Below are 54912 nucleotides of genomic sequence, written 5' to 3'. Positions count from 1 at the left end.
GGTGCGGCCGGCCCCCGGGCCCGGTGGGGCCAACGGCCGGGGGGCCCCCCCGCGCCCCCCCCAACCACCCGAAGGGGGCGGTTCCGTGTTGTTTCGGCGGGGGGGGGGGGGGCCCGGGGGGGGGGGGCGCGGGGCCCCGACCCTTTGGCCGCGTGCGGGGTGCGCGGTGCGGGGCACGGGGTGCGGTCAGCGGATGCGGTTGCCGGCGGCGTCCTCGTGCGTGTAGTAGCGGTAGAAGAAGACGAGGAAGACGCCCGCGCCCACCGCGACGCCGAGGCCCGCGCAGCGCAGCACCGACTCGCCGGTCTGGCTGTAGAGGAACCCGATGGCCGCGCCCGCGAACGCCGATTTCACCAGCGAGTGCAGTTCGCGGTCGAGGCGGGGGGCGAACGTCGCGACCGCCAGGCACAGTGCGATGAAGGCGATCACCGTCACGAAGCCGAAGAGCAGGTTCCAGCCGGTGATCGGGCCGCCGTCGCGGCGGTTGGCTGCCGCCCAGTAGCCGTAGACGAGTCCGAGGATGATGGGGAGGCCGTATCTGGCTGCTCGGTGGACTCGGCCGCTGAAGATGTCGGGCAGGCCGTTGACGCCGATTCCGGTTCTGGTTCCGGTTCCGGTTCCGGTTCTGGTTCCGAGGCGGCTTGTGAAGCTGGGGCGTCCGCCGGGTGTGGGTGCCGCGTGAGCCATCAGAGCACTCCTCTCGCTCCTTGTCCCCGTTTCCAGGGCACACCTGGGGAGGGGGTTGGGCAAGTCGGGGTGCGGGTGGCTGCCGCCGGGGGCTGGGGGGCCTCTCCGGGGCGGGGCCGGATGCGCCGTTCCCCGCGCCCCTGGGGGTGGTGGGGCTTGAGTTTTGGGTGCGGGGCGGTGGGGGCTTGTCGCGCAGTTCCCCGCGCCCCTTGAGGGGTTGGATTTCGGGTGCGGGTTCGTTGTGGCTGGTCGCGCCGTTCCTCGCGCCCCTTGAGGGGTTGGATTTTGGGTGCGGGTTCGTTGTGGCTGGTCGCGCCGTTCCTCGCGCCCCTTGAGGGGTTGGATTTCGGGTGCGGGTTCGTTGTGGCTGGTCGCGCCGTTCCTCGCGCCCCTTGGGGGGTCGGTTTTCGGGTTTCTGGGGGTGTTGTGGCGGCTGTATGTGTGTTGGTGGGGACTGGGGGTGAGGGTTTTTGTGCGGTTGGTGGGGGTCGCATACTGGGGCCGTGGGTAGGACGGGCACCGGCAGCGGGGCTGCGGGCGCCGACGGCGAACGGCCGCCGGTTCCCGCCGGGCACGGCAGCCATGCCCGGCGTCTGCTCACCCGGCTCCCGGCGTTCGGCCCGCGCCCCCGGGCCGACGGTGAGGCGGACGAACTGAACCGGCACCGGCCGTTCAGCGTGCGTGGCCGCAGCCTCGCCTGGCTGCCGCCGGTCCTGCTGCTCCTGCTGATCGCACTGGTCGACTGGAACACCGCAGACGAGTTCCGGATCATCTCCTGGATCGTCCTGGTGCCCGGCATCGCCGCCGCCATCTGCGGGGTGCCCGGCACGGCCGTCCTCGCCTTCCTCGCGCTGGGCACCTACTTCCTCGTCGACAACGCCTGGCCGGGCCAGTACCGGGCGGGCTGGCCGGATTTCGTCCTCGTCGCCCTCGGCGGCACCCTCGCCACCCTCTTCTGCGCGCTCCGGGTGCGCGGCGAGCGCCGCATGCTGCACATGAGGGTCGTCGCCGAGACCACCCGGCGTACCGTCCTGCGCCCGCTGCCCGCCACCCTCGGCGGCCTCGACCACGCGGCCGTCTACCTCGCCGCCGACAGCGAGGCCCGGGTCGGCGGCGACTTCTACGACATCCAGCCGGGTCCGCACGGCACCCGCGTCCTGCTCGGCGACGTCCAGGGCAAGGGGCTCGGCGCGGTCGAGGCGGCCGCCGCCCTGCTCGGCACGTTCCGCGAGGCCGGTTACCACGAGAAGGACCTCGCGACCGTCGCCGCCCGCCTGGAACTGCGGATGCTGCGCCACCGCGGCCACTGCGCCGCCCTCGGCCGCGACGACGCCGACCGGTTCGCCACCGCCGTTCTGCTCGACTTCCCGGCGGGCGAGGCGGACTTCGTCGACGTCCTGGTGTTCGGGCACGATCCGCCGCTGGCCGTCGGACCCGGCGGGGTACGGCCGCTGCCGCCGGGCGACGGCCTCCCGCTCGGCCTCGGCGAACTCGAACCCGCCCGCGACCACGCGCCGACCGTGCGCCGGGTGACCCTGGGGCCCGGCGAGACCCTGCTGCTGACCACGGACGGGGTGACGGAGGCGCGGGACGCCGACGGGGCGTTCTATCCGCTGGTCGTGGACGTCGCCGGGGCCGTCGCCGCCGACCCGGGCGCCTGCGAACCGCCCCGTCTGGTGGCCTACGTACGGGACCGGACGCTGCGGCACTGCCGGGGCAGACTCGCCGACGACACCACCGTTCTCGCGGTGCGCAGGAGTCGTTGAACCGCTCCTGGGGCCGGACCGTGAACCGAACCTTCCGGAGGGACGTTTGCAGACCTGAGACCCACCTTTGCGACCGCAGCGGTTACGGTGCTGCGGTACGTGACCGACGAGGGATGGGGAGGGAACATGCCCGCGACCGTGCTGCTGCTCGCCGCGTCGCCGGTCGGCCGGGGCTGCCTGGTGGACGCGGCCTCCGTGCTCCCCGTGCTCGCCGCGGTCGAACCCGCCGTGCTGTCCGGCGCCGACACCGCCAACGTCGTCGAGCTGGCCGACCCCCTGGAACCGCAGGCCGTGCTGACCCGGCTGCGGGCCGCGGCGGCGGCGTCGGGGCCGCTCACCGTGTTCGTCACCGGGCAGCTCCAACTCGACCGCAAGCAGCGGCTCCCGCATCTCGCGCTGGCCCGCACCACGCCCGCGACGGTCCGTTACACGGCCCTGCCCTGGCACTGGCTGCGCGAGGAGCTGCGGTTGCGCCCGCCCGGCGCCACCAGCCTCGTCCTCGACCTGCACGCCGACGCCGAGACCTGGCAGTGGCTGCGCGCCAACCCGCTGGACGTGGGGCGGGGCAACGCCGTCTACGGCCGGGTCGCGCCGCCGCCAGGACGGCGGGCGGTGGCCTCGCCGACGTACATGAAGGCCGTCGCGACGATCCTGCGCAGCGGGCGGCGCCCGCCGTTGGAGGAACTGCACCAGCAGGCGCTGCTGCGGATCGCGGACGAGGCGCCGGGTCTGGTGCTGGCCGCGCACGGGCCCGCCCAGGACGACCCGCACGCGGCCATCTCCGCCGCCGTCCAGGCCGGCCGGCACGCCGACGCCGAGGCCCTCGCGGCCCACCACGAGCAGGCCGCCGTGCGCGCGCACGGGCCCGGTTCGGACCCGGCCCTGCACTGGAGCGAGGTCCGCGCCGACCTCGCGATGCTCGCGGGCGACCCGGCGCGCAGCTGCCGCACCTGGCTCTCGATCGCCGCCGCGCGCCTCGCGGCGGGCCAGCCCGCGGACGCCCCGGCCGTCGAGGCCGCCGTCGACCGGGCCCACCACCAGTGGGGCCAGCTCCACGAACCGGCCGACGCCCGCGAACTCGGCGCCCACCTCGCCGACCTGCGCTACCGGGTCCCCGGCCGCCGCGAGGGCGCCCTCGACCACGTGCGCCGCCAGCTCAGCCAGTTGCAGACGCAGGGCTAGCCGACGCGGCCGTTGCCGTGGGTCGTTTCTGCCGGTCGATTCCGTCGGTCGTTTCTGCCGGTCGTCTCCGTCGGTGGTCGTAGGGGTGGGTCACCCACATGGGGGTCTTCACCGGGGTCCCTGCCCCTAGGGGCTGCTATCCACTAGGGAGGGGGACGACCACCACGGAAGAAGGGGCCGCCATGGCCACCACCCTCTCCATAAACTTCACGTCAGGCCTCAACGACGCCTGGTCGAAGGTCGCCCAGTTCGTCCCGAAGCTCATCGGCTTCCTCGTCGTGCTGGCGATCGGCTGGTTCGTCTCCAAGTTGATCGCCCGGGTCCTGGACCGGGTCCTGCGCAAGGTGGGATCGGAGCGGCTCTCCGAACGGGCGGGCACGGCACGGCTGTTGCGCGACTCCACGTACGACATGACGGGCATCGTCTGCCGGATCATCTACTACGCGCTGATGCTGATCACCCTGCAACTCGCGCTCGGCGTCTTCGGCGCCAACCCGGTCAGCACGATGATCAACGGCATCGTCGCCTGGCTGCCGCGCGGCATCGTCGCGGTCGTCCTCGTCGTGATCGCCATGGCCATCGCCAACGCGGTCCGCTCCCTGGTGACCGGCGCGCTGTCGTCCGTCTCCTACGGCCGCACCATCGGCACCATCATGTGGGCCTGCATCCTCGCCCTCGGCGTCATCGCCGCGCTCGGCCAGGCCGGCATCGCGACCACGGTGACCCAGCCGGTGCTGTACGCGGCGCTCGCGGCCGGTGCGGGCATCCTCATCGTCGGCGTCGGCGGCGGCATGATCACGCCGATGCGGCAGCGCTGGGAACGGTGGCTCACCACCGCCGAGCAGGAGACGGCCCGCGCGAAGGGCAGCGTCTCCGCGTACCAGGCGGGCCGCGCGGACGCCCTCACCCACCAGCCGGCCCGCGAACGCACGGACCTGGGCGGCCGGGGCCGGGACATGGGCAACGACGGCGGCATGGGCGGCGGCATGGGCGGCCCGGGCGACGACCTGGGCGGCAGCACGCGCCGGGGACCCGGCGACCCCATGTGACGTCACCGCTCACCGGTCGGCCGCCGATGCCCTGGGGAGGGGCACGGCGGCCGGTCTTGGTGAGGGGGAGGGGAGGGGAGGGGAGGGGAGGAGTGCGGGGTCAGGGTCAGGGTCGGTCGAGCAGGTCGTGCCGGGTGACCAGCCAGGTGATGGCGGTGAGTCGGCAGACCGCGTAGTCGTGCCCGACGGGCTCGCGCCAGTCCGTCTCGTCCAGCGCGTCCAGGAACCCGAGCGCGTAGTCGACGAGGTCCTCCCGGTGCGGGGGCCGGGGGATGAGCCCGGGGTGGTTCGCGGCGAGCCGGTCCCGCAACTCGGCCACATGCTGATCGACGGCCGCCACGAAGGCAGGCTCGAACGCGAACTCCGCGAACCGGGGTCCGTACGTGTGGCTGATCTTGCCGAGCGGGGACATTTTTCTACGGTACGGGGGTTCGGGGCGGGGTATGGCGTGATTTCTGCCACCGGGGAGGCCGGGCCGGGACGCCGGGGGAGACCCCGAGCCTGCCCCTAGGGGACTTCCCGTACCCCCAGAGGATTCAGGGGTTTCCCGTAGCCCCCGAGGGCTAGGAGGGTGGGGGAGCGGGAGTCGCTCATCTCGTCGGCCGGTGGCTGTGCTGTGCGGTGCCGCAGGCCTGTTCCTCGTTCGTGGCGCCGGCCGCCGGGACCGCGTGCGAGGCGAGGATCAGGGTGGCGACGGCGACGACGGCCGCGCAGAGGGCTCGGGCGTAACGCTCGGCGATGTGTCGGAGCACGGAAACCCCTCGACAGGTTGTGTCGAACGCGCTTAAGACGCCGTTTAACCTAGGGCCAGCCGGGGGCAACAGCAAGAGGGACAAGGGGAGTTGGAGGATGCCGGAGCGCGATGACCCGGGTGCCGTCGGACGTCGGGTCCAGCAGTTGCGGACCGAACGAGGGCTGACGCGAGACCAGGTGGCGGAGCCCGTCTGTACGCCCGCGTACCTCACCTCCCTGGAGGCCGGCCAGCTCCACGCCTCCGACGAGGCGCTGCGCCACATCGCCGAACGACTCGGCGTCACCTACGAGGAGTTGACGGGCGACCCGGCCCCTACGGGTCACCCGGCCCCTACGGGTCACCCGGCCCCTACGGGTCACCCGGCCCCTACGGGGCACCCCGCCCCTGCCCACCACCTCACCGCGCGGTTGGCCGAGGCGCGGCGGGTGCTTGCGCTCGGGGAGACCGCGCACGCCGCCGAGCAGTACACCGGGCTGTTGGCCGAGGCGTTGCGGGACGGTCTCGACGACGCCGAGGCCGGTGCCCTGCTCGGGCTGGGTGAGTGTGCTCTCGACGCCGGTGAACTCGCCGCCGCCCGCCAGTACTTCGAACGTGCCGAGCGCACCCTCGCCGACGCCCCGCCCGCCGCCCGCGTCCCCGCCCTGCGCGGCCGGGCCGTCTCCCACTATCTCGCCGGTGAACTCCGTTACGCCGTCCACCTGTTGGAGACCGCCCTCGACGAGCTGAACCGGGGAGGACCGCACGACCCCGATGCGCTGCTGCTGCTCCACGCGAGCATCATCGGGCCGTACATGGACATGGGGGCGCACGCGCGGGCCGCCCAGGCCGCCGAGTCCGCGCTCACCCTCGTTCCGCAGGCGGGCGACCCCGCCCTGGTCGCGCGCACGCACCGGTCGGTCGCCCGCACCCTGCTCGCCGAGGGCCGGGTCGCCGAGGCCGACGCGTCCCTCGCCAAGGCCGCCGAGCTGTACCGCACCCTCCATCTGCGCACCGAACTCGCCAACTGCCACTGGATGCGCGGCTACGTCTGTGCCCAGAACGGCGAACTGGAGCGTGCCGAGGAGGAGTTGAGGCAGGCCCTCACCATGCTCGCCGCCGGTCGCGCCGCCCTCTACTCCAGCCAGGCCGCCGTCGAACTCGCCGACGTGCTGCATCGGCGCGGCAAGTCCGAGGAGGCCGCCGAACTGCTGCACAACGTCCTCAGCGACCTCAGCCCCGAGCGCGGCGCCCTGCACTCCGCCGCCGCGCACCGGCTGCTCGGCATCATCGCCGAGGACGCCCAGGACACCGACGCGGCCGAGGAACACTACGTCCGCGCCCTCAGTCTGCTGGAACGGGCGGGCGCGGCGGGCGACCTCGCCGACCTGTGCCGGATGCTGGGCGACCTGCTGCGCCGCACCGGCCGGATCGAGGCGGCGCTCGACGCGTACCGCACCGGCCTCGGCCACCGCACCGCCCCCGGCACCACCACCCTGGGCCCGGCCATGGCCCGGCCACCCCTGTAATACCCGTAGCCCCCCGCACGCCCACCCCCCCCGACCCACAGGTGGTTCCCGGGAGAACCCCGAGCGGCACACAGCCACCGTGGCTACGGTTCCCGCGACCGACGCCGAGCGATGTGACGTCTCCGAACGAACCTCCGATCTCCCGGGAACACGTACGTGGAAGACCGACCGACCCTGGTCAACGGGCTCCGCCTCGGTGTGCGCGCGCTCTTCTACGCGGCCGTCGGCGGCGCCAGCCTCCTCGCCATCGCGACGGTCGTCACGGTGCTCGGCCCGACGCTCGCGCTCGACCTCTACACCCCGCCGGTCGCCGCCTGGTGGACGGTGTTCACCGCGATCGCCGTCCAGGGCGTGCCGTTCCTGCTGCTCGGCACGGTCGTGTCGGCGGCGATCGGCGCGTTCGTGCCCGCGAAGGTCTTCAGCCGGCTGCTGCCGCGCAACCCGGTGCTCGCCGTGCCCGTCGCGGGCGCCGCCGGGATCGTTCTGCCGGGCTGCGAGTGCGCGTCCGTGCCGGTCGCCGGGAGCCTGATGCGGCGCGGGGTCGCCCCGTCCGCCGCCCTCGCCTTCCTGCTCTCCGCGCCCGCGATCAACCCGGTGGTGCTGGTCGCGACGTCGATCGCGTTCCCCGGCCAGCCGGCGATGGTCCTCGGGCGACTGGTCGCGTCGTTGGCCACGGCCGTCGTCATGGGGTGGCTGTGGGCGCGGTTCGGGCGTGAGGAGTGGCTGCGCCCGCCGCGCCACAGCGCCCACCCGACCGCGACCGGCGTCCGCGCCTTCGTCGCCGGGCTCCAGCACGACTTCCTGCACGCGGGCGGGTTCCTGGTGCTGGGCGCGGCGGCCGCGGCGACGTTCAACCTCGTCGTGCCGCGCTCCGTCCTGGACGTCTTCACCGGCTCGGCCTGGCTGTCGGTGCTGCTCCTCGCCGTTCTCGCGGTGGTGCTGTGCGTGTGCAGCGAGGCCGACGCGTTCGTCGCCGCGTCCCTCAGCGGCTTCTCGTCCACCGCGCGGCTGGCGTTCATGGTCGTCGGTCCGATGGTCGACCTGAAACTCATCGCCCTCCAGGCGGGCACCTTCGGCCGGTCCTTCGCGGTCCGGTTCACGTCCGTGACCTGGCTGGTGGCGGTCGTCAGCAGCGTTCTGGTGGGGTGGTGGTTGTGGTGAGGCGGTACGGGCCGGCGATTCTGCTGACGCTGGTCGGCGCGGCGATTCTGCGGATCTCGCTGTTCAGCGCGTTGTACCTGCGGTACGTGCAGGAGGCGTTGCGGCCGTACCTGGTGGTGTCGGGGGCGCTGCTGGTGGGGTTGGGGGCGACGGCGGCGGTCGCAACGACGGTACGGGCACGGTCGGAACGTCGACACGACGAGGCCGACAACGACGCCGACAACGACGCCGACGCCGGTCACGGGCATCACGCGCACGGTGGGCCCCGGCTGGCCTGGCTGTTGGCGTTGCCCGCGCTGGCGTTGCTGCTCTTCCCGCCGCCCGCCCTCGGCTCCTACAGCGCCGGGCGTGAGGCCGCGCAACGGGCCGCCCAGGGGGTCGGCGCGTTCCCGGCGTTGCCGGCGGGGAAGGTGGTCGACCTCGGGGTCGGGCAGTTCAGTTCGCGGGCGATCTATGACAGTGGGCGGTCGTTGTCGGGGCGTACGGTCCGGATGACGGGGTTCGTCACGCACGGGGACGGTGAGGTCTGGTACGTGACGCGGTTGCTGGTGTCGTGCTGTGCGGCTGACGCCACGACCAGCAAGGTCGAGATCAAGGGGGCGGACCCCTTGCCGGCCGACGCGTGGGTCACGGTCACGGGGACGTGGCGGCCCAAGGGCAAGCTCGGCACGGACTCAGCCTGGCCGCCCCTCCTCAACGCCACCTCGGTAAAACAGGTGAGCCAGCCCACAGACCCCTACGAGAAACGGTAACGACAGCACGCCGGGGGTCCATTTCGGATGCGGGCCCGGTGGGGGTGGTCCGCGCAGTTCCCCGCGCCCCTTAAGGGGTCGGTTTTCGGGTGCGGGTCCGGTGGGGGTGGTTCGCGCAGTTCCCCGCGCCCCTTAAGGGGTCGGTTCTCGGGTGCGGGCCCGGTGGGGGTGGTTCGCGCAGTTCCCCGCGCCCCTTAAGGGGTCTGATTTCGGGTGCGGGTCCGCTGTGGCTGGTCGCGCAGTTCCCCGCGCCCCTTCTCGGCACGCAGTCACCCCAGCCAGAACAGCACCCGGAATGCCTGCCCGGCCAACGCGACGGCACACCCCCAAGGGGCGCGGGGAACTGCGCGGGTCACCCCCACCGGACCCGCACCCGCTCACGGCCGTGTTTTTAGGGGCGCGGGGAACTGCGCGGGTCACCCCCACCGGACCTGCACTCGCCCACGGCCGTGTTTTTAGGGGCGCGGGGAACTGCGCGGGTCACCCCCACCGGACCCGCACCCGCTCACGGCCGTGTCTTTAGGGGCGCGGGGAACTGCGCGACAAGCCCCCACCGGACCCGCACTCGCCCACGGCCCGTGTTTTTAAGGGGCGCGGGGAACTGCGCAGACGGCCTCCACCGAACCCGCACCCGGCGAACAACCGTCAGCGCCCGCGGCCTGCGCCCCTCACACCGCCGCCCTCCCCTGTTTGCGTACGTCCAGGAGGCGTTGGGTTCCCAGCTGGACGACGCCGTTCGCCACGTCGGGAGCGAGATCACCGAGGCTGCCGACCGTAGCGGCAAGCGTGTCGTCGCCGACGCGAACCGCCGCGAGGTCGAGCGTGAGCACCGGCGCGTTGCCCTCACCCGCAGGCCCGGTCACCGTGACCCGCAACCCCTCCCGCGCGTCCCCCACCCCGGGCAGGGCCACCGCGGCCACATCGACCGCCCGCACGGAGTCCTCCCCCGCCCCCTTCCCCTCCCCCTTCGCCGAGAAGTGCCCGCACTTCGACGGCAACGACTTCAGCCAGGCCAACGTCCCGTCCACCTCGGACCGCTCCAACGCGAGCACCTGGTAACGGAGTTGGACCTCGTCCATGGTGTCGTCGAGCCCCACGACCGCCCGCGTCCGCGCCTTCGCCCCGAACAGTTCGTCGGTGTACAGCGCGTCGAGCAACCGCCGGCAGTCCGGCGCGTCGGCGGTCGCCTTGAGCATGCCGTCGCGCCAGGTCGCCGCCCCCTGCGTGGGCGCCCACGGATCGCCGAGGTCGTTCTCGGTGACCAGCGCGGAGCGCGCCTGCGCGTCGGTGAGCGGGCCGGAGGCCGGCGCGGCGGTCGGCGGCGGCCGGTGCGGCGGGGACGACGACGGACGCGCGGAGGCCTTCGGCGTCCCGGCGGTGTGCCCGGCCGCGCAGCCGGTCACGGTCACCGCGCCGAGCGCGAAGGAGGCGAGGACGACACGGGCCGGGATGCGGGGCATCGGAGTCTCCTGACGACCAATGAGCAACGGCAACGGCAACGGCAACGGCAACAGCAACGGCAACGGCAACGACGCAGGCGGCGCGTGCGAGGTCGACGTCACGACCCGGCACGTTTCCAAAGGACCACCGCACCCCCGGCTCCACCACCGAGCCGACCCGTTCGGGGGCATCCGGGCGCCGAAAACCCACCGCACGGCCCCCGGCCCCGCCTCGCCCCGCCGCAGTCACGCCCCCCGTCCCCGCCCCTAGGGGAACCCCGTAAGGTCAGCAAACCGATCCACCCCTTCCTGCGCGCCCCCTAGGAGTCCCGCCGTGCCGACCGGTCTGCCCGTTCCGGTGATCATCGACTGCGACACCGGTGTCGACGACGCCCTCGCCCTGCTGCTCGCCGTCCGGCACCCGGGGATCGACCTGCGGGCCGTCACCTGCGTCGCCGGGAACACGGACGTCGACGGCGTCGTCCGCAACACCCTGACCGTGCTGGAGATCGCGGGCGCCGGTGACATCCCCGTCGCCCGGGGCGCCGCCCGCCCGCTGATCGAACCGGCCAGGTCGGCCCAGCATGTGCACGGCGCCGACGGCCTGGGCGACCTCGGTCTGCCCGCCCCCTCGCGGCGCCCCGTCGACGTCGACGCCGTCACCCTGCTGCACCGCGAGATCCTCGCCTCGCCGCGCCCGGTCACCCTGGTGCCGATGGCGCCGCTGACCAACATCGCGCTGCTGCTGCGCACCCACCCGGAGGTGACGCGCAACATCGAGCGGATCGTGTTCATGGGCGGCGCGGTCGCCACCGGGAACGCCACACCGGTCGCCGAGTTCAACGTCTGGCACGACCCGGAGGCGGCGGCCGTGCTGCTCACGGCCGGCGTACCCCTCACGATGTACGGGCTCGATGTGTTCGAACAGGTCGTCGTGCCGGGGCCGGAGGTGCGGCGGCTGCTCGCGAGCGACGAACCGGGCGCGGTGCTCGCCGGCCGGCTGCTCTCGCACCGCCCCGCCACACCGAGCGAGGACGGCGACGACCCGGGCGGCGGCATCGGGGACGCGGGCGCGGTCTGCGCCGTCGTCGACCCGGCGGGCATCACCACCCGGCTGCTGCCGGTCGAGGTCGACCTCGCTCAGGGCCCGGGGCGCGGCCAGACCGTCGTCGACCGCCGACGGCGGCCGGGCGAGGGCGAGATCCACGACGGAGCGCGCCAACAGCCGCTGGTGGACGTCGCGTTGGAGGTGGACGTCGACCGTTATGTGCGGCTCTACCTGGACACGGTCGCCGGATAGGGGAGCGCCGGTCGGGGGAGCGCCCGTTGGGGGAGCGCCGGTGAGAGACCGGGCTCAGGCCGCCGGGCGGTCCTCGGGGGAACGGCGGCGCAGGCGTCGTTGTTCGATCGCGGGGGTGTTGTAGGCCATGTCGAGGCGGCTGACGTCGGTGCCGGGGGCGACGACCTCGTCGATGCGGTCGAGGATCTCGTCGGACAGGGTCGTCCCGGCGCCCGCGAGGACGTCGTCCAGCTGCTCCATGGTGCGCGGGCCGATGATCGCCGAGGTGACCCCGGGGTGGGCGACCGCGAACGCCATGGCGAGGTGGGTGAGGGAGAGCCCGGCCTGCTCGGCGATCGGGATCAGCCGCTCGACGGCGTCCAGGCGGGCCTCGTTGCCGAAGTGCCGGTGCCCGAACGCGGCCCGTCGGCTGTCGGTGGCCCGCCCCTTGCGGAACCGGCCCGTCAGCATGCCCTGCGCGAGCGGGCTCCACACCAGCGTGCCCATCCCGTACCGCTCGCAGACCGGCAGCACCTCGCGCTCGATCGAGCGGTCCAGGATCGAGTACGGCGGCTGCTCGGTGCGGAATCGTTGCAGGCCACGGCGTTCTGCGACCCACTGCGCCTCGACGATCTCGGAGGCCGGGAACGTCGAGGAGCCGATGGCCCGCACCTTGCCCGCGCGCACCAGGTCGGTGAGGGCGCCGAGGGTCTCCTCCACGTCGGTGTCGGGTGCGGGGCGGTGCACCTGGAAGAGGTCGACGTGGTCGGTGCCGAGCCGGCGCAGCGAGTCCTCCAGCGCCCGGGTGAGCCAACGCCGGGAGTTTCCCTGCTGGTTGGGGTCGTCGCCCATCGGGAGGTGGGCCTTGGTGGCGAGGACGACGTGGTCGCGCCGGGCGCCCTTGAGGGCCTTGCCGAGGATCTCCTCGGACTCGCCGCGTGAGTAGGCGTCGGCGGTGTCGACGAAGTTGACGCCCGCGTCCAGGGCCCGGTGGATGATCCTCACGCAGTCGTCGTGGTCGGTGTTGCCGAAGGCGCCGAACATCATCGCGCCCAGGCAGTAGGGGCTGACCCTGATCCCGGTCCGGCCCAGTGTGCGGTACCGCATGGCTCTCTCCTCGCCGGGTGCGACGGCGTCCCCTAGGGGAACGGGTGCACCCCAAATAAACGGGACAACGTTCCGTTACGACGATACGGAACGTCGTTCCGTTTAGCAAGGGGGCTCGACGGCGACGGCGCCCGGGCATGGCGAACGCCCCGGAGCGGGGGTTCTCCGGGGCGTTCGGTTCAGGGACGCGGCAGGTCAACACCGCGTCGGTGCAGGGGAGTTGAGGTCAGGCGCCGCTGGCTCCCCGGCGCCGCTTCGACGCCACGACGAACGCCGCGCCACCGGCCACCAGCAGGGCCGCGCCGCCCGCGAGCAGACCCGTGCCGGAGCTGGCGCCGGTCTCGGCCAGGCCGCCGCCACCGCCGCCGTTCGGGGTGGGCGCGGGGCTGTCCGAGGACTGCGACGGGGACGACGTCGGGGTCGGCGTCGGGGTCGCCTCGGAGGCGCTCGGGGTCGGGGTGGGGCTCTCGTCGGCCGGCGGGGTGGAGTCCTCCTCGGCCGGGGCGGAGGGCTGCGTCGACTCCGGGGTGGAGGGGGTGGGCGTCGGGGTGGCCGGGGGCGCCGACTCCTCGGCCGGGGCGCACTCCTTGGTGCCGCCGTTCCAGGCCGCGATCAGCTTGTCCTTGATGACCTTGCCGTCCGGGCCCTTGGGCAGGTCACCGTGGGTGAGACCGTCCTTCGCGTCGAGCTTGCCGTCGAACTTCACGGCGCCCCGGTACAGGTCGATCTGCGCGAAGCAGCCCGCGTCCGGCACCGCGATGTCGAGCGACTTGGTCTGGCCGGCCTTCACCGTCACGGTGTCGAAGTCGACGAAGACCTGCTCCCCCGAGGTCGCGAAGGTGGCGCCCTGGGTCAGGTAGGAGGCGAGCGAGGCGGTGCAGGTGGTGGCGTCACCGGCGGCCCGCACCTTGATGTGCGCCTTGCCGTCCTCGGTGGGCTTCAGCTTCTGGTCGTCCACGCTCACGGAGTCCGAGAAGGTGGCGCCGTCGAGGGAGAACTGGCAGCGGTCGGTCTCCGTGACCGTGCCCGCGCCGGTGCCGGGACGGTAGCCGCCGCCGTGCTTCCAGCCGTCGCCGCCCGGGGCGCCGTTGCCGCCGTCCTGGGCGAAGGCGCCCGAGGCCGAGGCGACGGTGGCGGCGCACAGGACGAGCGACGCGGCGCCCGTTCCCAGCAGACGGCGCGCGGTGACACGACTCGCTATCGACATGCGTTCCCCATGGTGCGTGTGCGGAACCCCGGCGGCGGGCGGCGCGGGCCAGCGCGCGACGGCCGGCCGCGGGGTGAAATGGTCTCGGGAGCACCGGGCTCATCTGGTCACATGCGCCACAGTGCGTTCACATCGTGGATCTCTCGAACGCCAGTGTCAACTTGTGTTGTCTCACAGGTAGTTCAAGAGTTCATCACCATTCCGTCACACGGGGAAGGGTTCGATCCGCTCCGTCCCGGGTTCCGTGACGGACGATTTGGGCAGGATTTTCTAGGTTCTCCGGACCGTCTCCAGCTCTCCGGTCCGCTCCTGATCGTTGCGGATCGCTGGATCTTCCGGGTTCTTCTCGCCGTTGTGTCCGCCGCTGACAAGGGGAGCACGTGACCGACCCGATGCCCGACCTCTCGTCCAAGGACCCCGACTGGTGGCGGCAGGCCGTCGTCTACCAGGTCTACCCGCGCAGCTTCGCCGACGCCGACGGCGACGGGCTCGGCGACCTGCGGGGCATCACCGAACGCCTCGGCCACCTCGCCGCGCTCGGCGTCGACGCCCTGTGGCTCAGCCCGTTCTACCCCTCCGAACTCGCCGACGGCGGCTACGACGTCGCCGACTACCGGGACGTCGACCCACGCCTCGGCACCCTCGACGACTTCGACGCGCTGGCCGCCGAGGCACACCGGCTCGGGCTGAAGGTCATCGTCGACCTGGTGCCCAACCACACCTCGCACCGGCACCCCTGGTTCCGCGAGGCGCTCGCCGCCGCCCCCGGCTCCCGGGCCCGTGACCGGTACGTCTTCCGCGACGGCCGCGGCCCCGACGGCCAATTCCCGCCCACCGACTGGCAGTCGGTGTTCGGCGGCAGCGCCTGGCGCCAAGTGCCCGACGGACAGTGGTACTTGCACCTGTTCACGCCCGAACAGCCGGACCTCAATTGGAACGACGACGAGGTCCGCGCCGACTTCAGGACCACCCTGCGCTTCTGGTCCGACCGGGGCGTGGACGGCTTCCGGGTGGATGTCGCACACGCCCTCACCAAGGACCTCACCGACCCGCTGCGCGACCTCGGCGCCCCCGAACTCAGCAGCGAAAAAGCCCTGTTGACCCTCCCGCCGGGCACCCACCCGTTCTTCGACCGGGACGAGGTGCACGCGATCTACCGGGACTGGCGGACCATCTTCGACGCCTACACACCGCCCCGCATGGCCGTCGCGGAGGCCTGGGTGCCGGGCGTCCGCCGCGCCCTGTACGCCCGCCCCGACGAACTCGGCCAGGCCTTCAACTTCGAGTATCTCCAGGCGGGTTGGGACGCGATCGAGCTGCGCGCGGTCATCACCGAGTCCCTGGAGACCGCCCGCATCGCCGGAGCGTCCGCCACCTGGGTGCTCTCCAACCACGACGTGATCCGGCACGCCTCCCGGCTGTCCCTGCCGCCCGGCACCGACGAGAACGCCTGGCTGCTCGGCAACGGCCACGAGCCCGCCGTCGACCGCGCGGCGGGCCTGCGCCGGGCCTGCGCGGCGGCCCTGCTGATGCTGGCGCTGCCCGGCTCGTCGTACGTCTACCAGGGCGAGGAACTCGGCCTGCCCGAGGTCGCCGACCTGCCGCCCGAGGCGCTCCAGGACCCGGTGTGGGAGCAGACCGGGCGCACCCGCAAGGGCCGCGACGGCTGCCGGGTGCCGTTGCCGTGGACGGCCGAGGGGCCGTCGTTCGGGTTCGGCACGGGCGGGTCCTGGCTGCCGCAGCCGCCGTGGTTCGCCGGGTACGCGGTCGCGGCGCAGGACGGCGCCGAGGGCTCCACCCTGGAGCTGTACCGGGCCGCCCTGAAGCTGCGCCGCAAGCTGCTCCAGGGCGAGTCGCTGACCTGGGTGCCGGACGCCCCGGACGGGGTCGTGCACTTCACCCGCTCGGACGGCTGGCGCTGCATCGCCAACCTCTCCGACACCGACGTTCAACTCCCGCCCGGCGAGGTGCTGTTGAGCAGCGCCCCGCTGACCGACGGCCGGGTCGGCCCGGACACCACCGTCTGGCTCGGCTGAACGGCCCTACCCCGCCGAGGGGTTGGGGGTCACGCCCGCTCCGCCGTCGATGTCCACCGGGGTCGAGGTGGCGTTCGGCGGCGGGGTGAGGACCACCTCGGGCTGACCGGCGGGCGGGGGCGGCGGGGTCAGATCGGAGGAGGGCAGCTTCGGCGGGGTCGTCTGGGTGAACAGGGCGGTGTCGAAGTTCACCAGACCGGTCTTCTCCATCACCGAAATGTGGTCGAGGACCGTGTTGTTGGCCTGATCGGCGAGCGCCCGCACCAGGCTGTTCTTGGTGGTGGAACGGACCTTCGCGACGGTGTTGAAGATCGAACCGTGCGTCACCCGAAGGATGTTGGCGAAGTCGCTGTCGAACTGCTCGCCGCTCTCCGCGTTCAGGGTGTTCACGAACCCCTGCTGCTGCGGGCTGGCCACGTTCGGCAGCGTGATGTTCAGCATCGGCGCGATCTTGCGGCAGGTCGTGTCGAGCGCCGCGTGCCCGTCGATGAGGTGCTGCGAGGCGGTCAACACCCCTTTGCTGGTTCCCTTCTTGAGGCCGATCTCGCCGACCGGGTACTCCCAGAGCCCGGCCGCCCGCACCTTGACCACGAAGTCCCGGTCCGACTCGGTCAGCGGCCCCCACTGGGTGGTGGCGATGATCCGGTCCGGGGAGGTGTTCACGGTGCTCACGCCGAGCATCGACGGGTAGGCGAGAGCGGCGAGCGTCATTGTCAGGGCGCCACCGACGAAGAGAGTCCCCATCGCATTCCGCGAAAAGCGCACCGTGCCTCCTGCCCGGTCGGATGTCCCGCCGAGGGAGCGGCGGGGGTCGAACAGAGGGAAGTACGCACCGAACGCCCCTACGACTCTGTCTCTTTGGCAAAACCGGCGAGAATGTGAGCCACGTCATGAACCCGGGCGCGTGGCCGGGCTCGGCGTAACCGGGTCCGGCGCCGGGCGCGTTGGCCGACTGTTGACCAACTCCCGGGAGAGTCCAGACGCGTTCACGGGAGAGTCGTGAGGAACCCCCGACCTAGATTCGGGCCATGCCCCCACAGCTCCCGTCCCACCCCCGGTCCACCGCGCGCGCGGCCCTGCCCGTACTGCCCTACCGCAAGCCCACCAAGGGGCGGGACTACTGGGTCCTGGACGACGTCCTGCCCGACGCCGACGCCGTCCGGGAACGCTGTCTGGCCAAGGACGACTGGGTCAGGGGATACCCGTACACCTCGGAGACCTGGCCCGGGCTGCGGACCATGCCCGGCCTCGACGCCGGTGAACTCGCCCGCGTGGAAAGCCTGGTGAGGAAGGCCACCGGGGCCAAGGAACTCTGGGTCCAGCAGGCGCCCGGCGGCGGCACCCTCAACCACAACTGCGTGCAGGTCGTCGGCGCGGGGGAGAGTGAGCCGCGGCCGCACACCGATTCGCGTGCGCTGTGCCGGTACGCGGCGGTGCTGTATCTCAACCCGGCCGTGCCCAAGGACTGCGGCACCAGCTTCTATCGGCAGTCTCTGCCCGGCGGGCGGCTGGGGGGCAACGTTGTGCAGGCGCCGCACAACAATCTCGTCGAGGCGCTCGGTACCCGGTTCGTGGCGCCGGACGCCTTCGAGGAGGACGTGCGCGTTCCCCATCGGCACAATCGCCTGCTCCTCTACAACGCCAACCTCGTCCACAGCGCGACGGCCTACACCGGCACCACCCTCCAAACCAAGCGCATGACAGCAGTCTTCTTCTGGATGACCACCTAGCCCCTCAAGGGGCCCGGGGCACAAGGGCCCGTTTCCGGGTGCGGCGCCGTCATGGCTGATGGGGTCGGCTTTCGGGTGCGGGCCCGGTGGGGGTGTCGTGCGCAGTTCCCCGCGCCCCTTGAGGGTCGGGGCGTAAGGGTCCGCTTCCGGCTGCGGCGCCGTCGTGGCTGGTGGGGTCGGTTTTCGGGTGCGGGCCCGGTGGGGGTGTTGTGCGCAGTTCCCCGCGCCCCTTGAGGGTCGGGGCGTAAGGGTCCGTTTTCGGGTGCGGCGCCGTCGTGGCTGGTCGCGCAGTTCCCCGCGCCCCTTACCGGCATACGCCCACCCGGAACCAAAAGGGCACCCACCGCCACCACCTGACCAGATGACACCAAAACCACCCCAAAGGCCCGCGAGCCCCTACCCGACAAGCCCCCACAGACCCCACACCCGCCCCCTTAAGGGACGCGAGGACCGGCGCGATCCACCCCCACCGGACCCACACCCGACACCCGACCTCTTAGGGGTCGCGAGGACCGGCGCGATCCACCCCCACCGGACCCACACCCGACACCCGACCTTTTAAGGGGCGCGGGGAACGGCGCGAATCACCCCCACCGGACCCACACCCGACACCCGACCTTTTAAGGGGCGCGGGGAACGGCGCGAATCACCCCCACCGGACCCGCACCCGACAGCCGACCTCTTAAGGGGCGCGGGGAACGGCGCGATCCACCCCCACCGGACCCGCACCCGACAGCCGGCCTCTTAAGGGGCGCGGGGAACTGCGCGATCCACCCCCACCGGACCTGCACCCGACAGCCGACCTTGTAAGGGGCGCGGGGAACGGCGCGAATCACCCCCACCGGACCCGCACCCGAGAGCCGGCCTCTTAGGGGGCGCGGGGAACGGCGCGATCCACCCCCACCGGACCCGCACCCGACAGCCGGCCCCTTAAGGGGCGCGGGGAACTGCGCAAAACACCCCCACCGGGCCCGCACCCGAAAGTCGACCCCCTTAAGGGGCGCCGGGAAAGGCGTCGGCGGCGTTGCTCGCAGCGTTCGTCAACGGTGGCCCAACCCGCCCCCGCCGAAGGACCCACTCGCACCCGGCAACCACCGCTTGCGCACCTGATCCGCCCCCGTCCGACTCCCCGCATGATGAATCTCGTGCGGCATCAACCGCCGCCCACCCGTCCCCACCGGCATCTCATCCGGCTCCCGTATCTCACGGATCTCACGCACCGCCCCACCCTCGGGAAGATGCGGCTGCTCCTCGGGACGAGGCCGAGGAAGCTCCCGGTCCCGCACCCGCATGCCGAACACCACGGACCAGACCAGGGCCCCGACGATGATCAGCCCACCGGCGATGACGGCGACCACGCTCAGTGCCCCGATCCCCGACGAGGCCGCCCACACATAGCTCACGGTTCTCATGTCCCTATTGTCGCGCAATGTGCCGGAATGGACATTCGGCGGCGAGGTCCCACCAGGTCTCCGCACGGTTACGTATCCCGCAACCCCTGGTGGACGCGCGATGAGCGCCCCACCATGAAGACATGACACCGGCCCAGAGAGCCCTGCAACAGCTGGAGACGTGGCCCGACCTCAGCCCGTGTCCGGCGGGTTGCGGAACGGGCCGGGCGCTGCGCTCGACCCGGGACGAGATCGTCCACTTCCACTCCGACCGCGATGTGGACCTGCATCTCACCGACCCGGCCATCGCCCGCCTGCACCACGACATCGCCGAGTCGACGGCGATCCGCATGGTGCCGGGTTCCCGCTGGGTCACCGTGCACCTGGACTGCGACACCGACGTCGACCTGTTGCTGAGCCTGGTCAGCGTCGCCCTCAAGGCCCACCAGGCGGGCCCCGTACTCCCCGTGGAACCCGTCGCCGCCGCGCTCTGCAACTTCCACCGCGTGACGGTCCTGCCCCGCGAGGGCTGACGGAGAAGACCGAGGTCAGCACGGGGCCCGCACCCCCCCCCGTACGCCCCGTAGTACCCGCGATACCCGTAGTACCCGTCATACCCGTCATACCCGTAGTACCCCGGGGCCGCCCACCCCTCACGAGAGGCCCGACACTCTCAGGACCGCCTGGGTCGTCTCGTCGTCGAGGTGGTGGGCGAGGCGGCTGATCACGGCCTCGCCGTCCTGGAGGGTGCCCGCGCGCCGCGAGTGGTGGACGGCCGTCTCCAGGTCGTGCCAGAGGAACGGCGACGAGGTCAGGACGCGGGTGTCCAGCTCCAGGTGGTGGCCGTCGGCGTCGTAGAGGATCAGGCGCCCGGCGACGCCCGGGTACGGCCGGATCGACACCAGCGCGTCCGTGCGGACCGTGCGGCTGCGCCAGACGCCCCGCACCGTCAGCCGCCCGGGACCCACCCGCACCCGCACCGGCAGCAGCACCGTGAGGAGAACCCCGGCCAGCGCCGCCCACAGCAGGGCCCTGGGGGCGGTGAGGGAACCCGCGTCCCAGTCGATCAGCAGCGTCAGCGCGAGGAAGACCAGTGCGCACAGGCTCGCGCACCCGACCTCGCTCCGCCGACGGCGGACATCGCTTCGCACGTCTTCGACGCTAGGCGCGCACACCCCGGCCGAGGCCTGCGGTAACGAGGTTCTTACACGTTCCCCGGATGTCTTGACGCACCGGATACGGCAGGCCCCCGGGTCCCACGGGCCCCCTTCCGTATGAGTCCCGTCAAGGCGGTGCCCGGCGCCGTCAGGGAGACGTCAACGGTGGCCGGAAACGCTCGAACGGGGGTTTTCCTCGGATCGGCGGAATCCCGTTCCGCCGGTCCGATCCCCGCACCTCATCCAGGAGTTCGCGATGGCCGATGTGGCCTTCGTCGTCATCACCCTCGCGGCCTTCGCGCTGGTGGCCCTCGTCGCCAAGGGGGTGACGAAGCTGTGAGCGTCGAGAACATCGTCGGCCTGATCGTGGCCGTCGCCCTGCTCGGGTACCTCGTCCTCGCCCTGCTCTTCCCGGAGAGGTTCTGATCCGGAGATGGGTCCCGTACTCGCCGGAGTGCTCCAACTCCTGGCTCTCATAGCAGCGTTGGGCCTCGCCTACGTCCCCCTCGGCACCTACATGGCCAGGGTCTACACCGCCGAACGGCACTGGCGCGTCGAGCGCTGGATCTACCGGGGCATCGGCGCCGACCCGGACACGCAGATGCGCTGGCCCGCGTATCTGCGCGGAGTCCTCGGGTTCTCCCTGGTCGGCGTCCTGTTCCTCTATCTGCCCCAACGGTCGCAGGGCGTGCTGCCCGGCTCGCTCGGCTTCTCGTCGATCGCACCGGCGCAGGCCTTCAACACGGCCGTGTCGTTCGTGAGCAACACCAACTGGCAGTCCTACTACGGCGAACAGGCCATGGGCCCCGTCGTGCAGACCGGCGGCCTCGCGGTGCAGAACTTCGTCTCGGCGGCCGTCGGCATCGCCGTCGCGGTGGCCCTCGTGCGCGGGTTCGCCCGCTCCCGCACCGGTGAACTCGGCAACTTCTGGGCCGACTTGGTGCGCGGCACCGTGCGCATCCTGCTCCCGCTGGCCGCCGTCGCCGCCGTTGTGCTGGTCGCCTGCGGGGCCATCCAGAACTTCTCCGGCATCCACGAGGTCGGGCAGTTCCTGGGCGGCCGGCAGCAGTGGAACGGCGGTGCGGTCGCCTCGCAGGAGGCCATCAAGGAACTGGGCACCAACGGCGGCGGCTACTTCAACGCCAACTCGGCCCACCCGTACGAGAATCCGACGCCGTTCAGCAACCTCTTCGAGATCTTCCTGCTCCTGGTCATCCCGTTCGCGCTGACCCGCACGTTCGGCCTGATGGTCGGCTCGGTCCGGCAGGGCTACGCGATCCTGGCGACGATGGTGACCATCTGGGTCGGCTTCGTCGCTCTGATGATGTGGACCGAATTCGCCCACCAGGAAGGCGCGTTGCAGCTCGCCGGCGGTGCGATGGAGGGCAAGGAGCTGCGCTTCGGCGTCGGCGGCTCGTCGATCTTCGCGGTGTCGACGACGTTGACGTCCACCGGTGCGGTGAACTCGTTCCACTCCTCCTTCACCGGCTTCGGCGGCGGCCTGGCCATGCTGTCGATGATGCTCGGCGAGATCGCGCCCGGCGGCACCGGCTCCGGCCTCTACGGCATCCTGGTGCTGGCGATCATCGCGGTGTTCATCGCCGGTCTGATGGTCGGCCGCACCCCCGAGTACCTGGGCAAGAAGATCGGCGCCCGCGAGATCAAACTCGCCGCCGTCTACATCCTCATCACCCCGGCCCTGGTGCTGGTGTTCACCGCCGCCTCGATGGCGCTGCCGACGCCGCCGCACTCGATGCTCAACCCGGGGGCGCACGGTTTCTCCGAGGTGCTCTACGCGTTCACGTCGGCGGCGAACAACAACGGTTCGGCGTTCGCGGGCCTGAACGCGAACACCGACTGGTTCAACACCATGACCGGGCTCGCGATGCTCCTCGGCCGGTTCCTGCCGATGGTGTTCGTGCTCGCGCTGGCCGGGTCCCTCGCGGGCCAGCAGCCGGTCCCGGTCACCGCGGGCACCCTGCGCACCGACAAACCGCTCTTCACCGGCCTGCTGCTGGGCGCGATCCTGATCATCGTCGGTCTCACCTACTTCCCGGCCCTGGCTCTGGGCCCGCTCGCCGAGGGGCTGGCGCGATGAACACCCCCACCGACAACGAAGGGGCCGCCGCCGTGCCCACAGCCCCCACCCTCGACACCGGCGTCCGCACCGGTCTCTTCGACGCCCGCCAGCTGCTGCGCGCGGTGCCCGACGCCGTCCGCAAGCTGGACCCGCGGGTGATGGTCACCTCGCCGGTGATGTTCGTGGTGTGGGTCGGCTCGCTGCTGACCACGGTGTTCTCCTTCCAGCACCCCGGCGACTGGTTCGGCTGGGCGATCAGCGCCTGGCTCTGGCTGACCGTGGTCTTCGCCAACCTCGCGGAGGCGGTCGCTGAGGGTCGCGGCAAGGCGCAGGCCGACACCCTGCGCAAGGCCAAGACCGACACCGTCGCCCGCCGCCTCGTCGGTGACCGCGAAGAACGCGTCCCCGGCACCGAGTTGAGCGTCGGTGACCTGGTCGTCTGCGAGGCCGGGGAGATCATCCCGGGGGACGGCGATGTCGTCGAGGGCGTCGCCTCCGTCGACGAGTCTGCGATCACCGGGGAGTCCGCGCCGGTCATCCGCGAGTCGGGCGGCGACCGCAGTGCCGTCACCGGCGGCACGAAGGTGCTCTCCGACCGGGTCGTCGTCCAGATCACCACGGAGCCCGGCGAGACGTTCATCGACCGCATGATCGGCCTGGTGGAGGGCGCGGCCCGGCAGAAGACACCGAACGAGATCGCCCTCAACATCCTGCTGGCCTCCCTCACCGTCGTCTTCCTCCTGGCCTGCGCCACCCTGCCGCCGTTCGCGGACTTCGCGGGCGCCCACCTGTCGATGGTCGTGCTGGTCGCGCTGCTGGTCTGCCTCATCCCGACCACCATCGGCGCCCTGCTCTCCGCCATCGGCATCGCCGGGATGGACCGCCTGGTGCAGCGCAACGTGCTCGCCATGTCGGGCCGTGCCGTCGAGGCCGCCGGTGACGTCTCCACCCTGCTGCTCGACAAGACCGGCACCATCACCCTGGGCAACCGGCAGGCCGCCGCGTTCGTGCCGGTGGCCGGGGTGACCGAGGCCGAGGTCGCCGACGCGGCCCGGCTGTCGTCGCTGGCCGACGAGACCCCCGAGGGCCGTTCGATCGTGGCCCTCGCGGGGGACGGGTCGTACGGGCTGGGCGCACGGCACCGCGACGACCTCGTCGGCGCCGAGTGGATCGCGTTCACCGCGCAGACCCGGATGTCCGGCGTCGACGTCGACGGCCGCAAGATCCGCAAGGGCGCGGCCGGTTCGGTCGTCGCCTGGGTCCGCGAACGCGGCGGCGAGGTCGCCGAGGACGCCGAAACGGCGGTGGTGCGCATCGCCGAGGCAGGCGGCACCCCGCTCCTGGTGGCCGTCGAGGACGCGCACGGACCCCGGGTCCTGGGGGTCGTCCACCTCAAGGACGTCGTCAAGGACGGCATGCGCGAGCGGTTCGAGGAGCTGCGCCGGATGGGCATCAGGACCATCATGATCACCGGCGACAACCCGCGCACCGCCCGGGCCATCGCGGCGGAGGCGGGCGTCGACGACTTCCTCGCCGAGGCCACCCCCGAGGACAAGATGGCCCTCATCCGCAGCGAACAGGCGGGCGGCAAGCTGGTCGCGATGACCGGCGACGGCACCAACGACGCCCCCGCGCTCGCCCAGGCCGACGTCGGCGTGGCGATGAACACCGGAACGTCGGCCGCCAAGGAGGCCGGCAACATGGTCGACCTCGACTCGAACCCGACGAAGCTCATCGAGATCGTCGAGATCGGCAAGCAACTCCTCATCACCCGGGGCGCGTTGACGACGTTCTCGATCGCCAACGACGTCGCCAAGTACTTCGCGATCATCCCGGCGCTGTTCGCGTCCGTCTACCCGGGCCTGGACCGCCTCAACATCATGGCGCTCTCCTCGCCGGACTCCGCGATCCTCTCCGCCGTCATCTTCAACGCGCTGATCATCATCGCGCTGGTCCCGCTCTCCCTGCGGGGCGTGCGCTACCGGCCGATGAGCGCCGACCGGATGCTCCGCCGCAACCTCGCGGTCTACGGCATCGGCGGCCTGATCGCCCCGTTCATCGGCATCAAGCTCATCGACCTGCTCCTCTCGCTCGTCCCCGGGCTGTAATCCTCGAAAGGCGGGCGCTGATCGCCATGGCCAACTCCCTTCCCCACACAGCCCGGTTGCTCGCCGCGAGCCTGCGGGCCCTGATCGTCCTGACGCTGCTGACCGGCGTCGCCTACCCGCTCGTCGTCACCGGCATCGCCCAGACCGCGTTCCGCACGCAGGCGAACGGCTCCCCGCTCCGGTCCGACGGCAAGGTGGTCGGCTCGTCGCTGATCGGCCAACAGCACTACGGCCTCGCCTACTTCCAGCCCCGCCCGGCGAACGGCCTCGGCACGAACACCGTCAACACCCAGTACAGGCTGCTGCTGTCGGGCGCCACCAACCTCGCCGCCGACAACAAGGTCCTCATCCAGCAGGTGGAGGCCGCCAAGTCCCGTGTCGTCAAGGTCAATTCGGTCCCGGGCTACACCGTCAGGCCCTCCCAGGTCCCCGCCGACGCGGTCACCTCGTCGGGCTCGGGTCTGGACCCGGACATCTCCCCGCAGTACGCGGACCTCCAGATCCACCGGGTCGCCGCCCGCAACCACCTCCCCGTCTCCGAGATACGGCGCCTGGTGGCGGCCCACACCGAGGGACGCACCCTCGGCTTCCTGGGCGAGCCCCGGGTGAACGTCCTCGAACTCAACGTCGCCGTCAAGGAGTTGGCGGCGAAGAGCTGACCCGGCGGGCTGTCCGGGAGCCTGCGGAACAGGGGGCGTGGCCCGGCGGACGGGGGCGCCTCGGGAGCACCCGCGCGCACGCTTTGCCGGTCCTTGACGCCGGGTGCTCCCGGCACTGCAAGGGATGCGTCAACGTCCTGTCCGGACAGGGTGCATATGCCGCCGACGCGCTTAGGATCGAACCCGAGCCCCGGCCCGCCTCCCCGCGTACCGGGGCTCCAACCTGCGCCGAGCCCACCCGGAAGACCCACACCGGCCGAGCCCCCGGGCAACGGCACCAGGACCGCCGTTCCCGAGAATGACACGAGCCGCACGGAATGACCGGGAAACAGGTCCAGGAACCCATCGGAATTCCACGCCAATTCACCCTCGTGCGATCCCGGTAAGGGGAATGAAATTCCGGCCAGGGGGAAATCTACAGCCCGGCCATTGCCTGCTGGATGGTCGGCATTCCTGAATGCGAGCGGCAAGGCGTTGGTGCCGCAGCAGGTCGGGGAAGTCGGTCAATTGGCGCGACTGCTAGCATGGCAGGCAGCCCTGCCGGGAGCGGCGGCGGGCCAGGAAAGGAAACCTCGTGGAATATGCTGCGTTCGCGGACCGGACGCCGGATTCGCAATACCGTACGATCTTGGCAGCGATCCTCGATCACGGCGAACCGGTACCCACCCGACAGGGCCCGGACGCGCTGACGCTTATGCAGCAGACCATGAGCTTCGACCTCGCCAATGGATTTCCGGTCATCCCCGACCGCAGCATGGCCCGGTTCTGGCGCAAGCCCATCGGGGAGCTGTGCGCATTCATCAACGGCGCGACCACGCTGAAGGAATTCGCCGAGTTCGGCTGCGACTGGTGGGGCCCGTGGGCGAGCGAGGCGAAGACGTCGAAGCGCGGGCTGCCGGCCGGTGACATCGGCCCGGGTTCCTACGGCGGCGCGTTCCACGACTTCCCCACGGTGGACGGCGTCGGCTTCGACCAGTTCAAGCACCTCGTCGAGCAGATCCGTGAACTGCCCGCCGACCGCACGCACTTCGTCAGCCCGTGGATTCCGCAGTACCAGGTGCGCGGCGCCGGGAAGACCCCGAAGACCACCATCGCGCCCTGCCACGGCTGGGTCCATGTCCGGGTCATCGGCGGACGCCTGCACCTGCACATGTTCCAGCGCTCCGGTGACGTCCCGGTCGGCGTCCCGTCGAACATGATCCAGTACGCGGCGCTGCTGCTGATGCTGGAGCACCTCACCGGCCTCCCGGCCGCCCGCTACTACCACACCATCTCGGACGCGCACATCTACGCGGACCAAGTGGACGGCGTGAAGCGGCTGTTGGAGCGCGAACCGCTCCGGCTGCCGACGGTCACCCTCAACGAGAGCGGCCGCCGCGTCACCGACATCCACGACTTCCGGGGCGAACACTTCGACCTCGCCGACTACGAGCCGCACCCCGGCATCGGCTCCATCCCGGTCTCGACATGAGCACCGACACGAACGCCGCCACGAGCGCCGAGGCGGGTGGTGCCATGACCAGGTCGCTGATCGTCGCGGCCTCCGAGGACGACATCATCGGCGTCGACGGCGACCTCCCCTGGTACATCCCGGGCGACCTGCGGTACTTCAAACAGGTCACGCAGGGCCACGCGGTGGTCCTCGGCCGCCTCACCCACGAGTCGATCGTCGCCCGCCTCGGCCGCCCGCTGCCGCGCCGCGCCAACGTCGTCGTCAGCAAGTCTGTTGAGCAGGCGCCGAGTTCGGCCGGTGACGTGTACTGGCGGACATCCGTCGAGGCGGCCCTCGACACCGCCGTCGAGCTGGAACGGGCCGCCGGACGCGACGAGGTGTTCGTGATCGGCGGCGCCTCCGTCTACCGCCAGGCCCTCGCCACCGTGGACCGCGTCTACCTCACCCGCGTCCACCTCAGCGTGCCCGGCGACACCCGGATGCCCGAGGGCTGGCTGAACGACTTCACCCTCACCTCCCGCACGGACGTCCCGGCCGACGGCGACACCCCGGCCCACTCCTTCCTCGTCCTCGAACGGGAGCCCAGGGCAGGCCAGTCGGACCACCAGGGCCAGGCGGACCGGGTGAACTCCCCGTGAGCCTCTACTACTTCGGCAACTGCCGGACCGAGGACCAGCGCGCGGAGATGGAACGCCTCGACCGCGCCGGTGTCTGCCTCTTCTGCCCGGACGTCATCCGCGCTCACGACAGGCAGCAGATCCTCTGGGAGACCCCGCACTGGATCGTCACCCCGAACGAATTCCCTTACACCGGCGCCCGGTTGCACCTGCTGCTCATCCCCAAGGACCACGTCACCGACCTGGTCGACCTGACCGCCCCGGCCCGCGCGGACTTCTTCGACGCGCTGGCCTCGGTACGGGAGAAGTACGCCCTGGACCACTACGGCCTCGGTGTCCGCAACGGCGACTGCCGCTACACCGGCGGCACCATCCGCCACCTGCACGTCCATGTCCTGGTCGGCGAGGGAGACGAACAGCCGGACGCCCAGGGCGAGTTCAGGCCGGTGCGGATGAAGTTCAGCTCGCGCCCGACACCGGCGTAGGAGCCGCGTCCCCCGGAGCCATGTCGACCCAGATCAGCTCGACGCCACCGGCACGCAGCACGCCCTCCCCGTCGAGCATCGAGTACGGCCCGGCGAAGTAGCAGCGCCGGAAGCCGGATTCGACGACCAGCCGGGCACAGGCCGGACAGGGGAACGTCGACACGAACAGGTCGGCGCCCGCCAACTCCAGCCCCGCACGGGCGGCTTGGGCGACGAGAGACGCCTCGGCGTGGATCGCCGTGGACAGGTCGGGCCGCAGCCCCCGGCTGAAGTCGTTGCGGGGATCGCCGTCGACGTAGGGCGCGTACTCGGTCGGATGGTGATGGTTGAACGCGGCCCCCAGCACCACTCCGTCCCGCGCGGCGACCGCCCCGACCTGCCGCCACCAGTCCGAACTGCGCCGCGCCTCACCCTGCGCGCGCGCCATGAAACGACGGTCCAGGGCCGTCCGCGAGACCCGCCCGTCGAAGCTCGCGGGCCGCGTCGCCCGGCTCCACTCCCGGTCCCAGCGCAGGAACGCCGGATCGAACCGCACCTCGGCCCGCTCGGGGAACCCTGGCAGCTCGACCAGCCGGTGCATGATCTCCTCGTCGGGCAGCACCACGACCTCGGCGGCGAGCGCGCCGGGCAGCTCGCCGGGTTCGACGACCCGCACCGGGGTGCCCGGCACCACCAGCCGGGCGTGCGCGGCGGCCCGCTCCGGGCTCAGCGCCCGGATCTCCTTGCCCAGCTTGGGAAACAGGGCGTGGAACCCCACCCCGAGCAGCAGGATCTCCTCCGAGTCGGCGTGCCGGGTCAGGAACGCCTCGTACCCGGCGTGCAGCACGGGCAGATAGAGCGCGGTGCGCTTGGTCACCGGGTGCCCTGGTCGTCGTTGAGGCCCAGCTGGATGCGGCGCAGCCGCGCCGACGTGCTGACGGTCGCCATCCGGTCGAGCACCTCGACCCGGCCGCAGTACTCCGCCTCCAGCTCGGCGATCTCCTCGGCGCTGTAGGTCTCGGCGGTCGCCACCAGCACATCCGGACGCACGGCGGCGATCAGGCTCCACCGGGGGTGATCGGGCTCCTTGAGGGTGACGAGGCCGACCCCGCGCTGGTGCGTCACCATCCGCAGGCGTTCCATCTCCGGCACCGCCGGGCGGTTGGGGCCCTTGCGGCGGCGGATCTTCTCGTCGCTGTCGAGGCCGACGATGAGGAAGTCACCGAATTTCCGGGCCGCCTCCAGATACATCGAATGACCCTCATGGATGATGTCGAACGACCCGCTCGTCAGCACGACCTGCAACCCCAGGACCCGCAGCGCCTCGACGATCTCGGTGATCCGCTCGTAATCGGAGACGAACCGCAAGTCGAAGTTCGACTCGTCAGCGAAGAGCCCCTTGGCATACATGGGCCCGTCGTGGATCAAGTCATGGGCCCACTGAGCTTTTCCGAGCTTGCTGATCATTTCCCTCTTGGCCTTGCTCCGACTGGCACAACGCCCCTGATGGTAGCGGGACACCTCCCCGCCGGGTTCCGTCTGGACACGGTCGCGCTTCATCGGCATACGTCAAGGGTCGTGCCTGGCGAGGCTCGCGGAGTACCGTCGGCAGTACCGAGGGCACCGTGTGTACCGGCTTCCGTGTCGGTTTCGTTCTCGGTGGGTGTCGAAAGCCTGGCCGGGTCTGTTCGGACGGTCGGGAGACAGGTCCGCGTCATGTCCGTTCCCCTTCTTTCTTCGGCGGGTCGTCTCTCGCTCAAGTCCGGCGGGTCAGGTGACGGGCTGCTCGACGGCGCCTGGTGGCCTCGTTCCCGGGATCTCGCGGCCGAACTGCCCGCGCTGACCGACCTGTTGGACCCCCGATGGGGGCGGATCACCCGGGTCGCCGTCAACCCCGAGCACTGGCCGACCCTGCCCCGGCACGTGCGGGTGAACGGGCACGTCGTCACGGTCGGGTGGTTCGCGCCCGAGCTGGACCCGCACAAGATGCTGCTGCTGTCCTACGGGGCCGGGCGCTGGGACCTGCTGGTCGTGCCGCCCGAGACCGAGCCCGCGGCCGCCGCCCGACTGATGGCCGCCGCCTGCGAACGCGGCGGACCCCCGCGCACCGCCAGCGCCCTCGTCGCCGCGGAACGGGCCCACCACCACGTCGTTCCCCCGCTCGACGCCGACGAGGCCTGGGAGTACGAGGGCGGCGCCGCCGGTTCCGCGCCCACGGCCGGCCTCGCGGGAAGGTGAGGTGCTCACCATGGTCGCCGTCTGTACCGTCGCCGCGTTCCTGGTGCTGATCGCGCTCGGTGTCTACGTGATCCACCGGGTCAACGACCAGGAGGCCGGGCGGACCGTCGTCCGGCGTTCCGGCGGGCTGCTGCACGCGCTGCGCCGCCACCGGCACGCCAAGTCGGACAACCACTGACCGGTGACCTTATTTACCGCGTCGGCTCCACCTGTCACCATTCCGATTCCGGGGATGTGCGTTCCGCGGTCGGGGGAGGATCGAATGACTGAGGCGTTCTTGCGCAGGTTGTCCCGCTGGCAGGCCGAGCAGCAACGGGACGCCGTCGCGGACGTCCACGTGACGGCGTACCAGGGCGTGGCCGGCGACGAGTTCCGTGACCGGCGCGGCTTCCTGGACCGTTTCGAACGACATGTGCAGGTCACCGGCTTCGACATGGTCGTCGCCGACGCGGGCGGCCTGGTCGGCGTCTGCTACGGCTACCGGCTGGACCGCACCGGCGACTGGTGGCAGGGACTCACCGGCGGGCTGCCCGCCGACATCGAGGAGCTGACCGCGTCCGGGCGGGTGTTCCAGCTGGCCGAGCTGATGGTGCGGCCCGCCAGGCGGCGGCTCGGCATCGCGACCCGGATGGGCGCGCTGCTGCTGGCCCGCCTTGAGACCGACCTCGTCGTCGCGGACGTCGAGCGGGGCGGGGTGGCGGGGGAGACCCTGCACGCCTGGGGCTGGTCGAAACTGGGCGAGCGCGACGCCGCCTCCGGCCGGGAGGTGTGGGTGCGCAGACCCGTGCGGTGACCGGGATCGACGGGGGCGGGCGGGCCCCTGCGGTGACCGGCTCAGGCACTCGGTGCCGGGCCCGTGACGTGGGTGAAGGTACGGCGAACATTCCCCTACGGGTCGGGCCGCTGATCTTTTTCACCCGCCGCCCGCCAGCGCAGCGTGCTAGTGTCGAAGACAGGTTGCAGTTGTGGTTGCCAAAAGGTTCTTTTTTCCGACGGGCTGATCATCGCGGCGACACGGAGTGCACACAGGGTGCTCTCCCACCGCTCCTCGAAAGGGAAAAAGACATGGCACAGGGCACTGTGAAGTGGTTCAACGCTGAAAAGGGCTTCGGCTTCATCGAGCAGGACGGCGGCGGCCCGGACGTCTTCGCCCACTACTCGAACATCTCCGCCACGGGCTTCCGTGAGCTTCAGGAGGGCCAGAAGGTCTCGTTCGACATCGGTCAGGGCCAGAAGGGCCCGACCGCTGAGAACATCGTTCCCCAGAACTGATCTCAGCTCTGACGCTTTCTTCGCAGCTGGGGCCCGCACCTAGGGGTGCGGGCCCCAGCTCGCTGAATTTCCGGGGCTTTTTTCCGCCCCCATCGAACTTGGCCCGTTCTCGCGATTCTCTGCGCCGTTCAATTTGCTGCGGAAATTCCTTGATACGCGCCAGCATCAAGGAAGGTTCCTCATGAACCGCGCACGTAGCCCGCGCACGTCCACGTCCACGTCCCGGCACCCCGAGCGCCGTGGCGGCGGCGGTGGCGGCTTCTCCGCCAACCGTCCCGGTGCCCCGCGCCGCTCCTCCCGCAACGGCAACGGCGGTGGCGGCTCCCGCCCGGCCGCGTTGCAGGGCGAGTTCGCGGTCCCCAAGACGATCACTCCGGCGCTCCCCGCCGTCGAGGCGTTCGCCGATCTGGAACTGCCCGCTCCGCTGCTCGCCGCGCTCGGCACGCAGGGCGTGACCGTGCCGTTCCCCATCCAGGCGGCCACCCTCCCGAACTCCATCGCCGGTCGTGACGTCCTCGGACGCGGCCGCACCGGATCGGGCAAGACCCTCGCGTTCGGCCTGGCCACGCTGGCCCGCATGACCGGCCGTCGCGCCGAGCCGGGACAGCCGTTGGCCCTCGTCCTGGTGCCCACCCGTGAGCTGGCGCAGCAGGTCAACGACGCCCTCACCCCCTACGCCCGCGCCGTGCGGCTGCGCCTCGCCACCGTCGTCGGCGGCATGTCGATCGGCCGGCAGACCAGCGCGCTGCGGGCCGGCGTCGAGATCGTCGTCGCGACCCCCGGCCGCCTCAAGGACCTCGTCGACCGGGGCGACTGCCGCCTCGGCGGCGTCGAGATCACCGTCCTCGACGAGGCCGACCAGATGACCGACATGGGCTTCATGCCCCAGGTCACCGCGCTGCTCGACCAGGTCAAGCCCGGCGGGCAGCGGATGCTGTTCTCGGCGACCCTGGACCGCAACGTCGACCTGCTGGTCCGGCGCTACCTGACCGACCCGGTCGTGCACTCCGTCGACCCGACGGCCGGCGCCGTCACCACGATGGACCACCACGTGCTGCACGTCCACGACACGGACAAGTTCCGCACGACGACCGAGATCGCCGCCCGCGACGGCCGCGTGATCATGTTCCTGGACACCAAGCACGCGGTGGACAAGCTGACGAAGCACCTGCTCAGCAGCGGTGTCCGCGCCGCCGCCCTGCACGGTGGCCGCTCCCAGCCGCAGCGCACCCGGACCCTCGCGCAGTTCAAGGACGGCCACGTCACCGTCCTGGTCGCCACCAACGTCGCCGCCCGCGGCATCCACGTCGACAACCTCGACCTGGTCGTCAACGTTGACCCGCCGAGCGACCACAAGGACTACCTGCACCGCGGTGGCCGTACCGCCCGCGCCGGGGAGTCCGGCAGCGTCGTCACCCTGGTCACCCCGGGGCAGCGCCGCGCGGTCGGCCGGCTCATGGACGCGGCCGGCATCAAGCCGACGATCACCCCGGTGCGCTCCGGAGAGGCCGAGCTGAGCCGCATCACCGGTGCCCAGGCGCCGTCCGGCATCCCGGTCGTCATCGCCGCGCCGGCCTCCGAGCAGCGTCCGCGCCGCTCCGGCTCGTCGGGCTCGTCCCGTGGACGCCGTGGCGGTCGCGGTGGCGCCGGTGGCCAGGGTGGCCGTGGCGGCGCGCAGGGCCAGGGCGGTCAGGGCGGCGGGCAGGGCGGACAGGGCAGGACGTCCGCGCCGAGGCAGCGTCGCGCCGCATGACGCGACGGCGCCGGGTCCACCCCGGCGCCGCAGGACGAACGGGCAGGTCACCGGGGTACCGGGGGCCTGCCCGGCACCGTCACCACGCCATCGTTCCCCCATCCCGCAGGAGGCAGCCGTGACACCGTTCCGGATACGTCGACACCCGGCCGCCGACACCGAACTGCGGGTGCGCGACGACATGACCGTCGAGGTCGCGCTCTCCGTGATGGCCGGGGCCCAGGTGGAGCACCTGCTCCTGTGCGACGGCGACGACGAGCGCACCGGATCGGTCAGCCGGGCCGAACTCGCCGTCCACCGTGGCAGTTCCGGTTACACCGACAGGGTCCGGCTGCGGGATGTGCTGGGCGGGCCGTTCCGGCCGCCTGTCGCCGCCGCCGCCGGCTGACCCGGGTGCCCGTCGAGCCGTTTCCACCGCCCCGTTCCGCCCGTTCCGTTTCCCGCTGGGGTTCCGTCCCTTCTCCTCTCCCCTGTGAGGCGTCATGCGCTGTGTCATCGCCCGGTACCCGTTCGAACTGACCAAGGAAGGCGTGCTCGCCGCGATGGCGGGCGTCAGCCCCGAGCCGGTCACCGGCCTCTCCGTGACCATCGGCCGCCGCCGCTACCCGGTCATGCAGGTCGGCGAGATCCTCACCCGCCAGGACCGCCGCGACTTCAACGGCGGTGAGGTCACCCGCGCCATGGAGCGCCTCGGCTTCACCTGCCACGCCCGCCCCGAGCCGACCCCCGCGCCGCCGGCGCCCTCGGCCCTGGGCTTCCCCAACCCGCTCCACCCCTCCGACCAGCACGAAGCCGTGATCTGGGACTCCTGACCCGCGCCGGTCAGCGGGTGGCGGGCACCGACCCGGTGACGAGTTCGTCCGCCACCCAGCGGGCGACGTGCGCGGGATACGGCGTCGGCAGCCCGAGGATGACGTGCGTGAAACCGGCGGCCGTCGCCTGCGCGATCGCCTCGCGGGTCGCCGCCGGGTCGTCGTACGCGACCGACAGATGGATCGAACGGACGATCGACGCGGGGTCGCGCCCGATCTCCCCGCAGTAACGGTCCAGCAGGGCGCTGCGGGCGATGACGTCGTCGATGTCGCCGCCGGGGATGTTCCAGAGGTCGGCGTGCTCGGCCACCACCCGCAGGGTCGCCTTGGCCCGGCCGCCGATCAGCACCGGCGGACGCGGCCGCTGCACCGGCTTGGGGTTCCCGAACGCGCCCCTGAGCTGGACATAGGTGCCGTCGACATCGAACGGTTCCGGTTCCGTCCACAGCCGCTTGATCACCGTGCAGGACTCGGCGAGACTGCCGACGGCGTGCGCGGTGTCGTGGAACGGCAGCCCGTGCGCCGTGTACTCGCGGCGCGCGCCGGTGGTGCTGGGGCGCGAGCCGACGCCGATCCCGAAGTCGAGCCGGCCGCCGGAGACGACGTCGACCGTCGCGGCGATCTTCGCCAGCACCGCGGGCGGCCGGAACCTGTTGCTGGTCACCAGCACGCCGAGCCGCAGCCGCCGGGTGCGCGCGGCCAGCGCCGACAGCAGCGTCCAGCCCTCGAACGCGGGTCCGTCGGGGTCGCCCCCGATCGGCATGAGGTGATCGAACAGCCACGCGTGCTCGATCTCGGGAATCCCGTCCGCCTCCTCCCACACCCGCAGGATGTCGTCGTAGCCGACGTTCATGGGCGCGGTCATGATCCCGAAACGGACGGGTGAAGTGGGGTTGGGGGAAAGGGAGTTGGGACTGATGGAGTTCGACATGAGGGGTTCCTTTCCGTGCGGGGCGCCGGTGAGGGGCGGGGGCGCTGGGGTGGCGTCCGTGGTGCACCGGTGACGTCTGCGGTGGCGGGGTGATCTCCGGGTCGCCGTCAGGGTCGCCGTCCGGGTCGGGGGTGGGGGATGTCAGGGGGCCGGTTGTCGGCGGGTTCGGGGTTCTGGCATCATCTACAAGTGGGACGGTGTCCCGTTTAACGATACGGAACGGCGTCCCGGTTAGCAAGCGGAAGCGTAAGGAGCGCGGAACGATGAGCGACGGCGATCAGAGCCCGGGGCGTCAGGGCCGACCCCGGCGGGCCGACGCCCGGCGCAACGAGGGTGCCCTTCTCGACGCCGCGGCCAGGGTCTTCGTCGCGTCGGGCGTGGAGGCGCCGGTGCGGGACATCGCGGCCGAGGCGGGCGTCGGAACGGCGACGATCTACCGGCACTTCCCGACCCGGGCCGACCTCATCATCGCCGTCTACCGGCACCAGGTGGAGGCCTGTGCGGAGGCGGGGCCCGCGCTGCTGGCGTCCAGCCCGACTCCCTATGCGGCGCTGGGGAGTTGGATCGACCTGTTCGTCGACTTCCTGGTCACCAAGCACGGCCTCGCCGGTGTCCTGCGGTCGGACAACGCCGGGTTCGAGAACCTGCACGCCTACTTCCTCGACCGGCTGGTGCCGGTCTGCACCCACCTCCTCGACGCCGCGACCGACGCGGGCGAGATCCGCTCAGGACTGACGGCACTGGAGCTGATGCGGGGGGTCGGGAACCTCTGCATCGGCGCGGAGAACAGCGCGGGATACGACGCGCGCAAGCTGGTGGGGGTACTGGTGGCGGGGTTGGGGCGGTAGGGGGGGACTACGGGTTCTCCGGGTACCGCTGGTCCTGCGGTGCGGTGGGTCGGGTGTGGGGTGCTGTCGGGCGGCGCTCGTCCGACGTTCCGGCGGTGGCCGCCACATCGAGGGACTCGGCACGCAGAAGCAGCGCCAGTCCTTCGCGCAGCAGGGATCGTCTTCGGCGATGACGACCCGAAGCCCCGGAGGGGTGCCGTCGTGGGCGGCCACGCGGCGGCGGATGCCGGTCAGACCCCGGGCGTCTCGTCGGCGCCGCCCCGGCCGTCGTCGTCGATGGTCAGGCGCGGTCGGCCGCCCCGGGCGCGGACGGTCACCGTCGAACGGTCGGCGCCGCTGTGTTTGGCGACGTTGGTGAGCGCCTCGGCCACGCCGAGCGGCAGCCCTGTGCTGGAGTGCCGCAGCAGCCAGTGCGGTTCACGCCGGGTGACGGGGTCGACGAGCGCGAGGCGGAGCCGGGTCGGCGGCGGGGGTGCGGAGGGGGCGGGGTGGGCCCTGGGGGTTGCTCGACGGAAGACGCCTCTCCCCGGGGCCCTACCGGCGGCCGGTACCTTAGGGGTACCGGCCGCCGGGGCGTCACGCTATCGTGGACATCTGGGAATTCGTTATCACGGTATAGGCGATACACGTCATCGTCAGTGCCATCAGCGCGACAAATACCTGGTGCTTGACTTTCACTTACTGGCTGCTTTCGTGGGAAAGTCGGTTGCCCGAACGCGCGGAGAATCCATGGAAAGGCATGGCGGTGCCGCATCTCGGATCAGCTGTGAGATGGGTTGCCCTGCGGCTTGCATCCTAGAGAGTCCATGATCACGTGCGGAACCCCACGGGCCCGGAATTCTGGATTTGACCGGACGGTCTGTGTGTCCCGGCTCGCCGTGTCCTGCGCCTAGTCCCCCCGGACGCCGCCCGTCGCGCGGAGTCGGGCCAGTGCGCTGGATGCCCGCTCCGCCTCGGCGGGGGCGCCGATGCGGCGGCTGACGGCGAGGCTCTCCTTGAGGTGGGTCATGGCCTGCGCGACCCGGCCGGTGTCTTCCTCGGCCAAGGCCAGCTCATACAGGGCGTCGACCTCTTCGCCCTGGGCCTGGATGCGTCGGGCGAGCGCGAGCGCGGCCACGTGATGGGGCAGGGCCCCCTCGCTGCGGCCGGCCGCTCGGTGCGCCCGGCCTATGCGGTTCAGGGCGATCGACTCTCCGCGGACATCCTCCACGGCACGCAGGACGGGGAGTACTTCGCCGTAGAGAGAAAGGGCTTCTTCCGTCTTTCCCTGCATGTCAAGAACGCTCGCCAGATTCATGCGCAGTGTGGCGTGGTCGCCTTTTCCGCTCATGCTCGCGGCTAATTGAATAGCCTCTCGGTAATACTTCTCGGCGGCCTTTGGATCACCCGTTTTCCGCAGGGTTTCGCCGAGGTTGTTGAGGGCGCTGTATCTCCCTCTGTCGTCCCCTATCTCCTCGAACGCGACGAGCGCCGAGCGGAGGCAGTCAATTGCTTCCCGGTTCTCGCCCAGGTGGAGGTGGGTTATTCCGAGCAGGTTGCGCACACGGGCGAGGCGGAGGCCGCCCGTCGTTTGCTCCAGTGAACTCAGAGCCTGTTTCTGGAGCGCCTGTGCCGTCGCGTACTGGCCCGTCTGCCACAGCGCGACCGACAGCCGGTGGATGCACTCGACCTCCAGCTCGGTGTCGCGCAGGAGACGGGCGGCTTCCAGGGCCTTCTGAGCTGCCTCGATCGCGTCCTCGAACCGGGCGCTGCGGGTGTGCACGGTGCTGAGGTCCAGCAGGGCCCGGGCCCGCGCCGCGTTGTCGCCGGTGGAGGCCCAGTGGGCCACGGCTCGCCGCAGCAACGGTTCGGCTGCGACCAGGTGCCCTTCCGTGTCGAGGAAACCGGCCAACACATGCACAGACAAAGCCAGTTGATGTTCGTCGCGATGGCGGGTGACCTGGTCGAGCAGGTCCAGGAGATTCGCTTTCTCCGTGAGCAGCCACTGTTCGGCCGTCCGCCGGGTTGTCATTTCTGGCTGTTCTGTCGACGAGAGATCGTCGATGGTCATTCGTGATCGAATCGGGTAGGCCAACCGGTCGGCGTGATCGACTGCCATCAGATAGTGATCAATGAGGCGCTCTATGGCTCGATCGGACTCCTCCGCGGAGTCCGTGAACCCGGCCGCTTCTCCTTCGAGAGATTCGAGAGAAGGAGCGGAATTCGAACTCGTGCCCTTGCCGGTCAATGACCTCGCGTACACCCGGAGAAGATCGTGCATGGCGTACCGGTGCGGTGTGGGCTCGAACACCAGGTGGCGGACCAGGAGTTGTTCCAGGACGTCCTCTGCGCGCTCGGTCGGCAGACCGGCCAGCGCCGCCACCGCCTCCGGACCGAACTCCGCGCCGAAGTGCAGGCCCGCCCGGCGGAAGACCAGGCGCTGCACGGGGTCCAGGGCCCGGTAGGAGAGGGCCAGCACATGGGACATGGAGCGCTCGCCGTCCCGGAGCGCGTTCAACTGGCCTGCGTGCCCGGACAGTTGCTTCAGGAGGTCGGCGGTGGTCCAGGAGGGGTGGGCGAGCAGACGGCTCGCGGCGATCTCGATGGCCAGCGGGAGATGCCCACACATGCGGACGATCTCCTCGACGTCGGTCTGGCGGGTTCCGTGCCGGGTGCCGAGCCGTTGCAGGAACAGGGCGGCCGCGTCGTCGGTCGGCAGGACATCGAGGGAGACCGGCCGCACTCCGGGCAGGCCGGTCAGCCGTCGTCTGCTGGTCACGACCACCGCTGTCGGGGAGGCGCCGGGGAGGAGCTGACGGACCTGGTCCGCGTCGGCGGCGTCGTCGAGGATCACGACCATGCGGCGATCCCGGGTCACCGACCGCCACAGGGCCACCAACTCCGCTGTCTCGTGCGGGACTTCATCGGCCGGCAGGCCGAGCAGGCGCAGCAGTTCGGTGAGCGCCCGGGCCGGGGTCAGCATCGTGCGGTCGGCGGCCTGTCCGCCCAGGTTCAGGAAGAGTCGGCCGTCTGGGAACATGTCCCGCAGCTGATGGACCAGGTGGACGGCGAGGGACGTTTTCCCGACCCCGCTCATGCCGTCGATCGCCTCCACGGTGACCACCGGGGCGGCGCCACCGCCGTCCTCGCACAGGGCGGAGGCCAGGCGCCGTACCTCTTCGCGCCTCCCGACCCAGGGCACGTCGCGTGGCAGGTTGTCCGGCACGCCGGGCGTCGGCGCGGTGGGCGTGCCCTGTCCGGCGCCGGTGTGTCTGAGCAGTGCGGCGGCCGGTGTCCCCGACAGGATGCCCTGATGGACGTGGCGCAGCCGACGCCCGGCGTCGAGGCCGATGTCCCGCACGACGCGCTGCCGGGTCCGCTGGAGCAGTTTCGTCGCGTCGGCCGTGCGGTTGCTGCCGTGCAGGGCGACGGCGAGACGTTCGGCCAGTGCCTCGTCGGACGGGCGCTCGGCGGCCAAGGGCGTCAGTACGGGTACGGCGTCGTCGAACTTGCCTGTGAGCATGAGGAGTTCGGCCCGGGCCACCGCTGCGGCGTGGCTCTTCTCCAGGACGGTGGCCCGCAGATGGTCGGGCCAGGACCCGGTGATGCCGGCCAGTGGTTCGCCGTGCCAGAACTCGGCGGCCCGGTCCAGCAGCCGCAGCGCCTCCGCCGTGTCGCCGCTGTCCTTGAGGGAACGGGCCTGGTCGACGCAGTGGGTGTAGCAGCGCAGGTCGACACGGTCCGGATCAACGTCCAGGACGTAGGCGTTCGTTCGGCTGCGGAGCGTCGGCGCGTCGGCCTCGGCGATCCGCAGGGCGCCGCGCACCCGGGACACGTGGACGTGCAGGGCCTCGCGTGCCTTGGCCGGCGGCTTCTCGTCCCAGACCCGGTGGACGAGGGTGTCCATGCTGACGGTGCGGCCCGCCTCCCAGGCCAGCACGGCAAGGACGATCCGGGTTTTGGCCGATCCGAGATCGTTGCTGCGGTCGGCTGCTCGTACCTCGACCGATCCTGAAAGCCGAATCGCGAACTCCACCAGCGTCCTCCCGCCGGTAGGACCTTGTTCTGGCCGGGTATTGAGCGTGGCATGGACACGGCGCGCTCGCTATATCAGCATCAAGTAAGGCCAAAATTGACCGATGACGAAGCCTCTCCTGTCACTCCTGACAAGGAATGACGAACAAATGTTCTTTTGGAGGCTCTGTCGACCGGATTGATCTTCGGATGTGGTCTTCGGATGTGGTCTTCGGAATGTTCTGTCGAAGGGAGTCGCCCCTTGCCGAGTCCCCTCCCGCGAGACCTGGAGTCCCTGCTGTCGGCGGCGATCGCGCGCCTTGTGCCCCCCGACTCCCCGGGCTGGCAGGAACTGGCCCGAGTCGTTGACATCGCGGCCCGCGCCGACCCTTCCCTGGCGCGCCGGTGGCCCCCGGCGCCGATGGACTCACCCCGGGACGGGCACGAACTGCTCGGTTTGGCAGCGGAGTTGGCGGGCCTGGCGCTCCGGGATGCTGACACCGGGCAGGCCGTGGCCGACTGGGCACGGCGGCACGCGCCACCCGAGGCCGCTGGGCCCGCGCCATCAAGTCTGGTGACTCAGAACGTCGTTGGGGGCGGCTCCGTCATCCAGGGGCCGAGCGTTCAGGCACGTGACATCCACGGCGGCGTGCACTTCCACCTTCCGGCCGCGCCGACTGAATCCCGCCGCCCGGCACCGTGCCAACTGCCCCCGGTCACACCCCGGTTCGTCGGCCGCGAGGGCGACCTGCGCGCTCTGGACGCGCTGCGCGGTGAACGTCCGCCGCACGCGGCCCAGTTGCTGGTGGTCAGCGGACTGGCCGGGATCGGCAAGACCTCATTCGTGTGCCGTTGGCTCCAGGAGCACGCGGCCGAGTTCCCCGACGGTCAGCTCTACGCCGACCTCGGAGGCCACGCCGCCGACGGGGAGGCGGGGCCTGTCCCGCCCGGCACGGTCCTGGAGGGCTTCCTGATCGCACTCGGCGCCCCGGCCGTGCCCGAGAGCACCGCACAACGGAGCGCGCTGTGGCGGTCGTTGACGTCCCGGCTGCGTCTGGCCGTGCTGCTGGACAACGCGTTCTCGGCCGCCCAGACCCGTCCGCTCCTGCTCGGCTCCCCGACCGGCGTCACCCTGGTGACCAGCAGGAACCGGCTGACCGGGCTCCGGGTGGAGGGCGCGTCGGTGCACTGCCTGGAGGGCCTCGCGCCCGAACCGGCCGCCGCGCTGCTGGCCCTCGGCGGCGGTACGCGGATCGCGAGGGAACCCGCGGCCACGGACCAAGTCGTGCGGCTCTGCGGGCGGTTGCCGCTCGCGCTGTGCCTGGCCTCGGCCCAACTGGCGGCCCGTCCACACCGATCCGTGGCCGACCTGGCGCATTCCCTGTCCCAGGGGCGGGCGCCGCTCGATACCCTGCGCGTCGACGGGGAGGCGGTCATGCGGACGGCACTGGACACTTCGTACGCGCTGCTGCCCCGGGAGGCCGCCGCGCTCTACCGGCGGCTGGGGCTGCTGCCCACGGACCGCTACGACCTGCACCTGGTCACCGCCCTCGCGCGGCCGCCGGAAGGGGCGCCCGAGGCGGCGGTGGTCGACGTGGAGGTGGCCGACGTGGCGGTGGTGGTCGACGTGGCGGTGGACGCGCTCGTGGAGGCGCACCTTCTGGAGGAGACGGGCCCGGGAACCTTCCGTTTCCATGACCTGGTCCGGCCGCACGCCGAGCGGGTCGGGAAGAACGAGGAGACACCGGCGGACCAGGAACGTGCGCTGCGGAGCTTCGTCGACTGGTGCCTCGCCGGAGCTGCCGGCGCCGAGCGCATCCTCACCCCCAGCCATCGCCCGCCCGAACCGGGGGCACCCGAACTCGCCGTGTCGGTAAGGCCGTTCGACGGTCCCGAAGCCGCGCTCGGCTGGCTGGACAGCCATCGCGGTGGTCTGATGGGGGCGCTCAGAGAGTGCTCCCGAGCCGGTTGGGACACGCGCTGCTGGTATCTGGCGGACCGGATATGGCCACTTTTCCTGCGGTTCAGGCCCTCGGCCCTGTGGATCGAGGCGCATCGGCTCGGCCTCGACGCGGCGCGCAGGGCGGGTTCGCGGGCGGGCGAGGGCCGCATGCTCACGTCGGGGGCGATCGGTCTGCGCGACGCCGGCCGGTACACCGAGTCCGCCGACTGGTACCGGCAGGCACGGGAGTTGGCCGTCGGTGACGGTGATGTGCGCCAGCAGGCGCAGGCCGTCAACGGGCTCGGCCATCTCTGCCTGCTCACCGGCGAACTCGCCCTGGCCCGCGCGCACTTCGAACACGCGCTCCGGCTGAGGGAGTCGATCGGCTACCGACGCGGAGCCGCGCTGAGCCGGCGCCGCCTCGGTGAAACGGCGCTTGCCGAGGGCGACTTGGAGGCAGCGTCCCGGTATCTACGCAGAGCCCACGCCGACTTGACCGCGTTGGAGGAGACGTACGAGGCAGCCCGGGTGCTGGCACTGCTCGGCCATGTCCGGGACCGGGCCGGGGACCACACGGGAGGCATGGCCGACCTGGAGGAGTCGCTCGGGCGGTTCCGCTCGGGCAGCGCCCGGTCGCAGCACTGGGAAGCCCGCTGCCTGGAATGGCTCGGCCAGGCCGCCGAGACGCAGGGGCAGCGGGCGCAGGCGGTGCGGTACAACGAGGCTGCCCTGGAACTCTTCCGGCAACTGAACCCCGCGGACGCGGAGCGGGTGGCGGCCCGGCTACGGCAGTGAGGCACGCCGCAGCCGGCCCGTTGGCCGGAGTTGGCCGCCCCGGGGCTTGTCACCCCGGGGCGGCCAACCCCGGTCTGTCACCTAGGGGTTGTCACCCTGGGGGCTGCCACTCAGGGTCTGCCACCCAGGGGCGTCACCTAGGGTCCGTCACCCCAGGGTTGCTCCCCAGGGCTCGTCACCTAGGGGCCGGGGCCTCGGGGGTGCTCCCTAGGGCCGGGGTCCCGGGGCTGCCCCCAGGGGCCGTGACTCAGGTTCGTTGCCCCGGGCCCCGGTTTGTCCTTGGACCGGGAGCCGGGTTCGTCACGCGTGCCGGGTGACGGTGACGGAGAGGGAACCGTCGAGTGAGCCCCCGGCTGTCACCCACGCGTGGACGAAGGATGCGATGGCGCCCGGGGGTGCCGGGGTCCCGGACCCGTCCGGCCCGGGCCGGACGCGGCGGACGGTGCCGTCGGCGCCGCGTACCCCGACCAGACACCCCGTGTCCCGGCCGGGCACGGCGACGACGAGACACCCCGGGTACCGGTCGAGCAGCTCGGCCACCCGGCGCCGGGCCTCCGGTGGCGACAGCGCCGTACGGCTCACCAGGACGTCGGCGCACTCCGCCACCTCCGGACCGGGCCGGACGACATCAGGCTCCACCCGTAGGTGGACGTCGCACAGACACCGGCCGGGCGGATACGGGCAGACCCGGGGGTACCCGTAGGGGTCGGACAGCAGCACCGGCGCGGGCCCGGCCGGACGCCCGGGCTCCGCCCGGCCCACCGCGGACCCGTCAGGGTTGCTCCGCCGGACCAGTGCGGAACCGTTCGTCGTGCGCGACCCCCGCCGCGACCTCCACCTGAGTACCGTGACGCCGGGGGTACGCCGGACGGGTGAGGGCAGCGGTCCCCCCAGGCAGACCGCCACCCGCACCGCCGCGAGCGGCCGGCTCCTCATCGCACCGCTCCCGCGTCGGCGGCGGCCTCCCACCGGGTGAGCGACGGCGGAACGGGCGGCGGCGCGACGTAGGCGGGACGGGCGGGTTCGCCGAGCCCGAGCAGCCGGTAGACGATCGCCCGCATCCGGCGGTGGAACTGGCCGGGCGCCGACGACAGCGAGGCCGCCACCTCCGCGTACTGGCCGGGACGACGGGAGCGCGCCGCGTACTCCAGTTGTTCCGCCAGCGGATGCACGGGAGAGAGCACCGGTGCGACGGCGGACAGCAGCGCCGCCGGTGAACAGGGCGACATCTCCCGCCCGTTCACGGAGGTGAGCAGCATCGTGGCCTCCGTCAGCGTCCCGTACGCCGTCAACGACCCGTGGTCACCGATGATCCAGTCGGCCGCGATCAACAGCGCCTGCCAGTCCGCCTCCGGCGGCACCAGGACGATGCCGCGCCCCCGGCAGCCGGCCAGCCAGCCGCGCACCTGCCAACTGCCGTGCCCCGCGAAGACGTTGGGGTGGACCAGCAGGGCGATCCGGTGGTCCGCGCCGGGGAACCGCCCCAGCAGTTGGGGCACCAGCGAATCGAGCCGTTCGAAGGTGGAGGCCCGGCCCCACGTGGAGGTGATCACCACCAGCCGCTGTCCCGCCTCGATCCCCAACGCCCTGCGGTAGTGCTTCCGCCGTGCCATGCCCGCCGTGATCCGGTCGACGCAGGGATCACCCACCACGTGGGCCACCGACAGCGCCTCGGGGCAGGACTGCGCCAGCTGTACGACGTCACGTTCGTGCGCGTACGCCACCGCCGCCGGGACCAGCCGATCCCCGTGCAGGAGATGCTGACGGCTGAGCATCCCGGGCGGGCGCCGCTCTCCCGGCTTCAGGGACGAGACATCGGTGAGCGGTTTGATGTGCCCCGCGCCGTGCGAGATGCGTACGACCGGAGCCCGCAGTTGGTGCACGCCCCGCGAACCGGCCGCCACCGCGAGGTCGAACTCCGTGTTCAGGGCCTCCTCCCACGGCACCACGCCGATGCCGAGGCCCGCCAGATACTCCGTCGTCCCGTTGCCGAAGGCGTGCGGAGCGACCGTGAACACCACCTGAATCCGCAGGTCGGCCTCCAGCAGGCCGAAGACCTCCCGCAGCCGCTGGGCGAACGTCACCGTGTGCACGACCACCAGCACCGTTTTGCAGCCCCGTACGGTCAGCCAGTGGCCCTGCTCGATCAGCGCCGGTTTCGTCGTTCCTACTGACATGCGATCCCCCATCGCTCGTCGTCGCTCGAAGCGTCGATGGGGAGATGCCCGAGACCCTCACCGCTTTCCTTGCAGGGTCCTTGCAACACCCTTGGCTGGGAGGGGAGGCCTGGTTCCGGGGCGATCCGGCCGACGGTCACCGGTGTGACGAGTGTGTCAGAGATGACGCCAGGACAGGTAAGTCTCCACCTCTGTCGGGTTGTTCGTCGTCAGGGCGAGGTAGGAACGTCGCCGCGCAGGACGGCGCCGAGTCTCCGGCCCCTCGCCACGACCCGCATCTCGCCGTAGGGGCGGGGCGGCGTGAACGGCCCTTCCGCGTCGGTCAGTTGGCCTGCCGGATCGGCAAGGTCAGGGTTGATGGGTGGGTTGGGGTGTGGTGGATTTGTTGGGTTGCGGGGTGGAGGGTTTGGGCTGTGGCTCGGGGGGTTCCGGTGCCGGGGTTGCGGTTGTAGCGGGGGAAGGCGCCGCTGGAGATCTGGACGCGGATGCGGTGGCCGCGTTTGAAGAGGTGGGCCGTGGGCCAGAGTTGGACCGTCGCGCACGTGGTCGTGTCGGCGTCGGTGAGGCCGGCCAGGCCGTCGCAGACGTTGGTGGAACGGCCCTCCTCGTCGACGTCGCAGAGGCGGACGAACACATCGGCGTACGGCAGGCTGGAGCGGAACCAGATCTCCGCCGAGACCTCGCCGATCACCTCGGTGTCCTTGTCCAGTACGGGAGTTGTGTAGGTGACGACGTCCGGGCGGGCCTCCAACGCCGTGTTGTCCACGCGGCCCGATCTCACGCCGACCGCCATCCGGACGCCGCCGACGGCCGGGGTGGGGTCGGCCGGGTCGTAACGGTAGGTGTCCGGGGCCGACTCCACCGGGGCGTCGGGCGAGAGGGCGCCGTTCGGCTGGAGGTGGAAGCGCCGGGGGGTGTAGCCGGGCGGCGGCCAGGTCGGGAAGTCGCGCCACTTCTCCGCGCCCATCACGAACAGCCGGACCGGCGCCCGGTCGGCCGGCTTCTCGCCCCGGGCCAGCGCCAGCCCGAAGTCGAGCGCCTCGGCCGCCGTGACCTGCCCCGCGCCCATGGAGATGTGCGCCCACGGCCCGATGGTGACCCGGGCCGTCCGGCCGGCCTCCTGTAGCGCGCGGAAGTCGCGGAGTTGGCCCGGCAGGAAGATGTCGAACCAGCCGCCGACCGAGCTGACCGGCACCGTGATGTCGGGGACCCGCCGGGAGTGGTCGATGACTTGCCAGAACGGTGAATCGGCTTCGTGGGCAAGGACGTTCTGGAAGTAGTCCGAACGGCGGCCGGTCGCCGCGAGGTCGGCCTCGCTGAGGGGGAGGGTGTACCAGGCGCGGCGTTCCTTGCGTATCCGGCCCAGTTGGCGCAGCAGCGCGAACGGCCGTTCCTGGTCGGCGACTTGGAGTCCCCAGCTGAGCGTCGCCTCCAGCGAGAACGCGTCACCGCGCAGGAACCCGAGCGTGAACGCCGATTCCGACACGGCCGGGATCACCGCCTTGACCTGCGGTGGAACGGCGTCGGCGACCGCCCACTGGGCGAAGCCGAGGTAGCTGCCGCCGGTCAGCACGACGGATTCACCGCACCAGGGTTGTGCCACCAGCCAGTTGAGGGTGTCGATGCCGTCCTCGCGTTCGCAGCGCAGCGGGTCGAAGGCGCCGCCGGAGCCGAACGTGCCCCGGGTGCTCTGGATCAGCACCTGGAAACCCCGCTCGGCCAGCGGCCGCACCAACTGCGCCGCGATCATGCCCGCCCTGCCGTACGGGATGCGCAGCAGAGCGGTGGGCAGACCGTCGCCGCCGGAGCGCGGTGACCAGCGGTCGGCGAGCAGGACGGTGCCGTCGCGCAGGGGGACGCGCAGATCCCGTTCGATGGTCAAGTCCCTGGTCAGGGGCGGGGGAAGGCGCAGCATGCGCTGGCTGAGGCGGCTGCTGAGACTGGTCACGTGGGACCTCCGGCGGGGGGTGTGCGGTGGGCGCCGGTGAGCACCGGCGCGAGGCGGAGCAGGCGTCCGGCCAGCTCCTCGGGGTCGAGCGGATCGACGCCGTCGACCAGCCAGGCGTTGACGACGGCGCCGGTGCCGCCCGCGACGAACGCCGCGCAATCCACGGCGAGTTGGCCGTCCAGGTCGCCGAACAGCCGCCGTACAGCGGTGTGGTTGACGCTGCTGAAGACGCCGTTGAGCGTGGTCGTCATGGCGTAGGCGCAGGAACCGGTGAGCATCGCGCGGTAGAAGGCGCTGTGGGTCGCGAAGTGCCGTGCCAGCGCCAGGCTTCCGGCGAAGCTGTCGGTGGATTCCGTTGCCCCGTCGATGAGTTCGCGCCGGACCAGATCGGCGGCCGCCTCGACGAGCAGCGCGTCCCGGTCCCCGAACTGGAGGTAGACCACCTGTCGGCTGACGTCCGCCGCCTCCGCGAGGTCCGTGATCGGGATCGCGGTCGTCCCCCGCTCGGCCACCAGCCGCACGGCGGCCGTCATCAACGCCGCCCGCGACCGCACCGCCCGACGGTCCTGACTACGGGAGGGGGCGGGAGGGAGGTCACCGGTTGACGGGGACGCCGGTGGGGGCGTGGCTGAGGGCTCCATGCCCCGAAGATATACAGGTGTTAATAAATGGGCAAGTGTTAAATAGTGGCGACCAGGGATCTCAGGGGCGTCGGGGTCAGGGCCAGGGGCAGGCTCAGGGGCGGTGTCGGGGTCGATGTCAGGGTCGATCTCAGGGTCGATGTCGGGGTCGGGGTCAGGGTCGGCTTTGGGGGGTGGTCGTGGTTCGGGGTGAACACCAGTAGGCGCAGGATGAGGAAGCGTCCGGCGCCGGTCAGGGCGGACGCTCCGAGGTACACGAGCTGCTCGGTGAGCAGGGTGGGCGATGCCTGTATCGCGTGCAGGATCAGCACCGCTGCGGACGTCACCGCGTACGCGGCCGTCGCCGACCCGGCCGACTGCCAGTGCTGCCGCCACCCGGCCCGCCGCCCGGTCCCGAAGGTGAATCGGGCGTGCAGTTCGGTGCAGAGAAGCGTGGAAACGACGGTGATCAGCGCGTTCGCCACCACCCACGGCATCGCCTGGGCGACCAGCGGCACGGCCGCGCTCGACAGCACCCCGATCCCGCCCCCGCACAGCACGAACCTCGCGAACGAGGCGAACGCCCCCGGCGACGGCCGACCCGGCGGCGCGGTCCGGGCGGCCTGCGTCGCCGTCTTCGACGGTGACGAGAGCAGCGACTGCATGGGGCCTCCCGGAGCCGGACAGGGGTAGATCCGATTGCTTGACTTACTCAAGTATATGCAAGTACTTGAGTTACGCAAGTTATTTCGGACATGCGAAGAGCGCCGGACCCTGGGGGAGGAGGTCCGGCGCCGTCTGCGGGGGTGGGGCTCAGGGCAGCTTGATCTGGTCCGTGCCGTGGCCGATGTGCGCGGTGACGAGGCCGTCGCCTGACACCTCGGCGAACTCGGCGGTGTGGTACTGGAAGACCTGCCCGGCGTTCGGGCCGCGCCGCAGTTCGACCGTCCAGCGCAGCTCGTGGAAGAAGCACCACTCCTCGACGTGCCGGGCGATGACGTCGATCGAGCGGACCGTGTACTCGGAGTAGAAGTCCTTGAGGCGGCCGCGCAGGTCTTCTCTGCTGTGCAGCTCGGGCAGGGTGCCGGAGTGCGACACATAGTCCCGCACGCCCCCCTGGATCTCCGGGTGGGCCATCGCGGCGATCGCGTCGATGTCCCCCGTGCGGTAGTAGCCGAGCAGCGTCCCGTGCAGCTTGGCCACCGCGAACCTGCTGGCCAGCGGCCCGTCCTCGGGCTTTCCCGGCAAGCATTCCTGCTGGGTGCGGCCCCAGAAGAGTTCGCCGGTGATGCCCTCGGAACCCATCGTCGGGAAGATCACGACGAGGGGGCGCTCGTGCTCCTGGCCCGTCTGCTTCAAGCGCCCCTTGCCGATGCCACTGATGAACGTGTACCAGGAGCCGTTCAGCTCCGTGAGAGGGCGCATCGACACCACGGCGGCCACCCGGTGATGGACCCGGTAGGAGTCGGCGATCTCCTGGTAGGTGCTGACGATGCGCTGCGTCGGGAGTTCCCTGCCCTCCTCGATCGTGGGGCTGGCCGTATACGCGTAGGGCCCGCTGGGCGCCAGCGTCGCCAGGATCTCGTCGACGACATCGCCGTACTCGGCCCGGATGTGTTTCCACGCGGTCACCGACGACCGGAGTTGCAGATCCGACGTGGCGAGCAGGTCCGCGACCTTGGAACGGTCCTTCACGGGGTTCCTTTCCTGGGGCGGCGAGCCCGCTGGTGGGGGGAGGGAAGGGGCGAGGAGGCGGTGGGGGACGCCTCCTCGCCGTTCCCATCCTGCGGGTGGGATCGACGCGCCCGGCGACGCCGGCCGCCTTCCGGGGGGAATCCCTCACGAACCGACCGAACGGGTCAGGAGCGCGCCAAGTCGGCCCTCCAGCGCGGCCAGTGCCAGGTCGAGGCGGGAACGGCAGCCGGTCTTCGCGAACACCTGGGTGAGGTTGTTCTCGACGGTCTTCTGGCTCACCTGGAGTTCGCGGGCGAGTTGACGGTTCGTCAGGCCTCGGCCGACCAGCACGGTGATGCGCCCTTCGAGGCCGGACAGCGTGACGGGGTCGGCGGGTGCGGGGACGGGAGGCCCGCTCGACTTCGTGAACGGCGCCCGGTGCAGGCCCTCGCCGAGGCTCCGGGCGATCTCGCGGACCTCCCGGTGCCAGGGGCGCGGGTCGTCGGCCAGGAACGCCATGGCCAGGCAGGCGGGCAGCAGTTCGCCCGACGCGCCCTGCTCACGCAGGATGTCCACCGCCAACTGGGCTGTGCTGACGTCCCGTTCGGCCAGGGCACGGATGATCAGGGAGGCCGCGTGCAGCCCCGGTCCGCCGACGCGCTCGTACCAGCGTTCCGCCTCGGTCCGCAGGCGCGGCAGTCCGGCCCGGCTGCCGCTCTCCCCCCACTCGGCGAACGCGAGCCGCACGAGGAACCAGTCCAGTCCCAACGTGCTGGTGGCGTCGGGCAGTTGGGCCGCGCGCTCGCAGTGGGTCCAGCCCAGTTCGCGGCAGCGTTCCCAGGCGCCGGTGCGGTAGGCGAGACCCATCGCCGCCCAGCTGTACAACGTGGGGAACGGACCGTCCTCGCCCGCCAACTCCAGCCATGCGGTCGCGCGTTCGTAATCGCCCAGGGCCGAGTGCACCTCGACGGCGATGAGACGTACGGCCTGGTGGACGGGGGTGCGGGGCAGCCCGGCGAGTTCAAGTGCCCGCGCCTCGGCGGGGATACGGGCCCAGTCCCCCTCCCGATGGGCTCGCAGCACGCGGGCGTGGACGGCCAGGGGGCCGGTGGCGGGGGCGGTGTAGAGCGCGGGGGTGAGGGTTTGGCGGAGGAGGTCGAGGGGGGTGGTGGATGTGGTGGATGTGGGTGGGGGGTCGGTGGGGGTGGCGGTTGTGGTGGATGTGGTGGATGTGGGTGGGGGGTCGGTGGGGGTGGCTTGATCGGTGGGGCTGGTAGGGCCGGTGGGGGCGTTGGGGAGTAGGGAAGCGAAGGCTGTGCGGGTCTTGGTGGGGTCCAGGGGGGCTTGGGATGTGAACCAACTTGCCTCCAGGTCAAGGGCGTTGGAGAAGGGGGACGTTTCTGCAAGGGGGCGGTGCACGGGGGCGGGGATCGGGCGGCCGGTGTGGAGCGCGGCGAGGGTGGCGTAGGCGGCCAGGTCGCCGGGGGCGTCGGGGGCGTCGGGGGCGTCGGCGGGGCTGAGGTGGCCGGGGTGGCCGGGGTCGTCGGGGTAGCTGAGGTCGCCGGGCTCGTTGGTGCCGTCGGGGTGGCTGAGGTGGCCGGTGCCGTCGGTGCCGTCGGTGCCGTCGGGGTGGTCAGGGGCGTCGGTGCTGCCGGGGGCGCCGGTGTGTGGGGTGGGCCCGAACTCTGTTGGCGCCGGGCGGACTTCGTTCCTCGGCGACCTCGTCGCCGCCACCGCCACCGTCTCCGCCAGGCCCTCGTGGTCGCCCACCCGCACCAGCAGCGGTAACAGCGCGGTGAGGATGCGGGCGTGGGCCGGAGCGTCGGGTTCGCAGTGGTGCAGGGCCGCCCGGTACCAGCGGGCTGCCCGGCCGGGGCGGGTGGCGAGCGTGCGGGTGGCCGCCTGTTCCAGGAGCGGGACGACGGTGGGGGTGGGCGGCAGGGCGGGGCCCGCGTGGGCGATGTGGTCGGCGAGGGTGGTCGGGTCCGGTGGGATCGGTGACGTCGGTGGCGTCAACTCGCCCTTGCGTAAGAGGTGTTCGGCGAGGGCGCGGTGGATCTCGGCTGTCTCGTGCCGGACGGTCCTCGCTGCGGCCGGCTCACGCCGGGTGGGCTCGGGTGCGGCCCGTTCGGGTCGGGGCGGCTGGTGTGCGGCCCGTTCGGGTCGGGGCGGCTGGTGTGCGGCCCGTTCGGGTCGGGGGGTCTGGTGGGTGGGTGGCTCGGGTTGGGGGGAGCGGTGTGTGGCCCGTTCGGGTTGGGCCGGCCGGTGGGTGGTCGGCTCCTGGCGGGGTGCGCTGGCCTGGGCCGGGGTGGCTTGAACTGCCGTTCTCTGAGCCGGGGTTGAGAGGAGGGCTGGGATCAACGCGGGGCAGGGGACGGTCAGGATGCCGTGGTCGTCGCAGGTCAGGGCGCCGGCGGCGACCAGGTTGTCCAGGGTGTGGCCGCAGTCGGCGAGGGCGCGGCCGGTGGCCTGCGCGAAGTCCGGGAGGTCGTCCAGGGCGAAGTGGCCGACCGAGGCGGTCAGGGCGAGGAGCTGACCGGCGGGGGCGCCGCACTCCGCCGCCCTGCGCACCAAGGTGTGGTCGGCGGGCAGGGGCGGCACAGCCGTGGGGTCGCTCAGGCACAAGTAGCCCTGGAACGAAGTGAGTTGGCCTTCCTGGCGCCATGACTCGAAGGTGTTCAGAACCGTGCCCGGGTTGCCGGACCAGGAGCCGAGGGCGGTGCGCAGCGCGGGGGCCACCGCCTCGTCCAGCGGGTCGGGAGCGGCCGAGGCCAGCAACTCGTCGATGCGGTGGTCCGGCAGGGGGCCCAGGTCGACCACGCGGTCCGCGATGCCGCGCAGACCGGGCGAGCGGCGCGGGCCGGGTGCCCAGCCCTCCTCGGGGCAGGTCGCCACGACCGTGCAGCCCGCCCGCTGCGCCGCCGCCACCATGAGCGCCGGGTCGGGAGCGGTGTGGACGTCGTCGATCAGGACGGCGCCCGGCGTGGACCCGTTCAACTGCGCCAGAAGTCGGACCAGTTCGGCGAAGAGGACGGAGCGGGCGCGGTGGGAACCGTAGCTCTCCGGGCGGCACAGACGGGTCACCGTGGCGAGCGCGTCCGGTGCCGGGGAATCGGCGGCGTCGCCAACTCCGTTGCGGAAGGCCTTCAGTGTCGCCTTCGTGCCGAAGAGGTCCCAGCGGGGGGCGGTGTCGGAGCAGTGCAGGCGGATGACGCCGGAGGTGCGGGTGCGCCAGGTGCGGTGGACCTCTCGCAGGAGGGTCGTTCTGCCGATGCCGGGGCGGCCGCGGAGCAGAAGCAGCAGGGGGCGGCCGTGGACCTCGTCGACGGCCGACAGCTCGGCCTCCCTGCCGTACACGTCCTGCCCCTTACTCGTGGGTAAGTCATCGCCGGTTAGCATCTGTTCGACCCCGGGTGTTCAGCGAGGACTCATGCACGCAGCGCGGAGCGTTCCGCCCTATGAACGGGTCGCCGCCGGAGCGGTCGCCGCCATGCGCACGGCCGGAACCCCGAACCTCCTCCTCGTCAGCGGGCCCTCCGACTTCGAACTCGGTGCCGTTCTCGATGAATTATCGACCGCCGAGCGCAGGCTCCAGGAGCAGGACGCGCGTCCGGCGCCGGACGTCGTGCGGATGTCCTTCGGCGCCTCGCCGCCGGGGATGTCCGTCGTCGACCGGCTGGTCAGGCTCGCGGGCACCGGGGCGGGGGACCGGCGGCCGGATGTGCTGCTGATGCGGAACCTTCAGCAACTCGCCCCCGATGAACTGCCGTTGCTGGAGGACGTGGTCCGGCGGTGGGGTGCGGCGGGGACGCGCTGTGTGGGGACGGTCACGCTGCCGCTGCCCCGGGAGTCCCGGGACGCGTTCGGCGCCGTTCTCGACGGGTTGCGGCGGGATGGGCTGGTCCGGCAGGTGACGCTGCGGCCGCTGTCGGTGCGGCGGTTCGCCGCCGCCGTCACCGCCGAGATCGAGGCCAAACCCGAACCCACGCTGGTCAGTTGGCTCTGGCGGCTCACCCGGGGATGGCCCGCCACGGCACGCGCGGTGCTCAGGACCGCCCGCGAGCAGGGCCTCATCAGGGTCGTCGGCCGGCACGCGCATCTGGTGAGCGGCAGCACCTGGCAGCGGTCGGTCGCGTTCGAGGACCTCGTGCTGACCGTGCGGGAGCTGGCCGGACCGGCCTGGGGCGTCGCCAAGGCCGTCGCCGTGCTCGGTCAACTCGGGGATTCGGTACCGGAGTTGGCGGCCGAGGCGCTCGGCGTTCCGGAGGGCGAGGTGCGTGAGCTGCTCGCGCATCTGGTGGACGCCGGTCTGGTGCGGCGACGGCGGGCGGACGGCGGGTGGGAGTACCGGCTGCCGTTGGCCTGGGCCGCGGTGTGGTCCGCGCTCGGGCCCTACGAGCGGCGCGACCTCGCCCGGATCGCCGTCACCGCGCTGTGGCAGGGCACCGCGCACTGCGCCGACCGTTCCTACCTGCCCGAGCGGCTCGCCAGCGCGGGGCGCCTGGTGGACCCGGCGCGGGCCAGTGCCGAACTGCTCGCCGCCGTCGAGGAGTCGGGGCGTGACGACGACCGGGCCGGGCGGTGGCTGCTGGCCGCCGCCCGCCTCACGCCCGACCCGGCGCAGCGGCCCCGGCTGCTCCTCGACCACGCCAGGGTCTGCGTGGCGCGGGGCGCGGCCGACGAGGGGCTGGAGTCGCTGCGGGCGGTGCTGCGGGACCATCGCGACGGGCTGCGGCCCCATCAGTTGCTCGACGTCTGCTACTCGTATCTGGCCGCGCTGTACCGGGCCGGTGACCTCGAGGCGCTCCAACGGATCGCCACCGACGGGGTGTTGGACGGTTCCGGCACGGTCGAGCCGTTGGAGCGGGCCGTCGTGCGGGGGTGCGCGCTGCTGTTGCTCGGGCGCTGGCGCGAGGCCCGTGACGTGATCGGGCCGGTGCGGGACGAGGCGCTGCGCGGCGGCGACCGTGCCGGGTGGGACGCGTGGCGGGCCGAATTCCTGCTGGCCGACGCGGAGTTGTGGCTCGGCCTCGGCGACGGCACCGCACGTGATGAGGCCGGGCTCGCGGCCCGGTACCGGGCGGGGGAGGCGACGGACTTCGAGGTGCCCGCGCGGATCGGCGCGCTGCTCACGCTGGGGGAGATCGGCCGTGCCGAGGAACTCCTCGACCAAACCGGTTACCGGGCAGGGCAGTTGGGGACCGCCAGCCGGATGCTCATGGCCTTCCATCGCGGGCGCCCGCGCGAGGCGTTGGACCTCACGCGCCGCAGCGCCGTCACCGGCACGCACACCTGCGACGCCGTCGAGAGCGCGATGTACCACCACGCGGTCGTGCTCCTCGTCAGCGGCGGCCGGCTCAACCGGGCGAGCGAACTCATCGCGCTGGCCCGTGCCCGGCAGCCGAACCTGCCCCATCTGCTCACGTCCGCCGAGGCGTTGTGCGAGTTGGTCTTCGGGGAGGCCGAGCGGGCCGTGTCGCTGCTGCGGGGGGCCGTGCGGCGCGCCGAGGCGGAGGGCGTGGTCGCGGGGACCGAGCTGCTGTGGCTGCGCGTGGCCGACGTCGCGATGTCCCTCGGGCGGCCCGAGGCGCTGGTCCGGTGCCTCGCGAAGGCCGAGTGGGTCGCCCATCGGCTGGGCACCGACCGGGCCGAGATGGCCCGGCTCGTGCTGTACGCGGCCGTGCACGGCGACGCGAGCGCGGGGCAGGAGGCGCTGCGGCTGGCGAGGTGGCGGGAGCAGCCGTTGGAGGAGGGGGCCGTGCTGACCCGGCTGATCCGCCATGGCTTGGGGGACGCGGAGATGCTGCGCGACACGTACGCCCTGCTCGGTGGAGTGGACGCGCTGATGCCGAGGTTCTGGCTGCGGACGCTCATGCGGGCGCGGGGGGTGGCGGTGCCGGGGCGGCAGGCCACCGCCGCCGAGAACGAGCGGTTGCTCGGGGTCCTCGTCTCCGAGGGGCTGACCAATCGGCGGATCGCCCAGATCCTCGGGACCAGCGAGAAGAGCGTCGAGGGCCGCCTGTCGAGACTGTTCGCCCGCACGGGGCACGGGTCCCGGGTGGAACTGGCGACGGCGTTGCTCACGGGACGGTTGCAGTGGTGAGGGGACGCTGGCCGCTGGGGGAGCGTGATCTCTAGGGGGCGTCCCCTGCGGGGTGCCCCCTCCAGATACCCCCAGCCGCTGGGGGTGCGTGATCCCCAGGGGTTGTCCCCTGCGGGAACTCCCCTGGGGGTTGTCCCCTGCGGGAACTCCCCTGGGGGTTGTCCCCTGCGGGAACTCCCCTGGGGGTTGTCCCCTGCGGGAACTCCCCTGGGGGTTGTCCCCT

General features: G+C 71.8%; 47 protein-coding genes and 1 pseudogene. 27 read left to right on the top strand and 21 right to left on the bottom strand.

Annotated features, from left to right (window positions below; genetic code table 11):
• Window positions 1-186 precede the first annotated feature (186 nt).
• Complete coding sequence (locus ACIQOU_RS09235; protein WP_401535443.1) at window positions 187-687, bottom strand: hypothetical protein; 501 nt, start codon at window positions 685-687, stop codon at window positions 187-189.
• Window positions 688-1280: 593 nt separating this feature from the next.
• On the opposite strand from ACIQOU_RS09235, the gene ACIQOU_RS09230 reads away from it, so the two are divergent.
• The 3 genes from ACIQOU_RS09230 (at window position 1281) to ACIQOU_RS09220 (ending at window position 4684) form a co-directional block, all read left to right on the top strand.
• On the top strand, window positions 1281-2453 hold the full coding sequence (locus ACIQOU_RS09230) for a PP2C family protein-serine/threonine phosphatase (protein ID WP_401535818.1): 1173 nt from the start codon (window positions 1281-1283) through the stop codon (window positions 2451-2453).
• Window positions 2454-2579: 126 nt separating this feature from the next.
• On the top strand, window positions 2580-3635 hold the full coding sequence (locus ACIQOU_RS09225) for a hypothetical protein (RefSeq protein ID WP_401535441.1): 1056 nt from the start codon (window positions 2580-2582) through the stop codon (window positions 3633-3635).
• A 182-nt stretch (window positions 3636-3817) separates the two neighbouring features.
• Window positions 3818-4684 (top strand): hypothetical protein, encoded by an 867-nt coding sequence (locus ACIQOU_RS09220; RefSeq protein ID WP_401535440.1) that lies wholly within the window; start codon window positions 3818-3820, stop codon window positions 4682-4684.
• Between the two features lie 106 nt (window positions 4685-4790).
• Here the strand turns inward: ACIQOU_RS09220 and ACIQOU_RS09215 are convergent, their stop codons facing one another.
• Both ACIQOU_RS09215 and ACIQOU_RS09210 read right to left on the bottom strand, forming a co-directional pair.
• Window positions 4791-5096: a DUF6401 family natural product biosynthesis protein gene (locus ACIQOU_RS09215; protein WP_401535438.1), complete on the bottom strand. Its 306-nt coding sequence runs from the start codon at window positions 5094-5096 to the stop codon at window positions 4791-4793.
• Between the two features lie 178 nt (window positions 5097-5274).
• Window positions 5275-5436: a hypothetical protein gene (locus ACIQOU_RS09210; protein ID WP_401535435.1), complete on the bottom strand. Its 162-nt coding sequence runs from the start codon at window positions 5434-5436 to the stop codon at window positions 5275-5277.
• Between the two features lie 97 nt (window positions 5437-5533).
• Between ACIQOU_RS09210 and ACIQOU_RS09205 the strand changes: the two genes are divergently transcribed.
• From ACIQOU_RS09205 to ACIQOU_RS09195, 3 genes are all read left to right on the top strand, one after another.
• The gene (locus tag ACIQOU_RS09205; RefSeq protein WP_401535434.1) at window positions 5534-6943 is read left to right on the top strand and encodes a tetratricopeptide repeat protein; all 1410 of its coding nucleotides are present in this window, start codon (window positions 5534-5536) and stop codon (window positions 6941-6943) included.
• A 156-nt stretch (window positions 6944-7099) separates the two neighbouring features.
• Window positions 7100-8104, top strand: a complete 1005-nt coding sequence (locus ACIQOU_RS09200) for a permease (protein WP_401535433.1) — start codon at window positions 7100-7102, stop codon at window positions 8102-8104.
• Window positions 8101-8856 (top strand): TIGR03943 family putative permease subunit, encoded by a 756-nt coding sequence (locus ACIQOU_RS09195; protein ID WP_401535431.1) that lies wholly within the window; start codon window positions 8101-8103, stop codon window positions 8854-8856. Before ACIQOU_RS09200 ends, ACIQOU_RS09195 begins: the two co-directional genes overlap by 4 nt.
• Window positions 8857-9524: 668 nt before the next feature.
• Here ACIQOU_RS09195 and ACIQOU_RS09190 read toward each other — a convergent pair.
• The gene (locus ACIQOU_RS09190; RefSeq protein ID WP_401535430.1) at window positions 9525-10418 is read right to left on the bottom strand and encodes a hypothetical protein; all 894 of its coding nucleotides are present in this window, start codon (window positions 10416-10418) and stop codon (window positions 9525-9527) included.
• A 211-nt stretch (window positions 10419-10629) separates the two neighbouring features.
• On the opposite strand from ACIQOU_RS09190, the gene ACIQOU_RS09185 reads away from it, so the two are divergent.
• Window positions 10630-11595 carry a nucleoside hydrolase gene (locus ACIQOU_RS09185; RefSeq protein ID WP_401535429.1) on the top strand — a complete coding sequence of 322 codons (966 nt, stop codon included), beginning with the start codon at window positions 10630-10632 and terminating at the stop codon, window positions 11593-11595.
• A gap of 54 nt (window positions 11596-11649) precedes the next feature.
• Here ACIQOU_RS09185 and ACIQOU_RS09180 read toward each other — a convergent pair whose 3' ends face one another.
• Together ACIQOU_RS09180 and ACIQOU_RS09175 are read right to left on the bottom strand one after the other, a co-directional pair.
• Window positions 11650-12681 (bottom strand): aldo/keto reductase, encoded by a 1032-nt coding sequence (locus ACIQOU_RS09180; RefSeq protein ID WP_401535427.1) that lies wholly within the window; start codon window positions 12679-12681, stop codon window positions 11650-11652.
• Window positions 12682-12907: 226 nt separating this feature from the next.
• Window positions 12908-13888, bottom strand: coding sequence for an LAETG motif-containing sortase-dependent surface protein (locus ACIQOU_RS09175; protein WP_401535426.1), 981 nt, complete (start codon window positions 13886-13888; stop codon window positions 12908-12910).
• 392 nt (window positions 13889-14280) lie between these two features.
• Between ACIQOU_RS09175 and ACIQOU_RS09170 the strand changes: the two genes are divergently transcribed.
• Window positions 14281-15924, top strand: coding sequence for a glycoside hydrolase family 13 protein (locus ACIQOU_RS09170; protein ID WP_401535816.1), 1644 nt, complete (start codon window positions 14281-14283; stop codon window positions 15922-15924).
• 6 nt (window positions 15925-15930) lie between these two features.
• Here ACIQOU_RS09170 and ACIQOU_RS09165 read toward each other — a convergent pair whose 3' ends face one another.
• On the bottom strand, window positions 15931-16668 hold the full coding sequence (locus ACIQOU_RS09165) for a DUF4142 domain-containing protein (protein ID WP_401535425.1): 738 nt from the start codon (window positions 16666-16668) through the stop codon (window positions 15931-15933).
• 284 nt (window positions 16669-16952) lie between these two features.
• On the opposite strand from ACIQOU_RS09165, the gene ACIQOU_RS09160 reads away from it, so the two are divergent.
• On the top strand, window positions 16953-17654 hold the full coding sequence (locus tag ACIQOU_RS09160) for a DUF6445 family protein (protein ID WP_401535424.1): 702 nt from the start codon (window positions 16953-16955) through the stop codon (window positions 17652-17654).
• Window positions 17655-18694: 1040 nt separating this feature from the next.
• On the opposite strand, the gene ACIQOU_RS09155 is transcribed toward ACIQOU_RS09160, so the two are convergent.
• Complete coding sequence (locus ACIQOU_RS09155) at window positions 18695-19066, bottom strand: DUF6479 family protein (RefSeq protein WP_401535423.1); 372 nt, start codon at window positions 19064-19066, stop codon at window positions 18695-18697.
• A 122-nt stretch (window positions 19067-19188) separates the two neighbouring features.
• On the opposite strand from ACIQOU_RS09155, the gene ACIQOU_RS09150 reads away from it, so the two are divergent.
• On the top strand, window positions 19189-19578 hold the full coding sequence (locus ACIQOU_RS09150; RefSeq protein ID WP_401535422.1) for a luciferase family protein: 390 nt from the start codon (window positions 19189-19191) through the stop codon (window positions 19576-19578).
• Window positions 19579-19698: 120 nt separating this feature from the next.
• On the opposite strand, the gene ACIQOU_RS09145 is transcribed toward ACIQOU_RS09150, so the two are convergent.
• Complete coding sequence (locus ACIQOU_RS09145; RefSeq protein ID WP_401535421.1) at window positions 19699-20196, bottom strand: hypothetical protein; 498 nt, start codon at window positions 20194-20196, stop codon at window positions 19699-19701.
• 342 nt (window positions 20197-20538) lie between these two features.
• On the opposite strand from ACIQOU_RS09145, the gene kdpF reads away from it, so the two are divergent.
• The 7 genes from kdpF to ACIQOU_RS09110 all read left to right on the top strand — a co-directional run bounded on the left by kdpF (window position 20539) and on the right by ACIQOU_RS09110 (window position 27604).
• A complete protein-coding gene (kdpF, locus tag ACIQOU_RS09140) occupies window positions 20539-20628 on the top strand; it encodes a K(+)-transporting ATPase subunit F (protein WP_401535420.1) in 90 nt (29 codons plus the stop codon).
• 7 nt (window positions 20629-20635) lie between these two features.
• Window positions 20636-22300 carry a potassium-transporting ATPase subunit KdpA gene (kdpA, locus tag ACIQOU_RS09135; RefSeq protein ID WP_401535418.1) on the top strand — a complete coding sequence of 555 codons (1665 nt, stop codon included), beginning with the start codon at window positions 20636-20638 and terminating at the stop codon, window positions 22298-22300.
• The gene (gene kdpB, locus ACIQOU_RS09130) at window positions 22297-24390 is read left to right on the top strand and encodes a potassium-transporting ATPase subunit KdpB (RefSeq protein WP_401535417.1); all 2094 of its coding nucleotides are present in this window, start codon (window positions 22297-22299) and stop codon (window positions 24388-24390) included. The genes kdpA and kdpB overlap by 4 nt, the downstream gene beginning before the upstream one ends.
• Before the next feature lie 26 nt (window positions 24391-24416).
• Window positions 24417-25049 (top strand): potassium-transporting ATPase subunit KdpC, encoded by a 633-nt coding sequence (gene kdpC / locus ACIQOU_RS09125; protein WP_401535415.1) that lies wholly within the window; start codon window positions 24417-24419, stop codon window positions 25047-25049.
• Window positions 25050-25623: 574 nt separating this feature from the next.
• Complete coding sequence (thyA, locus tag ACIQOU_RS09120) at window positions 25624-26520, top strand: thymidylate synthase (protein WP_401535413.1); 897 nt, start codon at window positions 25624-25626, stop codon at window positions 26518-26520.
• Complete coding sequence (locus ACIQOU_RS09115) at window positions 26517-27140, top strand: dihydrofolate reductase (RefSeq protein WP_401535412.1); 624 nt, start codon at window positions 26517-26519, stop codon at window positions 27138-27140. Before thyA ends, ACIQOU_RS09115 begins: the two co-directional genes overlap by 4 nt.
• Window positions 27137-27604: an HIT family protein gene (locus ACIQOU_RS09110; RefSeq protein WP_401535411.1), complete on the top strand. Its 468-nt coding sequence runs from the start codon at window positions 27137-27139 to the stop codon at window positions 27602-27604. Before ACIQOU_RS09115 ends, ACIQOU_RS09110 begins: the two co-directional genes overlap by 4 nt.
• Here the strand turns inward: ACIQOU_RS09110 and ACIQOU_RS09105 are convergent.
• Together ACIQOU_RS09105 and ACIQOU_RS09100 are read right to left on the bottom strand one after the other, a co-directional pair.
• Window positions 27579-28460 (bottom strand): deoxycytidylate deaminase, encoded by an 882-nt coding sequence (locus ACIQOU_RS09105; RefSeq protein ID WP_401535409.1) that lies wholly within the window; start codon window positions 28458-28460, stop codon window positions 27579-27581. The two genes, ACIQOU_RS09110 and ACIQOU_RS09105, sit on opposite strands and share 26 nt — an antisense overlap.
• Window positions 28457-29050, bottom strand: a complete 594-nt coding sequence (locus ACIQOU_RS09100) for an adenylyltransferase/cytidyltransferase family protein (RefSeq protein WP_401535407.1) — start codon at window positions 29048-29050, stop codon at window positions 28457-28459. The genes ACIQOU_RS09105 and ACIQOU_RS09100 overlap by 4 nt, the downstream gene beginning before the upstream one ends.
• Before the next feature lie 249 nt (window positions 29051-29299).
• On the opposite strand from ACIQOU_RS09100, the gene ACIQOU_RS09095 reads away from it, so the two are divergent.
• From ACIQOU_RS09095 to ACIQOU_RS09065, 7 genes are all read left to right on the top strand, one after another.
• Complete coding sequence (locus ACIQOU_RS09095) at window positions 29300-29821, top strand: DUF5994 family protein (RefSeq protein WP_401535406.1); 522 nt, start codon at window positions 29300-29302, stop codon at window positions 29819-29821.
• 10 nt (window positions 29822-29831) lie between these two features.
• Window positions 29832-29999: a hypothetical protein gene (locus ACIQOU_RS09090; protein WP_401535405.1), complete on the top strand. Its 168-nt coding sequence runs from the start codon at window positions 29832-29834 to the stop codon at window positions 29997-29999.
• An 84-nt stretch (window positions 30000-30083) separates the two neighbouring features.
• Window positions 30084-30614 carry a hypothetical protein gene (locus ACIQOU_RS09085; RefSeq protein ID WP_401535403.1) on the top strand — a complete coding sequence of 177 codons (531 nt, stop codon included), beginning with the start codon at window positions 30084-30086 and terminating at the stop codon, window positions 30612-30614.
• Between the two features lie 272 nt (window positions 30615-30886).
• Window positions 30887-31093 carry a cold-shock protein gene (locus ACIQOU_RS09080; RefSeq protein WP_401535402.1) on the top strand — a complete coding sequence of 69 codons (207 nt, stop codon included), beginning with the start codon at window positions 30887-30889 and terminating at the stop codon, window positions 31091-31093.
• A 181-nt stretch (window positions 31094-31274) separates the two neighbouring features.
• Complete coding sequence (locus tag ACIQOU_RS09075; RefSeq protein WP_401535400.1) at window positions 31275-32846, top strand: DEAD/DEAH box helicase; 1572 nt, start codon at window positions 31275-31277, stop codon at window positions 32844-32846.
• A gap of 181 nt (window positions 32847-33027) precedes the next feature.
• The gene (locus tag ACIQOU_RS09070; protein ID WP_401535814.1) at window positions 33028-33234 is read left to right on the top strand and encodes a hypothetical protein; all 207 of its coding nucleotides are present in this window, start codon (window positions 33028-33030) and stop codon (window positions 33232-33234) included.
• Between the two features lie 94 nt (window positions 33235-33328).
• Window positions 33329-33658, top strand: coding sequence for an SCO5918 family protein (locus ACIQOU_RS09065; protein ID WP_401535398.1), 330 nt, complete (start codon window positions 33329-33331; stop codon window positions 33656-33658).
• A 10-nt stretch (window positions 33659-33668) separates the two neighbouring features.
• Here the strand turns inward: ACIQOU_RS09065 and ACIQOU_RS09060 are convergent, their stop codons facing one another.
• Window positions 33669-34589, bottom strand: a complete 921-nt coding sequence (locus ACIQOU_RS09060) for an LLM class flavin-dependent oxidoreductase (protein WP_401535396.1) — start codon at window positions 34587-34589, stop codon at window positions 33669-33671.
• A gap of 263 nt (window positions 34590-34852) precedes the next feature.
• Between ACIQOU_RS09060 and ACIQOU_RS09055 the strand changes: the two genes are divergently transcribed.
• Complete coding sequence (locus tag ACIQOU_RS09055; protein WP_401535395.1) at window positions 34853-35437, top strand: TetR/AcrR family transcriptional regulator; 585 nt, start codon at window positions 34853-34855, stop codon at window positions 35435-35437.
• Between the two features lie 150 nt (window positions 35438-35587).
• Here the strand turns inward: ACIQOU_RS09055 and ACIQOU_RS09050 are convergent.
• Together ACIQOU_RS09050 and ACIQOU_RS09045 are read right to left on the bottom strand one after the other, a co-directional pair.
• Window positions 35588-35808, bottom strand: a pseudogene (locus ACIQOU_RS09050) (sensor histidine kinase); the annotation flags it as partial.
• A 518-nt stretch (window positions 35809-36326) separates the two neighbouring features.
• Complete coding sequence (locus ACIQOU_RS09045; RefSeq protein WP_401535393.1) at window positions 36327-39452, bottom strand: tetratricopeptide repeat protein; 3126 nt, start codon at window positions 39450-39452, stop codon at window positions 36327-36329.
• Window positions 39453-39692: 240 nt separating this feature from the next.
• Here ACIQOU_RS09045 and ACIQOU_RS09040 point away from each other — a divergent pair, with 240 nt between their 5' ends.
• Window positions 39693-42167, top strand: a complete 2475-nt coding sequence (locus tag ACIQOU_RS09040) for a tetratricopeptide repeat protein (protein ID WP_401535391.1) — start codon at window positions 39693-39695, stop codon at window positions 42165-42167.
• Between the two features lie 300 nt (window positions 42168-42467).
• Here the strand turns inward: ACIQOU_RS09040 and ACIQOU_RS09035 are convergent, their stop codons facing one another.
• The 7 genes from ACIQOU_RS09035 to ACIQOU_RS09005 form a co-directional block, all read right to left on the bottom strand.
• Window positions 42468-42929, bottom strand: coding sequence for a hypothetical protein (locus ACIQOU_RS09035; protein WP_401535390.1), 462 nt, complete (start codon window positions 42927-42929; stop codon window positions 42468-42470).
• A 170-nt stretch (window positions 42930-43099) separates the two neighbouring features.
• Entirely contained in the window at window positions 43100-44344 is a 1245-nt protein-coding gene (locus ACIQOU_RS09030; RefSeq protein ID WP_401535388.1) for a hypothetical protein, read from the bottom strand.
• Between the two features lie 322 nt (window positions 44345-44666).
• A complete protein-coding gene (locus ACIQOU_RS09025) occupies window positions 44667-46292 on the bottom strand; it encodes a CocE/NonD family hydrolase (protein WP_401535387.1) in 1626 nt (541 codons plus the stop codon).
• The gene (locus ACIQOU_RS09020) at window positions 46289-46846 is read right to left on the bottom strand and encodes a TetR/AcrR family transcriptional regulator (protein WP_401535385.1); all 558 of its coding nucleotides are present in this window, start codon (window positions 46844-46846) and stop codon (window positions 46289-46291) included. The genes ACIQOU_RS09025 and ACIQOU_RS09020 overlap by 4 nt, the downstream gene beginning before the upstream one ends.
• A 125-nt stretch (window positions 46847-46971) precedes the next feature.
• Complete coding sequence (locus ACIQOU_RS09015; RefSeq protein WP_401535383.1) at window positions 46972-47577, bottom strand: GtrA family protein; 606 nt, start codon at window positions 47575-47577, stop codon at window positions 46972-46974.
• Between the two features lie 148 nt (window positions 47578-47725).
• Window positions 47726-48607, bottom strand: coding sequence for a hypothetical protein (locus ACIQOU_RS09010; RefSeq protein ID WP_401535381.1), 882 nt, complete (start codon window positions 48605-48607; stop codon window positions 47726-47728).
• Window positions 48608-48751: 144 nt separating this feature from the next.
• Window positions 48752-51943 (bottom strand): AAA family ATPase, encoded by a 3192-nt coding sequence (locus ACIQOU_RS09005; RefSeq protein ID WP_401535379.1) that lies wholly within the window; start codon window positions 51941-51943, stop codon window positions 48752-48754.
• 73 nt (window positions 51944-52016) lie between these two features.
• Between ACIQOU_RS09005 and ACIQOU_RS09000 the strand changes: the two genes are divergently transcribed.
• Window positions 52017-54689 carry a hypothetical protein gene (locus tag ACIQOU_RS09000; protein WP_401535377.1) on the top strand — a complete coding sequence of 891 codons (2673 nt, stop codon included), beginning with the start codon at window positions 52017-52019 and terminating at the stop codon, window positions 54687-54689.
• Window positions 54690-54912: the final 223 nt, after the last annotated feature.

This window comes from Streptomyces sp. NPDC091279, from assembly GCF_044757465.1.
GTDB lineage: Bacteria > Actinomycetota > Actinomycetes > Streptomycetales > Streptomycetaceae > Streptomyces.
This window is presented reverse-complemented; position numbering and strand designations above follow the sequence as displayed.

Excerpts from the sequence above, each read along its gene's own strand:
- ACIQOU_RS09235 (WP_401535443.1), bottom strand. The coding sequence starts at position 687 with ATGGCTCACGCGGCACCCACACCCGGCGGACGCCCCAGCTTCACAAGC.
- ACIQOU_RS09225 (WP_401535441.1), top strand. The coding sequence starts at position 2,580 with ATGCCCGCGACCGTGCTGCTGCTCGCCGCGTCGCCGGTCGGCCGGGGC.
- ACIQOU_RS09220 (WP_401535440.1), top strand. The coding sequence starts at position 3,818 with ATGGCCACCACCCTCTCCATAAACTTCACGTCAGGCCTCAACGACGCC.
- ACIQOU_RS09215 (WP_401535438.1), bottom strand. The coding sequence starts at position 5,096 with ATGTCCCCGCTCGGCAAGATCAGCCACACGTACGGACCCCGGTTCGCG.
- ACIQOU_RS09205 (WP_401535434.1), top strand. The coding sequence starts at position 5,534 with ATGCCGGAGCGCGATGACCCGGGTGCCGTCGGACGTCGGGTCCAGCAG.
- ACIQOU_RS09180 (WP_401535427.1), bottom strand. The coding sequence starts at position 12,681 with ATGCGGTACCGCACACTGGGCCGGACCGGGATCAGGGTCAGCCCCTAC.
- ACIQOU_RS09175 (WP_401535426.1), bottom strand. The coding sequence starts at position 13,888 with ATGTCGATAGCGAGTCGTGTCACCGCGCGCCGTCTGCTGGGAACGGGC.
- ACIQOU_RS09170 (WP_401535816.1), top strand. The coding sequence starts at position 14,281 with ATGCCCGACCTCTCGTCCAAGGACCCCGACTGGTGGCGGCAGGCCGTC.
- ACIQOU_RS09165 (WP_401535425.1), bottom strand. The coding sequence starts at position 16,668 with ATGGGGACTCTCTTCGTCGGTGGCGCCCTGACAATGACGCTCGCCGCT.
- ACIQOU_RS09160 (WP_401535424.1), top strand. The coding sequence starts at position 16,953 with ATGCCCCCACAGCTCCCGTCCCACCCCCGGTCCACCGCGCGCGCGGCC.
- ACIQOU_RS09155 (WP_401535423.1), bottom strand. The coding sequence starts at position 19,066 with ATGAGAACCGTGAGCTATGTGTGGGCGGCCTCGTCGGGGATCGGGGCA.
- ACIQOU_RS09150 (WP_401535422.1), top strand. The coding sequence starts at position 19,189 with ATGACACCGGCCCAGAGAGCCCTGCAACAGCTGGAGACGTGGCCCGAC.
- kdpA (WP_401535418.1), top strand. The coding sequence starts at position 20,636 with ATGGGTCCCGTACTCGCCGGAGTGCTCCAACTCCTGGCTCTCATAGCA.
- kdpB (WP_401535417.1), top strand. The coding sequence starts at position 22,297 with ATGAACACCCCCACCGACAACGAAGGGGCCGCCGCCGTGCCCACAGCC.
- kdpC (WP_401535415.1), top strand. The coding sequence starts at position 24,417 with ATGGCCAACTCCCTTCCCCACACAGCCCGGTTGCTCGCCGCGAGCCTG.
- ACIQOU_RS09115 (WP_401535412.1), top strand. The coding sequence starts at position 26,517 with ATGAGCACCGACACGAACGCCGCCACGAGCGCCGAGGCGGGTGGTGCC.
- ACIQOU_RS09100 (WP_401535407.1), bottom strand. The coding sequence starts at position 29,050 with ATGATCAGCAAGCTCGGAAAAGCTCAGTGGGCCCATGACTTGATCCAC.
- ACIQOU_RS09095 (WP_401535406.1), top strand. The coding sequence starts at position 29,300 with ATGTCCGTTCCCCTTCTTTCTTCGGCGGGTCGTCTCTCGCTCAAGTCC.
- ACIQOU_RS09090 (WP_401535405.1), top strand. The coding sequence starts at position 29,832 with ATGGTCGCCGTCTGTACCGTCGCCGCGTTCCTGGTGCTGATCGCGCTC.
- ACIQOU_RS09085 (WP_401535403.1), top strand. The coding sequence starts at position 30,084 with ATGACTGAGGCGTTCTTGCGCAGGTTGTCCCGCTGGCAGGCCGAGCAG.
- ACIQOU_RS09080 (WP_401535402.1), top strand. The coding sequence starts at position 30,887 with ATGGCACAGGGCACTGTGAAGTGGTTCAACGCTGAAAAGGGCTTCGGC.
- ACIQOU_RS09075 (WP_401535400.1), top strand. The coding sequence starts at position 31,275 with ATGAACCGCGCACGTAGCCCGCGCACGTCCACGTCCACGTCCCGGCAC.
- ACIQOU_RS09070 (WP_401535814.1), top strand. The coding sequence starts at position 33,028 with ATGACCGTCGAGGTCGCGCTCTCCGTGATGGCCGGGGCCCAGGTGGAG.
- ACIQOU_RS09065 (WP_401535398.1), top strand. The coding sequence starts at position 33,329 with ATGCGCTGTGTCATCGCCCGGTACCCGTTCGAACTGACCAAGGAAGGC.
- ACIQOU_RS09060 (WP_401535396.1), bottom strand. The coding sequence starts at position 34,589 with ATGTCGAACTCCATCAGTCCCAACTCCCTTTCCCCCAACCCCACTTCA.
- ACIQOU_RS09055 (WP_401535395.1), top strand. The coding sequence starts at position 34,853 with ATGAGCGACGGCGATCAGAGCCCGGGGCGTCAGGGCCGACCCCGGCGG.
- ACIQOU_RS09030 (WP_401535388.1), bottom strand. The coding sequence starts at position 44,344 with ATGTCAGTAGGAACGACGAAACCGGCGCTGATCGAGCAGGGCCACTGG.
- ACIQOU_RS09015 (WP_401535383.1), bottom strand. The coding sequence starts at position 47,577 with ATGCAGTCGCTGCTCTCGTCACCGTCGAAGACGGCGACGCAGGCCGCC.
- ACIQOU_RS09000 (WP_401535377.1), top strand. The coding sequence starts at position 52,017 with ATGCACGCAGCGCGGAGCGTTCCGCCCTATGAACGGGTCGCCGCCGGA.